General features: G+C 52.3%; 55 protein-coding genes (1 of these 55 running past the window's edge). 11 read left to right on the forward strand and 44 right to left on the reverse strand.

The genetic code is table 11. The annotated features are described in order from the left end of the window. Nucleotides 1–279 precede the first annotated feature (279 nt). Nucleotides 280–708 carry a DUF3617 domain-containing protein gene (locus tag HZS80_RS08340; RefSeq protein ID WP_022522778.1) on the reverse strand — a complete coding sequence of 143 codons (429 nt, stop codon included), beginning with the start codon at nucleotides 706–708 and terminating at the stop codon, nucleotides 280–282. Between the two features lie 147 nt (nucleotides 709–855). Between HZS80_RS08340 and HZS80_RS08345 the strand changes: the two genes are divergently transcribed. Next, a complete protein-coding gene (locus tag HZS80_RS08345; protein ID WP_035563260.1) occupies nucleotides 856–1065 on the forward strand; it encodes a zinc ribbon domain-containing protein in 210 nt (69 codons plus the stop codon). A gap of 6 nt (nucleotides 1066–1071) precedes the next feature. Here HZS80_RS08345 and HZS80_RS08350 read toward each other — a convergent pair whose 3' ends face one another. From HZS80_RS08350 to HZS80_RS08365, 4 genes are all read right to left on the reverse strand, one after another. Then, nucleotides 1072–1902, reverse strand: coding sequence for an ABC transporter permease subunit (locus tag HZS80_RS08350; RefSeq protein WP_035563255.1), 831 nt, complete (start codon nucleotides 1900–1902; stop codon nucleotides 1072–1074). Continuing rightward, entirely contained in the window at nucleotides 1899–2810 is a 912-nt protein-coding gene (locus HZS80_RS08355) for an ABC transporter permease subunit (RefSeq protein ID WP_035563249.1), read from the reverse strand. The genes HZS80_RS08350 and HZS80_RS08355 overlap by 4 nt, the downstream gene beginning before the upstream one ends. Nucleotides 2811–2878: 68 nt before the next feature. Further along, the gene (locus HZS80_RS08360; protein WP_035563237.1) at nucleotides 2879–4060 is read right to left on the reverse strand and encodes an ABC transporter ATP-binding protein; all 1182 of its coding nucleotides are present in this window, start codon (nucleotides 4058–4060) and stop codon (nucleotides 2879–2881) included. Between the two features lie 101 nt (nucleotides 4061–4161). Further along, nucleotides 4162–5265, reverse strand: coding sequence for a polyamine ABC transporter substrate-binding protein (locus HZS80_RS08365; protein WP_035563235.1), 1104 nt, complete (start codon nucleotides 5263–5265; stop codon nucleotides 4162–4164). A 389-nt stretch (nucleotides 5266–5654) separates the two neighbouring features. Between HZS80_RS08365 and ahpC the strand changes: the two genes are divergently transcribed. Together ahpC and ahpF are read left to right on the forward strand one after the other, a co-directional pair. Continuing rightward, a complete protein-coding gene (gene ahpC / locus HZS80_RS08370) occupies nucleotides 5655–6212 on the forward strand; it encodes an alkyl hydroperoxide reductase subunit C (protein WP_431313221.1) in 558 nt (185 codons plus the stop codon). Nucleotides 6213–6404: 192 nt separating this feature from the next. Next, nucleotides 6405–7961 (forward strand): alkyl hydroperoxide reductase subunit F, encoded by a 1557-nt coding sequence (gene ahpF, locus HZS80_RS08375; protein WP_035563233.1) that lies wholly within the window; start codon nucleotides 6405–6407, stop codon nucleotides 7959–7961. A gap of 108 nt (nucleotides 7962–8069) precedes the next feature. Here ahpF and phaC read toward each other — a convergent pair whose 3' ends face one another. From phaC to prmB, 5 genes are all read right to left on the reverse strand, one after another. Beyond that, on the reverse strand, nucleotides 8070–9977 hold the full coding sequence (phaC, locus tag HZS80_RS08380) for a class I poly(R)-hydroxyalkanoic acid synthase (protein WP_082072572.1): 1908 nt from the start codon (nucleotides 9975–9977) through the stop codon (nucleotides 8070–8072). Nucleotides 9978–10163: 186 nt separating this feature from the next. Further along, complete coding sequence (locus tag HZS80_RS08385; protein WP_035563231.1) at nucleotides 10164–10574, reverse strand: phasin family protein; 411 nt, start codon at nucleotides 10572–10574, stop codon at nucleotides 10164–10166. 226 nt (nucleotides 10575–10800) lie between these two features. Continuing rightward, nucleotides 10801–11208: a hypothetical protein gene (locus HZS80_RS08390; protein ID WP_179915780.1), complete on the reverse strand. Its 408-nt coding sequence runs from the start codon at nucleotides 11206–11208 to the stop codon at nucleotides 10801–10803. A gap of 90 nt (nucleotides 11209–11298) precedes the next feature. Continuing rightward, a complete protein-coding gene (aroC, locus tag HZS80_RS08395; protein WP_179915781.1) occupies nucleotides 11299–12390 on the reverse strand; it encodes a chorismate synthase in 1092 nt (363 codons plus the stop codon). 13 nt (nucleotides 12391–12403) lie between these two features. Continuing rightward, complete coding sequence (prmB, locus tag HZS80_RS08400; protein WP_179915782.1) at nucleotides 12404–13363, reverse strand: 50S ribosomal protein L3 N(5)-glutamine methyltransferase; 960 nt, start codon at nucleotides 13361–13363, stop codon at nucleotides 12404–12406. Nucleotides 13364–13538: 175 nt separating this feature from the next. Here prmB and HZS80_RS08405 point away from each other — a divergent pair, with 175 nt between their 5' ends. Continuing rightward, a complete protein-coding gene (locus HZS80_RS08405; RefSeq protein WP_179915783.1) occupies nucleotides 13539–14108 on the forward strand; it encodes a Smr/MutS family protein in 570 nt (189 codons plus the stop codon). A 3-nt stretch (nucleotides 14109–14111) separates the two neighbouring features. Here the strand turns inward: HZS80_RS08405 and HZS80_RS08410 are convergent, their stop codons facing one another. From HZS80_RS08410 to HZS80_RS08425, 4 genes are all read right to left on the reverse strand, one after another. Continuing rightward, complete coding sequence (locus HZS80_RS08410; protein WP_179915784.1) at nucleotides 14112–15137, reverse strand: patatin-like phospholipase family protein; 1026 nt, start codon at nucleotides 15135–15137, stop codon at nucleotides 14112–14114. Nucleotides 15138–15151: 14 nt separating this feature from the next. Continuing rightward, nucleotides 15152–16072, reverse strand: a complete 921-nt coding sequence (locus HZS80_RS08415) for an alpha/beta fold hydrolase (protein ID WP_179915785.1) — start codon at nucleotides 16070–16072, stop codon at nucleotides 15152–15154. 220 nt (nucleotides 16073–16292) lie between these two features. Beyond that, complete coding sequence (locus HZS80_RS08420) at nucleotides 16293–18896, reverse strand: ABC transporter permease (RefSeq protein WP_035563210.1); 2604 nt, start codon at nucleotides 18894–18896, stop codon at nucleotides 16293–16295. Next, nucleotides 18893–19681: an ABC transporter ATP-binding protein gene (locus HZS80_RS08425; RefSeq protein WP_246361822.1), complete on the reverse strand. Its 789-nt coding sequence runs from the start codon at nucleotides 19679–19681 to the stop codon at nucleotides 18893–18895. Before HZS80_RS08425 ends, HZS80_RS08420 begins: the two co-directional genes overlap by 4 nt. 91 nt (nucleotides 19682–19772) lie before the next feature. Here HZS80_RS08425 and HZS80_RS08430 point away from each other — a divergent pair, with 91 nt between their 5' ends. Continuing rightward, the gene (locus tag HZS80_RS08430; protein WP_179915786.1) at nucleotides 19773–20483 is read left to right on the forward strand and encodes an arylesterase; all 711 of its coding nucleotides are present in this window, start codon (nucleotides 19773–19775) and stop codon (nucleotides 20481–20483) included. Nucleotides 20484–20547: 64 nt separating this feature from the next. Here the strand turns inward: HZS80_RS08430 and HZS80_RS08435 are convergent, their stop codons facing one another. The 8 genes from HZS80_RS08435 to HZS80_RS08470 form a co-directional block, all read right to left on the reverse strand. Next, nucleotides 20548–21552, reverse strand: a complete 1005-nt coding sequence (locus HZS80_RS08435; protein WP_008959612.1) for a family 8 glycosyl hydrolase — start codon at nucleotides 21550–21552, stop codon at nucleotides 20548–20550. Nucleotides 21553–21596: 44 nt separating this feature from the next. Continuing rightward, on the reverse strand, nucleotides 21597–22076 hold the full coding sequence (bcsD, locus tag HZS80_RS08440; protein WP_008959613.1) for a cellulose biosynthesis protein BcsD: 480 nt from the start codon (nucleotides 22074–22076) through the stop codon (nucleotides 21597–21599). Then, nucleotides 22060–26217, reverse strand: coding sequence for a cellulose biosynthesis protein BcsC (locus HZS80_RS08445; protein ID WP_179915787.1), 4158 nt, complete (start codon nucleotides 26215–26217; stop codon nucleotides 22060–22062). The genes bcsD and HZS80_RS08445 overlap by 17 nt, the downstream gene beginning before the upstream one ends. A 2-nt stretch (nucleotides 26218–26219) precedes the next feature. Then, the gene (bcsA, locus tag HZS80_RS08450) at nucleotides 26220–30755 is read right to left on the reverse strand and encodes a UDP-forming cellulose synthase catalytic subunit (RefSeq protein ID WP_179915788.1); all 4536 of its coding nucleotides are present in this window, start codon (nucleotides 30753–30755) and stop codon (nucleotides 26220–26222) included. Continuing rightward, nucleotides 30755–31537: a cellulose biosynthesis protein BcsQ gene (gene bcsQ / locus HZS80_RS08455; RefSeq protein WP_179915789.1), complete on the reverse strand. Its 783-nt coding sequence runs from the start codon at nucleotides 31535–31537 to the stop codon at nucleotides 30755–30757. The genes bcsA and bcsQ overlap by 1 nt, the downstream gene beginning before the upstream one ends. Next, nucleotides 31534–31977: a hypothetical protein gene (locus HZS80_RS08460; protein WP_158414206.1), complete on the reverse strand. Its 444-nt coding sequence runs from the start codon at nucleotides 31975–31977 to the stop codon at nucleotides 31534–31536. Before HZS80_RS08460 ends, bcsQ begins: the two co-directional genes overlap by 4 nt. A 217-nt stretch (nucleotides 31978–32194) precedes the next feature. After that, nucleotides 32195–33067: a DMT family transporter gene (locus tag HZS80_RS08465; protein WP_179915790.1), complete on the reverse strand. Its 873-nt coding sequence runs from the start codon at nucleotides 33065–33067 to the stop codon at nucleotides 32195–32197. Next, nucleotides 33064–33333, reverse strand: coding sequence for an Rdx family protein (locus HZS80_RS08470; protein WP_179915791.1), 270 nt, complete (start codon nucleotides 33331–33333; stop codon nucleotides 33064–33066). The genes HZS80_RS08465 and HZS80_RS08470 overlap by 4 nt, the downstream gene beginning before the upstream one ends. Nucleotides 33334–33428: 95 nt before the next feature. Between HZS80_RS08470 and HZS80_RS08475 the strand changes: the two genes are divergently transcribed. The 4 genes from HZS80_RS08475 to ettA all read left to right on the forward strand — a co-directional run bounded on the left by HZS80_RS08475 (nucleotide 33429) and on the right by ettA (nucleotide 37580). Then, nucleotides 33429–34742 (forward strand): MFS transporter, encoded by a 1314-nt coding sequence (locus tag HZS80_RS08475; protein ID WP_179915792.1) that lies wholly within the window; start codon nucleotides 33429–33431, stop codon nucleotides 34740–34742. Nucleotides 34743–34926: 184 nt separating this feature from the next. After that, nucleotides 34927–35361, forward strand: coding sequence for a PAS domain S-box protein (locus tag HZS80_RS08480; protein ID WP_035563190.1), 435 nt, complete (start codon nucleotides 34927–34929; stop codon nucleotides 35359–35361). Between the two features lie 189 nt (nucleotides 35362–35550). After that, nucleotides 35551–35763 (forward strand): PA3496 family putative envelope integrity protein, encoded by a 213-nt coding sequence (locus HZS80_RS08485; protein ID WP_008959622.1) that lies wholly within the window; start codon nucleotides 35551–35553, stop codon nucleotides 35761–35763. 155 nt (nucleotides 35764–35918) lie between these two features. Next, on the forward strand, nucleotides 35919–37580 hold the full coding sequence (gene ettA / locus HZS80_RS08490) for an energy-dependent translational throttle protein EttA (RefSeq protein WP_101147825.1): 1662 nt from the start codon (nucleotides 35919–35921) through the stop codon (nucleotides 37578–37580). A gap of 117 nt (nucleotides 37581–37697) precedes the next feature. On the opposite strand, the gene coq7 is transcribed toward ettA, so the two are convergent. The 6 genes from coq7 to phaR form a co-directional block, all read right to left on the reverse strand. Continuing rightward, nucleotides 37698–38339 (reverse strand): 2-polyprenyl-3-methyl-6-methoxy-1,4-benzoquinone monooxygenase, encoded by a 642-nt coding sequence (gene coq7 / locus HZS80_RS08495; RefSeq protein ID WP_179915793.1) that lies wholly within the window; start codon nucleotides 38337–38339, stop codon nucleotides 37698–37700. Between the two features lie 49 nt (nucleotides 38340–38388). Continuing rightward, complete coding sequence (locus HZS80_RS08500; protein WP_008959626.1) at nucleotides 38389–38730, reverse strand: histidine triad nucleotide-binding protein; 342 nt, start codon at nucleotides 38728–38730, stop codon at nucleotides 38389–38391. 42 nt (nucleotides 38731–38772) lie between these two features. Further along, on the reverse strand, nucleotides 38773–39645 hold the full coding sequence (locus tag HZS80_RS08505; RefSeq protein WP_035563180.1) for a phosphoribulokinase: 873 nt from the start codon (nucleotides 39643–39645) through the stop codon (nucleotides 38773–38775). Next, on the reverse strand, nucleotides 39645–40085 hold the full coding sequence (locus HZS80_RS08510) for an acyl-CoA thioesterase (protein ID WP_179915794.1): 441 nt from the start codon (nucleotides 40083–40085) through the stop codon (nucleotides 39645–39647). Before HZS80_RS08510 ends, HZS80_RS08505 begins: the two co-directional genes overlap by 1 nt. Before the next feature lie 75 nt (nucleotides 40086–40160). After that, the gene (gene purD / locus HZS80_RS08515; RefSeq protein ID WP_179915795.1) at nucleotides 40161–41450 is read right to left on the reverse strand and encodes a phosphoribosylamine--glycine ligase; all 1290 of its coding nucleotides are present in this window, start codon (nucleotides 41448–41450) and stop codon (nucleotides 40161–40163) included. Nucleotides 41451–41516: 66 nt separating this feature from the next. After that, nucleotides 41517–42020: a polyhydroxyalkanoate synthesis repressor PhaR gene (gene phaR, locus HZS80_RS08520; protein WP_179915796.1), complete on the reverse strand. Its 504-nt coding sequence runs from the start codon at nucleotides 42018–42020 to the stop codon at nucleotides 41517–41519. 134 nt (nucleotides 42021–42154) lie between these two features. Between phaR and HZS80_RS08525 the strand changes: the two genes are divergently transcribed. Continuing rightward, entirely contained in the window at nucleotides 42155–42868 is a 714-nt protein-coding gene (locus HZS80_RS08525; protein ID WP_179915797.1) for a 16S rRNA (uracil(1498)-N(3))-methyltransferase, read from the forward strand. Between the two features lie 30 nt (nucleotides 42869–42898). Here the strand turns inward: HZS80_RS08525 and rloA3 are convergent, their stop codons facing one another. The 12 genes from rloA3 to hemH form a co-directional block, all read right to left on the reverse strand. Next, a complete protein-coding gene (gene rloA3, locus HZS80_RS08530) occupies nucleotides 42899–43453 on the reverse strand; it encodes a retropepsin-like aspartic peptidase RloA3 (RefSeq protein WP_179915798.1) in 555 nt (184 codons plus the stop codon). A gap of 33 nt (nucleotides 43454–43486) precedes the next feature. Beyond that, nucleotides 43487–44755 carry a lytic murein transglycosylase gene (locus HZS80_RS08535; protein ID WP_179915838.1) on the reverse strand — a complete coding sequence of 423 codons (1269 nt, stop codon included), beginning with the start codon at nucleotides 44753–44755 and terminating at the stop codon, nucleotides 43487–43489. A gap of 92 nt (nucleotides 44756–44847) precedes the next feature. Continuing rightward, nucleotides 44848–46293, reverse strand: a complete 1446-nt coding sequence (locus HZS80_RS08540) for a DASH family cryptochrome (protein ID WP_179915799.1) — start codon at nucleotides 46291–46293, stop codon at nucleotides 44848–44850. Then, entirely contained in the window at nucleotides 46290–46469 is a 180-nt protein-coding gene (locus HZS80_RS24110; protein ID WP_179915800.1) for a DUF2256 domain-containing protein, read from the reverse strand. Before HZS80_RS24110 ends, HZS80_RS08540 begins: the two co-directional genes overlap by 4 nt. A 201-nt stretch (nucleotides 46470–46670) precedes the next feature. Further along, the gene (gene mnhG, locus HZS80_RS08550) at nucleotides 46671–47075 is read right to left on the reverse strand and encodes a monovalent cation/H(+) antiporter subunit G (protein ID WP_035563159.1); all 405 of its coding nucleotides are present in this window, start codon (nucleotides 47073–47075) and stop codon (nucleotides 46671–46673) included. Further along, nucleotides 47068–47337 carry an MrpF/PhaF family protein gene (locus HZS80_RS08555; RefSeq protein ID WP_008958995.1) on the reverse strand — a complete coding sequence of 90 codons (270 nt, stop codon included), beginning with the start codon at nucleotides 47335–47337 and terminating at the stop codon, nucleotides 47068–47070. The genes mnhG and HZS80_RS08555 overlap by 8 nt, the downstream gene beginning before the upstream one ends. Next, nucleotides 47337–47810, reverse strand: a complete 474-nt coding sequence (locus HZS80_RS08560) for a Na+/H+ antiporter subunit E (RefSeq protein WP_035563156.1) — start codon at nucleotides 47808–47810, stop codon at nucleotides 47337–47339. Before HZS80_RS08560 ends, HZS80_RS08555 begins: the two co-directional genes overlap by 1 nt. After that, nucleotides 47807–49411 carry a Na+/H+ antiporter subunit D gene (locus HZS80_RS08565; RefSeq protein ID WP_179915801.1) on the reverse strand — a complete coding sequence of 535 codons (1605 nt, stop codon included), beginning with the start codon at nucleotides 49409–49411 and terminating at the stop codon, nucleotides 47807–47809. Before HZS80_RS08565 ends, HZS80_RS08560 begins: the two co-directional genes overlap by 4 nt. Then, a complete protein-coding gene (locus HZS80_RS08570; protein ID WP_008958992.1) occupies nucleotides 49408–49755 on the reverse strand; it encodes a Na+/H+ antiporter subunit C in 348 nt (115 codons plus the stop codon). The genes HZS80_RS08565 and HZS80_RS08570 overlap by 4 nt, the downstream gene beginning before the upstream one ends. A gap of 18 nt (nucleotides 49756–49773) precedes the next feature. Next, nucleotides 49774–50205 carry a Na+/H+ antiporter subunit B gene (locus HZS80_RS08575; RefSeq protein WP_008958991.1) on the reverse strand — a complete coding sequence of 144 codons (432 nt, stop codon included), beginning with the start codon at nucleotides 50203–50205 and terminating at the stop codon, nucleotides 49774–49776. Next, complete coding sequence (locus HZS80_RS08580; protein ID WP_179915802.1) at nucleotides 50198–52549, reverse strand: putative monovalent cation/H+ antiporter subunit A; 2352 nt, start codon at nucleotides 52547–52549, stop codon at nucleotides 50198–50200. Before HZS80_RS08580 ends, HZS80_RS08575 begins: the two co-directional genes overlap by 8 nt. Before the next feature lie 237 nt (nucleotides 52550–52786). Continuing rightward, nucleotides 52787–53866, reverse strand: coding sequence for a ferrochelatase (hemH, locus tag HZS80_RS08585; RefSeq protein WP_179915803.1), 1080 nt, complete (start codon nucleotides 53864–53866; stop codon nucleotides 52787–52789). A 280-nt stretch (nucleotides 53867–54146) separates the two neighbouring features. Here hemH and HZS80_RS08590 point away from each other — a divergent pair, with 280 nt between their 5' ends. Continuing rightward, nucleotides 54147–54545 carry a thiol-disulfide oxidoreductase DCC family protein gene (locus HZS80_RS08590; RefSeq protein WP_035563143.1) on the forward strand — a complete coding sequence of 133 codons (399 nt, stop codon included), beginning with the start codon at nucleotides 54147–54149 and terminating at the stop codon, nucleotides 54543–54545. 37 nt (nucleotides 54546–54582) lie between these two features. Here HZS80_RS08590 and HZS80_RS08595 read toward each other — a convergent pair whose 3' ends face one another. The 4 genes from HZS80_RS08595 to rplI form a co-directional block, all read right to left on the reverse strand. Beyond that, nucleotides 54583–54885: a DUF6482 family protein gene (locus HZS80_RS08595; RefSeq protein ID WP_179915804.1), complete on the reverse strand. Its 303-nt coding sequence runs from the start codon at nucleotides 54883–54885 to the stop codon at nucleotides 54583–54585. Between the two features lie 242 nt (nucleotides 54886–55127). Then, the gene (locus HZS80_RS08600) at nucleotides 55128–55421 is read right to left on the reverse strand and encodes a hypothetical protein (protein WP_008958984.1); all 294 of its coding nucleotides are present in this window, start codon (nucleotides 55419–55421) and stop codon (nucleotides 55128–55130) included. 139 nt (nucleotides 55422–55560) lie between these two features. Then, a complete protein-coding gene (dnaB, locus tag HZS80_RS08605) occupies nucleotides 55561–56949 on the reverse strand; it encodes a replicative DNA helicase (protein ID WP_179915805.1) in 1389 nt (462 codons plus the stop codon). Between the two features lie 276 nt (nucleotides 56950–57225). Continuing rightward, nucleotides 57226–57671: the 3' portion of a 50S ribosomal protein L9 gene (gene rplI / locus HZS80_RS08610; RefSeq protein ID WP_022522724.1), read on the reverse strand. Its footprint extends 1 nt past the window's final position; the window shows 446 of its 447 coding nt (coding positions 2–447); the start codon is cut by the window's right edge — 2 of its three bases fall inside, at nucleotides 57670–57671; the stop codon is at nucleotides 57226–57228.

Here is a 57671-nt window from a genome sequence, read left to right on the forward strand (position 1 = left end):
GATTATCTTATGCTTGTTCATGACTCTTCCCCTCCGCATTGAAGTGGTTCAACTATCAATGTAGCTCTCTGAAGCTTCGAGAGGGGAGGAGTCCCTTTCATTGAACGCAGTGAAGCAATCTGGTTTTTAGAGGCCGCCGCACGCTTGAGATTGCCGCGTCGCTGCGCTCATCGCAATGATATAGGGGGGCATTGCGAAGCTTCGTCGTTTCACTCCTTGCAATGACGACCTCAATGAAAAAAGGTGCCTGTTGGCACCCTTTGAAAAGAGAGCTAGCGATTACTCACACTCGCCTAGGTACTCGCCTTCAATGACCGTGTTCATGCTCAGTTCCCCCATGGGTGACTGGGTCAGGATATCGACGCTGCCTTCGATACGCTCGCCCATAAAACGCATTTCGCCATCGATGGTGGCTTCACCACCCTCAGCGCGACACACCATGCTGTAGCTGAGACCGTCTGCATTCAGCTCCTGGTCGAGCAGTTCACAGCCTTCCTCTTCCTCGATGAAGCCAAATTCAGCGCCCTCAAGCTCTTCCTGACTAATACACTGGCGCTCGGTTTCCGTTTGATCCGGAATTTCCATTTCGCCGGTAACGCTGGTTTTGCTCACAAACTCCCACTCACCAGCGGTGACATTGGGGGTTTCAGCCAACGCGACCATCGGAAAGGCCACTAGGGCCGCTACTGCCATGTTACGTAACATCATCGCTACTCTCGCTGCGTTGCTTTGGGAACTTAAATCCTGAGATATCCTACCTGATTCAATCCCACGATGCCCTACCCGACGACCACACTGCTACACTCATTGGGTAAGAAACTGACTTAGCGCATCCGCAATACAAGGTAACCAACAATGCAAGACGACGCTCTGGTCAATTATGACTTTCACTGCCCCTACTGCGATTCACCGCTGACCTTCCTGATTGATACGTCACAGGGCAGTCATGACACCTGGGAGGATTGCCACCAATGCTGTGCGCCCATCCAGCTACAAGTCATCGTCTCGCCGATGAGCGGAGAACTCGAAAGCGTCGTCGCTGGGCGTGACGACGACGTGCTGTAGCTTGATCTAAACGTCTCGTAAAGCAGCCTTTCGCCGGGTCTCATTACGCCGCATAAAAAACCACGCCAACAGTGTCGCCAGCGATACCGTTAGGATGATCAAGGTAGCAAGCGCATTGATCTTCGGCGACACCCCCATGCGCACCGACGAAAACACCACCATCGGCAGCGTATTAGCCCCTGGGCCTGAAACAAAGCTGGCGATCACCAGGTCATCCAGCGAGAGGGTAAACGCCAGCAGCCAGCCTGCTGCCAACGCGGGGGTAATGATCGGCAGCGTGATAGAGAAGAAGGTTTTCACTGGAGGTGAGCCCAAATCCATGGCGGCCTCTTCAATGGAGTGATCCACTTCCCGCAGGCGCGCAGCCACCACGACCGCCACGTAGGCACTACAAAAGGTGGTATGGGCAATCCAAATGGTCGCCATACCCCGGTCGGCTGGCCAGCCGGTAATCTGCGCCATCTGCACAAATAGCAGCAGCAGTGAAAGACCCGTTATGACTTCGGGCATCACCAGCGGCGCTGTGACCATGCTGGATAGCGCCGTTTTACCGCGGAAGTGGCCATAGCGCGTCATTACGAAGGCTGCCACGGTGCCCAGGCAAACCGCCATGCTGGCAGCGAAAAATGCGATCCTTAGGCTCGTCCACACCGCCGACAGAATCTGCTCGTCACGAAATAGTTCGCCGTACCATTGGGTGGAGAACCCCGCCCACACCGTGACCAACTTTGAAGCGTTAAACGAATACACCACCAGCACAAACATCGGCAGGTAAAGAAACAGTAGGCCAATCACCAGCATGACCGTTGAGAAGTTGATCCGCCGCAGGCTGCTCATGACGCTAGCTCCTTGGACTGATAGCGATGGAACCAGACAATCGGCACCAGTAAGAGCAACAGCATCACCATGGCCAGCGCCGACGCCACGGGCCAGTCGCGGTTAAGGAAAAACTCCTCCCACAACACCTTACCGATCATTAATGTGTCCGGGCCGCCAAGTAACTCGGGAATCACGAACTCGCCTACCGCCGGGATAAACACTAGCATCGAACCGGCGACAATCCCCCCCATAGAGAGCGGCAGAGTAACTTTGATAAAGGTATTGATCTTGCGCGAACCCAGGTCGGCAGCAGCTTCCAATAAAGAATTATCCATCCGGGTTAGATGGGCATAAAGCGGCAACACCATAAACGGCAAGTAGGCGTAAACGATACCAATCGTGACCGCAAACTGGGTGTTCATCATGCGCAGCGGAGAATCGATCAGCCCTATCCCTATCAGTAGGTTATTGATCAACCCGCTATTGCTTAAAATACCCATCCAGGCGTAAACACGAATCAGAAACGACGTCCACGAAGGCAGCATGACCAGTAGCAGTAACAGCAGCTGCCAGCGAGCGGGTGCCCGCGCCATGGCATACGCCATTGGGTAGCCGATCAGCAGACAAGCCACCGTCGCTATGAATGCAGTTTTGACTGAGCCCCAATAGGCGGCGATATAGAGCGAATCTGAGAGCAGAAAGAGGTAATTGCCCAGATTAAGAAAGACATGCAGTGTCTGATCGGCGTACTCAAGCAGCGGGCCATAGGGCGGAATCGCAATCGCCGCTTCTGAGAGGCTGATTTTGAGCACTAGCGCAAAGGGCAGTAAAAAAAACAGCGTCAGCCACACGAGCGGAAACGCAATCACTGCTCGACGCCCTAACTGCAAGCGTTTGAGCAGTGCTGAAGAACGAGATAACTTCATTAAAGGCAGTCTCCTCGCAGTAAGGAATGCGCCACTATCGCAATTCAAAACGTTAGCAGCTCAAGACGCTAGCGGTTCAAAACAATCGTACTGTGATCTTCCCAGTAGACATACACACTGTCTTCCCAGGTGGGTCGATCACCGCGACGCTCGGTATTGGCCATACTGACTTTAATGATCTGGCCCGACTGGGTGCGCACGTAGTAGAGCGAGAAACCGCCTAAATAGGCAATATCATCCACCTTGCCTTCTGCCCAGTTATATTCTGTTGTGGGTTTCTCGCGGGTTAGCCAGATTTTTTCAGGGCGCAGCGCGACCCAAACCCGCCGATTCGACGCCTGTGTGGTAATACCGTGGTCAATATAGATGGGGCGCTCGAGCGCTGGAGCGGCGATACGGCAGTGGTCGGCAGCGTCTTCGATAATCTCGCCTTCAAACAGATTCACCGTGCCGACGAATTCCGCCACCATGCGGCTCACCGGGCTTTCATAAATATCGATGGGCGAGCCTATTTGCTCGATCCAGCCATCAGCCATGATCGCCACACGGTCGGCCATGGTCATCGCCTCTTCCTGGTCGTGAGTGACCATAATGCAGGTCACACCCACCTGCTCAATGATCTCGACCACTTCAAGCTGCATTTCAGTGCGCAGCTTTTTATCCAGTGCGCCCATGGGCTCATCTAACAGTAACAGCTTAGGCCGCTTGGCCAGCGAACGCGCCAGTGCTACCCGCTGGCGCTGGCCGCCAGAGAGCTGATGCGGCTTGCGCTTGGCAAAGCGCTCCATATGCACCAGTTTCAACATTTGCGCGACGCGAGCGTCGATATCCGTTTTGGGGAGCTTGTCCTGCTTTAAGCCAAAGGCAATATTCTGCGCCACTGTCATATGCGGAAATAGCGCATAGGACTGAAACATCATATTGATAGGCCGCTTGTGCGGGGGCATGGCGGTGATATTCTCACCGTCTAATAAAACCCGGCCTTCGGAGGGCGTTTCAAAGCCCGCCAACATCCGCAGCAGGGTGGATTTACCCGACCCGGAGCCACCTAATAGCGCGAAAATTTCCCCGCGCTTAACCTGCAAATTGACATCATCCACCGCCAGCGCATCATCAAACCGTTTGCTTAAGCGTTTCACTTCCAGCACGACATCCTCGGCAAACCGTGGGGTTTTGCCCTGGGGTCGTGACGAAGAAGGAGTCGTTGGCGCAGCAGATGAAGGCTCGTTCGACAGGGGCGTAGTGACCATTCGCCACTCCCATCAAAAGGCCCGGCAACCCGGGCATTAATAAAGACGAACAGCGAGCCGGTGAGGGAATGCCTCTGGCTCGCCGTCGGATAAATGTCGGTTTAACGACCGGACTTTACACGATTCCAGATCCGTGTACGTGCGCGAAGCACATCTTGAGGCTTTTCAGCCTGTACGTACAGGTTTTGCATGACATCGGTGGTCGGGTAAATCGCCGGATCATTCAGGATTTCATCAGAGAGATATTCATTAGCCGCCAAGTTAGGGTTGGCATAGCGTACATACTCGGTGATCTCGGCGGCAATTTCCGGGTCAAGAATGAAGTTGATAAAGGCATGAGCGTTTTCAGTGTTCGGCGCGTCAGCGGGCACCGCCATCATATCGAACCAAAGGGCAGCGCCTTCCTTGGGGATGCTATAGCCAATAGAGAAGTCGCGTCCTGCTTCTTCAGCACGAGCAGCGGCTTGGAAAACATCACCGGAGTAGCCTGCGGCGACGCAAATATCGCCATTCGCCAGGTCAGACACATAGCGTGACGAGTGGAAATAGGTCATATCGTCGCGAACACTAGCAATCAGCTCACCCGCCGCTTCGATATCGTCGATATTTTCGCTGAGCGGGTCTAGGCCTAGATACGCCATGGCGGGTGACAACATCTCATCAGCAGAATCCAGCATTGACAAGCCGCAGCCCGCCTCGCTCAGTGCGCTGGTTATTTCAGGATCAAACAGCAGCCCCCAGCTGTCCAAGGGGGCGTCGTCACCCAGGATTTCTTTTACACGCTCAACGTTATAGCCGATCCCATTGGTGCCCCACATATAAGGGACCGAGTATTCGCTACCGGCGTCGATGGTTTCCAGGTTAGCCATCAGCTCTGGGTTGAGGTTATCTAAATTGGGCAGTAACTCGTGGTTCAGTGGCTGAAACACGCCAGCTTTCACTTGGCGGGTAAAATAGTAAGTGGATGGCACGACCACATCGTAACCGGAACGCCCAGCGAGCAAGGCGGCATCAAGAATTTCATTACTGTCGTAAACGTCGTAGGTCACTTCAATGCCGGTGCGCTCGGTAAATTTTTCCAGCGTTTCCGGGGCAATGTAGTCTGACCAGTTAAATACCCGCACCTCTTCGGCTTGGGCAGCGCTAGCCGCTGCGGCGAATGAGATAGCCGCAACGGCCGCGGAAAGTTTGTGGATGTTCCCCATTATCACTGCTCCTGTTGTCTCAACTAGTCATTAAACAATTCAGCATTCACTAAACAGTTCAGCCAAATGTTTTGCCAAGTGTCTTCATACCAAGTGCGCCCTGCTGCTGCCGGCAACAGCCCTCAGCGGCTAACAATAGCGTAGGCCATAATACTGACCGTGCGAATTTTGCGGTGCAGTGACGCCTACCGCAAGCCAATGTGAAAAATTCTTGTATTTTGCTTCATCGACCCCATTAACCAGCTAGTGCAACGACAACCGCCTGGCCAATAGAGAAATGCTATTGATGGCATGGCTATTCTTAATTTTAGCCATTAGTCGTTAGCCATTAGTATTATCAACAATTTCACATTATTCATTCACCAATCCTGGAGATTATCTGAATGTCATTGATCAACACTGAAGTTAAGCCGTTTAAAGCAACTGCCTATTTGAATGGCGAATTTGTTGATGTTACTGAAGCCGACATGCAGGGTCAGTGGTCCATCTTTTTCTTCTATCCCGCTGACTTCACTTTTGTTTGCCCGACTGAGCTTGGTGACTTAGCCGACAACTATGCTGAGTTCAAAAAACTGGGCGTTGAAATCTACAGCGTTTCAACCGATACCCACTTTACTCACAAGGCATGGCACGACAGCTCTGACACCATCGGCAAACTTCAGTACCCGATGATTGCGGATCCGACGCTGCGCATTTCACGTAACTTTGAAGTCTTGATCGAAGAAGCCGGTCTTGCCGAGCGCGGCACCTTTGTTGTCGACCCCGACGGAAAAATCCAGATCGTCGAAATTAACGCAGGCAACATCGGTCGTAATGCCGAAGAACTGCTGCGCAAAGTGAAAGCCGCCCAATACGTGCGTGCCAACCCGAACGAAGTGTGCCCAGCCAAGTGGAAAGAAGGCGAAGAGACACTCGCTCCTTCTCTGGACCTGGTAGGCAAAATCTAAACCGCTCGCGGTTTTCACATCCTTGCTCTTTTTTGCTGCGCAAGGGTGTGCATGTTCAACGCCCGGGTTTCGCCCGGGCGTTCTGTTTTAAAACTGTTATTAAACCTGTTAACAGTTTTTTAAAGTATTACTGATTAGCACCGTCACACACGTGTGTTCAATACGTCTGTTATCTGCGAGGAAGCTACTGTCATGCTGGACGCCAATTTAAAATCCCAGTTAAAAGCGTATCTGGAAAAAGTGACTCAGCCGTTCGAGATCGTTGCGTCCCTCGATGACGGTGCCAAGTCACAAGAATTGCTTGGTCTGTTGGAAGATATCAGCAGCCTGAGCGACAAGATTACCTTGCACAGCGATGGTCAGGATGCACGTACGCCATCGTTTGCGCTCAACCGCCCCGGTGAAGAGACTGGCGTGGTGTTTGCAGGCATTCCTATGGGCCACGAGTTCACCTCGTTAGTGCTTGCCCTGCTGCACGTTGGCGGTCATCCGCCTAAGACGTCTGACGAATTGCTTGATCAGGTTCGAGCATTAGATGGCGAGATGCTTTTCGAGACCTATTACTCGCTGTCTTGCCAGAACTGCCCGGACGTGGTTCAGGCACTCAATTTGATGGCCATCTTCAACCCGAACGTGCGCCACGTCGCTATTGACGGCGCGCTGTTTCAGGATGAAGTCGAGTCTAGGGAAATCATGTCGGTGCCGAGCGTCTATTTGAACGGTAAACCGTTCGACCAGGGCCGCATGACGCTTGAACAGATTCTTGCCAAGGTTGATACCGGTGCCGCCGAACGCGATGCCAAAAAGCTGAGCGAAAAAGCCGCTTTCGATACGCTTGTCATTGGTGGTGGCCCGGCAGGTGCTGCGGCGGCTATCTACTCGGCGCGCAAAGGCATCAATACCGGCGTTGCCGCTGAGCGCTTCGGTGGTCAGGTGGCGGACACCATGGGCATTGAAAACTTCATTTCGGTGTCACACACCGAAGGCCCGAAAATGGTCAGCGCGCTAGAAGAGCATGTCAAAGATTACGAAGTTGACGTCATGAACCTGCAGCTTGCTACTTCCTTTAAAGCTGCCGAGACAGAAGGCGGCCTTCACGAAGTATCGTTTGAGTCCGGCGCTAAGCTGAAGAGCAAGACGCTAGTACTGGCGACAGGCGCCCGCTGGCGTGAGATGAACGTGCCCGGCGAGCAGCAGTATCGCAACAAAGGTGTTGCCTACTGCCCTCACTGTGACGGTCCGCTGTTCAAAGGCAAGCGGGTAGCGGTTATAGGGGGTGGTAACTCGGGTGTTGAAGCGGCGATTGACTTAGCGGGCATTGTCGGCCACGTCACGCTGGTTGAGTTTATGGGCGAGATGCGCGCTGATGCGGTGCTGCAGAAAAAGCTCAAGAGCCTGCCTAACGTTGATATCATTCTCAACGCCCAATCGACCGAAGTCACCGGTGACGGCAGCCGTGTCAATGGCTTGAACTATAAAGACCGTACGACTGATGAGAGCAAATCCATCGCGTTAGAAGGTATTTTTGTTCAGATTGGTCTGGTACCTAACACCGAGTGGTTGAAAGGCTCACCGATCGAAATGACGCCGCGTGGTGAAATCATTGTCGATGCCCATGGCATGACATCCGTGCCCGGCGTATTTGCCGCAGGCGATGTGACCACCGTGCCCTACAAGCAGATCATTATCGCCATGGGCGAAGGTGCTAAAGCATCGCTCGGCGCTTTTGACTACTTGATTCGTAACTGATCTCGACGAAAAAAAGCCCGCGGACATTTGTCCGCGGGCTTTTCTGTTGGGAAGTACCTTTAACTCGCGACCCGTTAGAGTACCCACGTACCGCCTTTTAGGTGCCCATTAAGATTTAGCTGGAATTTCCCCTAGTACCTCTGGAATCGTCATCTTCACATAGCGCCCTGGCGCAGGCTCAATCACTTTGAGCTGACCATCGCCAGGTTGGCGCACAGGCACCATCTTTTCGCTATCGGCATAGCCATTCTCAGTCATCCAAGACTGCCAATGGGGCCACCAGGAGCCTTCATGAGCCGCTGCGTTTGCTAGCCACTCATCATGCGTTTCCGGCAGCGCTTCGTTCGTCCAGTAGCCGTACTTGTTTTTATGGGGTGGATTAACAATACCCGCAATATGGCCCGATCCGCCCAATACGAAGGTAACCGGCCCTTTAGGTAACAAAGCCCCATAGTAAGTGCTGTTCCACTTGGCGATGTGATCCTCTTTGGTGGACACGAAATAGCTGGGCGTGGAGATTTTACGCAGGTCTATTTTCACATCATCCAATTCAATGCCGCCAGGCTCAACGAGACGGTTCTCCAGGTACATATAGCGCAGGTACCAAGCGTGCGTCCCGGCAGGAAGGTTGGTGCCATCCGTGTTCCAGTAAAGCAGGTCAAAGGCGGCGGGCGTTTCGCCCTTTAAATAATTATTGATGTAAAACGACCAAAATAGATCATTTTCACGCAGCAAGTTAAAGGTATATGCCATTGAACGACCATCAAGATAGCCTTTCAACTGCAGCGTCTGCTCAATGCCTTCTACCACTCGCTCATTAAGAAATACGCCGATATCGCCAGGGTCACGAAAATCCTGCAGCGTCGCCATATAAGTAACCGACTTTACTTTGCGCCCACGCCGCGTGCTGGTGAGATAGGCCACTGTAGAGGCGGCTAGTGTGCCCCCCACGCAATAGCTGAGTAGATTGACCGACTTCTCACCACAGGCCTGTTCGATGGCTTCCATCGCGCTGATGGGCCCCATCTGCATATAGTCGGCCCAGGTGATATCGCGTTGTTCAGGGCCAGGGTTACGCCAGGAGATCAGAAAGACGGTATGGCCTTGATCCACCAGCCACTTAACCATTGAGTTATCTTCACGTAGGTCAAGAATGTAGTACTTATTGATCCACGGCGGCACCATTAGCAACGGCGTTTTAAAGGTTTTTTCCGTGGTGGGGGTGTACTGGATCAACTGGATCAATTCGTTTTCGTAGACCACTGCCCCGGGTGTTACGGCGATATTTTCACCCACGCCAAAAGCGCCGCGATCCGTCATGCAGACATTGATACCCTCGGCAGAATTGCCCAAGTCTTCGCGCAGGCGAGCTAATCCATCCACCAAGTTCTGGCCACGGGTTTCAAGCGTGCGGCGCATGACTTCAGGGTTGGTGCCCATAAAATTTGTCGGCGCCATCGCGTTGACCAACTGGCGCGCGTAAAACATCAGGTTACGCTTTTTGGTTTCGTCTAAACCGCTTAGGCTTTCAACCAGCTCTTCCACCATCTGCGAAAACAGTAGGTACTGCTGCATAATAGCCATATAGTGCGGGTCTTGTGTCCACGCCTCGTCTTTAAAACGGCGGTCATTTTTGGCCGGCGTGATCAACGGGGTAACCTGCTCGCCAGCCATCCCGCGCATGGCTTGCTGCCACAACAGCCACTGATCCTGCACCAACCGGGCCTGGGTTTCCCACAGCAAAGTAGGATTCTGCATCAGCGACTGCGCACCCGCTTCAAAGCTTTCGCGCATATCGCTATAAATGGAGTCGGCGGCCTCACTGGGTGCAATACGGGAAAGCAGATCCTGCATCAATCCTTGGTACTGCTCACCGATCTCTTTGAGTTGATTATGCCACTCTTCAAGCTCTGCCTGAGATAACCCTTCAGGTAAGCCCTTGGCTATTTCATCGGCTAGCCCTTGAGAAAGCCCTGATGATAATGCCTGGAACGGATTGTGCCACGCTGACTGCATACTAACTCTCCCTACGCCCTCTCCAGGCGCACCGACCACTTTGACCAAGACCAAGCTGTTATATAGCTAAGTTTTTATACGATAAGGCTTCTATATGACAAGGTTTTATCGTTGCAATGTTTTATTTATAGTTGCAACGTTTTAAATGCATCGCGGCGCCCTAAGGCGCCGCGATGATGTCGTCAATCAGCTTTTGCGCGTTGACTGACTGGAGGCTTTCGCAGGCTGCTCCCCTTTCGCAGTAGCCTTGGCTTGGTCGGACATTTGCTGCCCGGCTTCACTGAACATCTTTTCCATTTCAGATTTAAACTGCAGGCTCATTTCGCTCATCACCCGCGCGTCTTCCTGCATCTGCTGGGAAAGTTCGTTCATCATCTCGGCTTGCTTGGTGCCGAAATCACGCAGGCTTTCTGCGTCTTGAATTTCAGTGGCGCTACGAATGCGCTCAGTACCCATCTGGCTGTAGCGCTTCATGGCTTCCAACTGATACTGGGTCATTTTTTCCATATTGTTGAGCATCAGCGAATTAATTTTTCGCATGGGCTCAAACATCTGCTTAGTTTGGGCGTTAAAGGCGTCCATCATATTGTCTTGCATAGTGTCTGCTCCTGTATCGTTCCTTGGCATGAGCCTTGGAGTGACTCACCGTGATGTAGCTTTGCTGCACTGCAAAAAGAGTAATCTTTGGCATGCTGCATTGCAACAGTGGCGTCATTTCAGTATCACCGTGCAAGCCTGAACCGCTTTGCCATATTACTCTGCCCTACCTCAACAGGTGGAGAACCACCTGTTAAGTTAATGCGCGTTAACTGCTTGCTTCAATCTATGTGCCGCTGCGTTTGGATTCAGAACGGGAACGTGACGATGCCGTTGACTTTGCTTTGCTGGAAGAAGCTCTTTCTGAATTGCTTTTAGAGCTAGTCCCCCCTGCCTTCTCATCATCATTGCTGGGGGCCGAAGAAGCGCTGGCGCTGCCCGCTTGCCGCAACATATCGAGCATCATTTGCTGGTAGGTTCCGAAATTAGCTAGCCCCTGGGAAAGCCCCTGTTGCATCATCGGTTGCTGCAGGAAAGGCCGCATTAGGCTCATAGGGTCGTAGCCTTCCACCCCAGACTCCATCTGCCGTTGAATATTCTCTAGCAGATTTTTCTGGAAAGCTTCGACATCAGGCAGCCCCAGTGATTGGCGAAACTCATCGGGGGTAAGATCAAACTCAACGTTAATCTTCATAGGCGGCTCCTGCACTGTTTTTCATGACGACTGCTCATGCATTTGTTTTGTTTGAGTGTAGCAGCGAACTGCCAACATCACCGTATCGGGTTAGCGCTGAGTTAAACGGGGCGTATCAACGCTAACGTCACCATTTTGTCCACGCTGACGAAGCCAGTGATCCAACAGCGTAATCGCCATCATCGCTTCAGCGATAGGCGTTGCGCGAATCCCTACGCAGGGGTCGTGGCGCCCTTTAGTCACCACCTCAACTGCCTGACCATGAATATCGATAGAGCGGCCCGGCGTAGTGATGCTGGAAGTGGGTTTCAGCGCTAAGCGCGCTACAATCGGCTGCCCGCTAGAGATGCCACCGAGCACGCCGCCAGCATGATTGGAAAGAAAGCCCTCTGGCGTCATCTCATCACGGTGCTCGCTGCCCCGCTGGGCGATACAGCCAAACCCTGCTCCAATCTCAATCCCTTTTACCGCATTGATACTCATCAAAGCATGCGCCAGATCAGCATCCAGGCGGTCAAAGACGGGTTCACCCAGCCCTACCGGCACGCCTTCGGCAATCACGGTAATTTCAGCACCTACCGAATCCTGGTCGCGACGCAGTTGATCCATATAGGCTTCCAGTTCAGCGACGCGCTCCGGGTCGGGGCAAAAAAATGCATTTTCACCCACCGATGCCCACTGTTTGAACTCAATTTTGATAGGGCCTAACTGGCTCATATAGCCACGAATCTGCACCCCTTGAGCTGCCAAATACTTCTTGGCAATCGCCCCAGCAGCCACCCGCATAGCGGTTTCACGGGCGCTGGAGCGCCCGCCCCCGCGGTAGTCCCGGTGACCATACTTATGGTGGTAGGTGTAATCCGCGTGGGCAGGCCGAAACTGCTCTTTGATTTTCGAGTAGTCGTTAGAGCGCTGATCGGTGTTCTCAATCAGCAAGCCGATCGAGGTACCTGTGGTTTTGCCTTCAAACACACCGGACAGAATGCGCACCTGATCGGGTTCTTTGCGCTGAGTGGTATGCCGCGAACTGCCCGGCCTGCGTCGATCCAGGTCGAGCTGTAAATCGGCTTCGCTTAACGGCAGCCCAGGCGGACAGCCATCCACAATAGCGCCGAGCGCTGGTCCGTGGCTCTCACCAAAGGTAGTCACACTGAATAGTTTGCCAAACGTATTGCCAGACATGGCCGTTAATTCCTCACACGAAAGACGCCGCATGGGCGTCGAGTTCAGCGGCGCTCAGAGCAAAAACACCCTGGCCGCCACGCTCGAATTCAAGCCATAGAAAAGCGACATCCGGAAATGCCGCTTCCACATGGCGGTCAGAGTTGCCGACTTCTACAATCAGCCAGCCCTCATCGGTTAAGTGTTCCCGCGCCTCGCGCAAAATGCGCCGCACTATATCCAACCCATCGCTACCGGCCCCCAGGGCCAGTGAAGGCTCGTGGCGAAACTCGGCAGGCATAGTGGCAAGGTCACGGGCATCGACATAAGGCGGGTTAGAGACGATCAAATCAAAGCGTCGGCCTTCTAAACCGCTGAATACGTCCGATTCGACCGCCCGCACCCGGTCGCCCACATCGTGGCGGGTAATGTTCTGGCGGGCCACGGCCAAGGCATCCTGACTAACATCGGCAAGCGCCACTTCGCAGGTCGGTAAATAAAGCGCCGTCGCAATGCCGATACAGCCAGAACCGGTGCATAAATCCAGCACACTGGCAGGCGGCTCTTCAGGAAACCAGGCGGCAAAGCCGTCTTCAATCAGCTCGGCAATCGGCGAGCGCGGAATCAGTACCCGTTCATCGACACTGAACGGATGGCCGGCAAAAAAGCTCTCGCCCAATAAATAGGGAAGCGGACGGCGGGTGGTAACACGCTCCCGTGCCAGAGCAATAATCCGCTGCCGTTCTACGGGCAGCAGCCGCGCCTCGAGCACACTGGGATCGATGTTCCACGGCAAGTGCAGAGCACCCAGGCAGAGCGCTACCGCCTCATCCCAGGCAGAATCGGTACCATGGCCGTAGTGCAGGCCCGCCAGATAAAACTCGCTGGAGACCCAGCGCAGATAGTCGCGTAGGGTAAAGAGCTGGCTCACCAGCAACGACTCCGACAGGGAAAGGGTTGAGTGAGGATGCTCAACGTTTAGATGCGTGGTCACAGCGGCTCCTGGTTGACGATAATGATGAATGCAGCTGATAAAGCCTTATTCATGCAACGAATAAAAAGATTGTACCTTTCACGCCGTCCGGTTCACAGCAACGCTCAGCCCGCTATACTGTGCGTCTTTATCTGTTTCACCTTTATTTGCCACTTTTTTGCCACCCGAGCCTACCATGACGCGACGCCGCCACCTGCCCGACGATGAAGATATCAATGCCTTCCGCGATGCGTTAAAGGCGGCAGGCGTGCGCCGTATCGCGACTAACCAGGCCGATCCAGGCAAACCTAAAATTGACGGTAAGGCCCATGAGGCTAGACGCCATGCGGCTGTTGAAAGCAATACGCCTCAGTCCAGCGGGCGCACCTCAGATGGCCGGGTGGAGGCCGTGCGCCCCTCTGAGTATTTAGAGTTTTGTGTACCGGATTTACCATGGCGTACGTTTAGCCAACTAAAACGTGGGCAAACGGCGTGGCAAGCGGGACTTGATATGCACGGCTATACGCTGGAAGAGGCGCGTGCGGAGTTGGAGAGTTTTTTGCGCGACGCCGCCAGCCAAGGCTTGCGCTGCGTACTGGTAGTGCATGGCAAAGCGTGGGGCACCACGTCTGACTTTCCTGTGCTTAAAAGCCATACCAATGCCTGGTTACGTGAGTGGCCCGGCGTGCTGGCTTTCTGCTCGGCTATCGATATCGATGGTGGCACCGGTGCGGTGTATATATTGCTGCGCAAGCGAAGCCAGTAGCCGTTACTCGGCAGCGTCGGACGCGATACTTGGCATGCGCCGCTCCAGCGCTTCATCGGCCAAATGTCTGCCCAGACGAATCAACTCCTTGCCGCGGTGGAATTCGTAGGTACTGCAGACTGTTTTGGGTATTTCAATCAGCACGTCGGGCGGGTAGCCCGCCACCTTGTACTTGGCCAGCGCCGCCTGGGTAATATCAAACGACTCCAGAATCATATCGAGCTTGCTCCACTCCCGCTTGCCACGGGCTTCAGTGGTCTCCTCCAGCTCTTCGCCCTCTCCGCTTGCCCCCTCACCATTCGCGCCCAGCCCCGCCCACAGTTTTCGCGTAGCGGCGCGCACATCCCCCATCCAGTTACCCATGTTTTGATCGCGCTCAATCTCTTTTTTGCTACGGCTATCGGTCGCCTCCTCTTCCGTAGGCAGCAACTCCTCCATGGTGACTGGCAGCGGGCTATGCGCGGTCACGTTGACCGCCACCACAAAATCCGCTTGATGAGCCGCCACCACAGGCATGATCGGCAGCGGGTTAAGCAACCCGCCATCCACCAACACCTGATCACCCAAATGCACTGGCGTTATTACGCCCGGCACGGCAATTGAAGCGCGAATCGCTTGTAATAAGGGGCCATTTTGAAACCACACTTCCCGCTGGCGAACCAGATCCGTTGCCACCGTTGTCACTGGAATCGCGAGGTCTTCAATTAAGATATCGCCCACCAGCGCTTCCAGCTTGTTCATGACCTTGCTGGCACGCATCGCGCCCATGGGGCTCCAGGTCACGTCGACTAATTTGAGCACATCCAAATAGTCAAGGTTGCACACCCAATCGCGGTATTCAGGCAGCTTGCCTGCCGCGTAAATACCACCGATCAGCGCGCCCATCGAGCATCCTGATACGGCGATGATTTCAAAGCCCCGCGCCTCAAGTGCTTCAATCACCCCGATATGCGCATAGCCGCGCGCACCGCCACTGCCCAACACCAGAGCGACCTTGTTTCCACTACTGACATGCGCCAATTCGTTCATACTGCTATCCATCGCTAGGCCTTATCGGTCTTAACCCTGCCGCTCGTAACCCAGTGAGCGCCAATTACTGCGGCGACTTGCGCTACGGCACGGGGTTCCAGATGCAAGTGGTGGCCGCCATTAAGCACATGCCGGGTCAATGCTTTTACTGCTTGCCGCGCCTGAACCGCCCAGGCGCGTTCACCCAGAATCCCCTGCTCCCCTTCAACCAATAGCACTGGAGCGCTGATTTCCGCCAGCAATGACAACACCTGTTCGGGCGTGAAGCGCACCAATGAAGGCTTCAGCAAGCGACTGTCGGTGCGCATTTGCACATGGCCATCGGCGGTGGGCTGGGTGTTGCGCTCCACTAACGGTGTGGCCGTAATGGTGTCCACCGGCGTGACGCCTCCCGCAACACGCGCAGCGATGGCACTCTCGATATCCGGGTAGCGCGGCGCGCGGGAAAGTGGCCGACGGTAGGCTGTCAGTCCTTTGCGCAGTTGGCTAGCGGTCTCTTCAATGGGCGTATTAAGCGCCCCCAGCCCGTCAATCAACGTTAGCCGCTCCACCCGTTCAGGCAGCGCAGCAGCAAGTAAGCAAGCCACTGCGGCGCCCATGGAGTGGGCCAACACGCTAACCTGGTTAAGGCCGAGGTCTTCCATGGCATCCAACACATCGTGGCAGTACTCCCATAGCGCATAGCCACCGCCCTGGGGCACATGTGCCGAATGACCATGGCCGCGAAAATCCAGTGCCACGATACGCATATCCAATGACTCTACCAGAAGCGGGGCTAACCGAGTAAAACTGGCTGCATTATCCAGCCAGCCGTGCAGAGCCAGCCAAACCGGGGCATCAGCGCGCCCCCAACTAAGGGCGGCCAGGCGACCCTGGGCAAGAGAAAGCGGCTGCGGCGCAACGCTGCGTGCAGCCGTAGATTCGGTGTGGGGCATAATCAACCATCCTGAACAAACGGCAACGTTATAAGGCAAGCAAGATGACGACGTAAGCGACAAACGTTACCATGCCCGGCGTTATGCTTCCGCCTCTTTTACCTCCACCCTCATTTGGTGCCATTATGAAACCACACCGCGATACCCGCGCTCGTAATCTGGTCTTTTTTGTTGCTGTCATTAGCGCCCTGGTGGTCGGTTTCTGGCTCGCAAAATAGGTTCAAGCCTCACCGAGTAGCCCCAGGCTGGCCGCTGGCGCTTGGCGACGTAATCCCCGCGAAAGTGCATGACCTATCACGCCAATCAGCACAGCACCGCCAATGGGGAGGAAAATCCATAGCCCCAGATGAAGGTGCGGGGTTAGATCCAACAAAAAGATGTACAACGCTGCGGTGGTCAATTCAGCCAGTACCGCCCCCATCAACCCACTGGCAAAGCCCAGCAACGCGTATTCAGCGCCCTGCACCCGTGAAATCATTTTACTGCCTGCGCCAAATACGCGTAATAGACCGCTTTCATGGGCGCGCACAGGTAAGCTTGCAGTCAGTGCGGCATACAGTACGCTTATCCCTGCCAATAGGACCAATGCAAGCACTAACTCCACCGCCCGTGTAACCTGGCCGAGTACATCCCGCACCTGGCCCAAAATGGCATCAACATTCAGTAAGGAAACTCCTGGGAATTCGGCAATCAGCTCCCGGATCAACCCCTGCTCCGCTTCAGGCAGATGAAAGGCGGTGATGTAGCTATGCCCAAACTGTTCCAGCACGCCCGGCGGAAAAATGACGAAGAAATTAGGCTGAAAACTATCCCAATTCAGGCTGCGCAAGCTGGTAATTTGGGTGGTGATTTCATCGCTACCCACCGAGAAGGTCATCTCATCACCGATGTTTAAGCCAAGCCTTTCAGCGAGTCCATCCTCCATGGAGATGGGTACTGGCGCCGCTTGCTGCGTTGCCTCGACGGCGCTCATCCAGCCTTGGCTTTCACTGCCCTCTTCATTGCCCTTCTCACTGTTTGTGTCGCCTCCCAACGGGGCTGGCGAGAACCATTCACCGGCCACCACAGCATTGCCCTCTGGCACTTCAGATTGCCACGTCAGGTTGAGCTCCCGGCGCAGCGAGTTGTCACCGCGGGCATCAGGCGGCACAGCATCTCCCGGCGGCTGACCATTAATGGCAATCACTCGCCCACGCACCATTGGGTAGAGGGTGCTTTGGGTTTCCACCCGTGGCGAAACTGCCGCATCGAAAGGATCGCGTTCGGAAGGCTGGATATTGATGGCAAAGTAGTTAGGCGTATTGTCAGGCAGTTGGTCTTGCCACGTGCTGAGCAGGTCGCCCCGTACCAGTACAATCATCGCCATGGCAAAGAAAGTCACTGAAAAGGCCAGTAACTGGCCTAGGCCCGCTTGGCGACGCCGTGCTAGCTGGCGGCCGCCTAAGCGGAGCGCCTGAGACCACTCACTACGCCCGGAAAATCGCTGTACAACGCGCAACAAACCGCTAAGCAGCAGCGCACTAATCATCCACAGCACACCGAGCAGAGCCGCCCCACCAATCAACAGCGCAATAGCCAGCGGCAGGCTACCCGAGTAGAGCCACAGCAGCCCGCCAAACACTAGGCTTGCCACGCCCACCACCAGCCAGGCCGAAGGCGGCAGCGGATCTAATTCGCGACGCAGAACTTTTAATGCGCTCACTCGTTTGATACGCAGCAGGGTTGGCCCAGCAAACCCCACCAGCACGGCAAGAGCCGTAAACACGCCTAATCCCAACGGCATAAGACCAGGCGGCGGTAGCGTCATGGGTAAGAAACTCACCAACAGCCAGATAAGAACCGCTTGGCCAACCAGCCCAAGCAGCGCCCCAATCACTGCGGCTACCAGTGCCAAACCCATTAGCTGAAGCGAAAAAATCGTCACCAGTTGCCGCTGGCTGGCGCCAAAGCAACGCAACAGTGCGGCAGTATCCAGGTGGCGTTCCACATAACGGCGAGTCGACATTGCCACTGCCACGCCTGCCAGCAGTACCGCTGCTAAACCGGCCAGCCCCAGATAACTCTCTGCACGCTGCAAGGCATTGCCAAGCTGGGGGCGATCAACGCGGACATCCCGTACCTCTACCCCATCGCGGCGTAGCTCAGCAAGCAGGCCTTGCACTTGATCAAGCGCTTCCGGCGGGCCTGCTGCCAGGATTTCAAACTCAATCCGCGAGCCTTCTTGAACAAGACCGGTGGCTTCGACATCCTCGGTATTGATCATCAAGCGTGGATTAAAATTACTGAAGCCGCCGGACTGGTCCGCTTCGCGCTCAATGATCCCTGTTATCTCAAGTTCGGTCTGGCCCACTTGGACCCGGTCACCCAACTCTATCTCGACCAGTTCTATCAAGCGTGGATCCGCCCATGCTTCACCAGGGGCTGGACCAGACGCTATTTGTTCAGTGCCATTGCCAAAATCGACGGAAGAGGCGCCATAGTGAGGGTAGACCTCATCCACGGCTTTTAAGCTAGCCGGTTGAAAACGCCCGTCGCGGCTAATCATCGATACCAGATCGACTTGGTCACTCAGTACGAAACCTGCATTTTCAAGACGTTCTCGCAGCTCCTCTGAAAACGGATCACGCTGCTCTAATACCAGATCGCCACCCAGCATTTGGCCCGCCTGGCGCTCTAGGCCGCGCTCTAGGCGATCAAGGAAAAACGCAATCATGGTGGAAGCCGCGACCGCCAATACCAGGGCGATAAATAGCGCACGTACATCAGCGGCACGCAGGTCTCGCTTGAGGCTGCGCATGGCCAGGCGCCAATTCACATCACTCATTGCGTGCCCTCGTCAATCGAAGCCGCGGTGGGCACAAACGCTTCTAATTTTCCATGATCTAATCGCAGGCAGCGATCACAGCGGCGCGCCAGGGCATGGTCGTGAGTCACTAAAATCAGCGTAGTGCCTGCTTCCCGGTTTAGGGTGAAGAGCAAGTCAATGATTTGCGCGCCGGTGTCGGGGTCCAAATTACCGGTAGGCTCATCGGCAAACACCAGCTCGGGGTCGGTAACGAAAGCACGGGCAACGGCAACGCGCTGCTGCTCACCACCGGAAAGTTGTTTGGGTAAGTGATTCACTCGCTCGCCAAGTCCAACACGCTCCAACCACTGGGCAGCGGTTTGTGTCTCCCCTGCACGCGGTGAGAGTTCGAGGGGTAACATGACGTTCTCAAGCGCGCTCAACGTGGGCAGCAGTTGGAAGTTCTGGAACACAAAGCCCACTCGCCCAGCGCGTAGCGCAGCTCGCCCATCTTCATCCAAGCGGCTCAATGCATGGCCGAAGAGTGTTAGCTCACCATCGCTTGGAGTATCAAGGCCAGCCAGTAGCCCTAGTAGGGTTGATTTTCCCGCACCGCTCTTGCCTAGAATCGCCACACTTTCACCTGCCGCCACGCTTAGCGATAGGTCGTGTAAGATAGTTAGTGAGCGTTCACCGCTCGTCACTTTTTTAGACAGCTTGTCGGCATGCAGAATAGGATGCCTAACGGCGCCTAGTGGAACATCGCTTAACGCTTGGTGGTCGGTATTAGGCTGGCGCTCACCGTAGGGTGACTCGCTCGACATTGATATATCCGTAGCAGTATTTTCAGTTTTATCTGAGGAGCTTGGATTTGAAGAACTTGGATTTGAAGAGCTTTGATTTAAGGAGTAAGACATGAAGCGTGGCATCCCTGTGGCATGGCATGGACTGAACCGCATGGTAACCGGATGGCTGGTGTTGCTGATAGTCACCTTTGCCTCGGTGTCTATCAACGCTTCGCCTATCAATAGCGAACAGTCACCCAGCTTATTAGTGATGGGCGATAGCTTAAGCGCCGCCTACGGTATTGAGCGTGAAGAGGGCTGGGTGAGCCTGCTGGCAGAGCGTTTAGAAGGCGAGGTGAACGTCATTAACGCCAGCATTAGCGGTGAAACCACATCCGGAGGTCTACAACGATTCTCTGATATTCTCGGACAGCAGCAGCCGGATATTGTTCTACTGGAATTAGGCGGCAATGACGGTTTGCGTGGTCTGGCACCCAATCAAATGCAGGCGAACTTAGCCGGCATGATTGAGCAGAGCCAAGAGGCAGGTGCACAAGTACTGCTACTAGGGATCGATATACCGCCCAACTATGGCCAAGCGTACCGGGACGCCTTTACCGGGGTTTTCCACTCGCTGGCTGAAGAATACGACATTTCCCTAGTGCCTTTCTTACTGGAGGATATCGCCCTAAACGACGCACTAATGCAAAGTGACGGCATTCATCCTACCGCCGATGCGCAGCCGATTATCCTCGACAATGTGTGGCCCGAGCTTGAGCCGCTGATTGAGCCCCTGGTTGAGGGGCAGTTAGAGACAACGCATCAGGCAGCGGCTCAGTAAGGTTAACAAAAAGCTGTTTATCTACGTTATCGACGGGTGGATAAACCGCCCTATGAAATAAACGTTAGTGCATATCTTCTGCCATATGGACTAACATCAGCAGTGTCGCTGAAAAATAGTCGTCCTGTTGTTGAGGTGTTGAGCTAGGCAGCGTTTCGCCACTGACATAGGCTCTAATCGCATCCACTCCACGTGAAATCGGATATTCAGCACGCTCATCACTTACCACATCAACCCAAGCGGGTGCTGGTTGATGTACAGGATCATCCCAAAAAGCCTTAATACTGCCAAGGCCGCTGGCTTCCTCACGCCCACCCCATACAAAATAGAGCGGGATACGAACAGCATCAAAGCTGAATCTAGGTGCCCAGTTTGTTGCCGGGCTCAATTCACCCTGTTGAGTGATTTGAACCCAATCGGTTGGCAATAAATATGCACCAAAACGTGCTTGATCCAGTAATTTAACGCCATCATTAATCAGGCGGTCCCAGGACTCATTCGGCTCAATTTCAGCGAAGTCTTGTAACGCGGGAATAAACCAGTATGAGAGGTTGAGATCAGCTCCTTCGTTGCGACGAAAACCTTCTATGCCTGGCAGTAACACCTGAAAGCCAGCAACTTCGTATGTTAGGTTTTCAAGTATTGCGCTTCGTATACTTTTTGATGCACTCGCATAATTAGCGTTACCCCAGCGCTCGGCTGCTAAATATAATGCCCAGGCAATAAATAAATCACCATCGGTTGCGTTATTTCGATCGCGCACTGCTGGTATATCGCGAGGGTCATATCGCCAAGAGAAGAGTGATACATCCGGTCTATTCAGGTGACGGCGGGTCCAGTGCCAAATCTGATCAAACGTTTTCTGATCATTATAATGCTGAGCAAGCATCATGCCCCACCCTTGCCCTTCCGAGTGACTGATATTGTGATTACCTGTGTCAATCACCCTTCCCTCTGCATTAACAAAGCGCTCACGATAGACGTGCCAAGCAGAGTCTGCCTGGGCTGCACTTATGCTGCTGAACAAACAGACAAGAAGCCCAGCGCTTAACGTAAACCGATACAGCATTTTCGGTTAGCCCTTTAATTGTGCAGCTCCATTAACAAAAGCCGCTAACGACCATAGAGGAAAGTGCATTCACGCTGTTCTAGATTACGACTTATACATCTGATAGGCACATCAAAATCTCCACCCTGCTGTTGCAGCCACCCTTTAAACACGCCTTCTAGCAATGCGGACATTGCTAGCAAACTGGTATCGAGGCGCTCCGGAGAAGATCCTGGTACTGGGAATGCAGTATGACAAATATGCATTGCTTTATTTTCGGCCACGATGCTCGCCTGCCCCCAGTCCAGCAGGCCTAATTCATCGTTGACGGCTTGCTCCAGCCGCTCTAGCGTAGCGCACTCTCCAATAGGCTTTTCTGCAGCTATTCGACTACCGATATGGCGCCAAAAACCAGATGATTCCTCTTTACCCGCATTATTAGAGAGCTCATCAAAGACCAGTTCTAAAAAAAGCCGCCACTGGGGACTACAGTGTCGCTTAGCGTAGTACTCGATGTGTTGAATATGATTATCTGGCTCGTTCACCGCTATCTCCAAAGATATAGTTCATAAACATACTCGCGGATGTATCGTTGTAATCACCGAAGCTATTGAAGTCCACATTGCCGCCAAGGGAAAGTTCCGGGGTCATTTGATACTTCATAGTTCCACCGAATGAAAGACCTACACCACTTTCGCTCTCTCCCTCATAGCGTGATTCTTGCGTCGCTCCCAAAGCAGCAAACACATCTAGCAACGCTTGTGCATCCGGATCAGTGGGAAAATAATTGCTTTCATCAGTACTATAGCTTTGGAAACCTGGAGCAATGTATCCACCCAACGTTAACTGGTCGGTAAAGTTTTCCTGATAATTGATAGGGAAGGTCACGCTAACGTAGTCCTGAGGACTGAAATATCCTCCATGCCCATAGGTAAAGTGGCTGAGATCATCATCAAAAGCCATCGCAGAAATATGAACACCCGTTTGCAGCTGACGACGTTCATTACTGATCGGACGCGCATAGCCACCCAGAGATAGTTCATATGACTGGTTATCGGCAACGTTATTACCGGTATAACGATATGTACCAACATCAGCATAGAGACCGCCCGTTTCAGTATCGTAATTGATACCTGCTCGGCCACCGGTGCTCACTACGCCACCCCACGTATCGCCAGAATAAGCATCGTAGGTGCCCGCATACGAAAGAACACTATCCTTCACAGCTCGGCGCTCAGCAGTAAAATTCAGCGATATATTGTCAGCGACCTTAGGGCGCCAATTGATTCCACCAACCAAATTTGTTTCTTCAAACCCAAGAGGCGTGCTGCCAATATCCAAGTTTAGGTTGCGATTTGTATAACTAAGCTCTAGCCCCGAACCGCTATCCCGTAAGCTGGAGGGACGCGCTGATTGCGCCTCTGTCTGCAAACGGCTTTGGATGCCAGCAAGGGCAGTTTCAATCTGCTCACGACTATTTGCAAACGCACTTAAAGACTCGCCGTCCAGGTCTAGCTCAGCAAAATTGACACTATTTTCTTCAAGGTAACTATTAAATATTGCTAGCTGTTGATCAGTCAGACTGGCGACCGTTAAGCCTGCTTCAAATAGTGGATTACGCTCAAGAGCTGCCTCATAAAAGCCTCTCGCCTCCTCTAGTTCAGCAGCCAATCTAACCGCCTCTTGTTCATTTACTGCAGCATCCAGGCTACTCTGGGCAGCGAAAAAGCTTGTTACGGCTGACTCAATCTCGTCCAAGATAGAGGAGACGCCACCCAACGACTGATTTAATGTACTGGCACTCTCAGCCAGACCACTGCGCCCATAGCGTCGCAGGCCATCTCCCTCAGGCGTTCCCGCCGTTACTTGTGTTGGCGTGATCGCTACTTCAAGGCGACCCTCTCCGAATGGTATTGCTGAAAAACGCAAGGGAGCTTCAATGCGATCCTGTTGGCTCAAGCCACTCTCGCCATCGCGGAAATTAAACACAAACTCGGTGGCAACTCTTGGCGCCCGCTCGCGCCTAATCTCTCTAGAGAGATCATCAATCTGTTGGCTTACAGTCGGGGCTTGCATCTCTGTTTCAGCGAGCTCAACGTCGCTGCTGATTTCGCGGCTAGCGCTCGGTAGCCAGCTAGGTCGTTGTGAATAATTTGCGGTTCCTCTGGCCCTATCCGTAAACGGATTCTGTCTTTGAGAAAGGGCAGCAACCTCACCTTCTTGTCCACTTAACCGCTGGCGGGCTTCGCTCAATAAAGCCAGTGCTCCAAGGCTCTGGCCGTTAGCTCGAGCAACTTGGGCGCGGAGTAGTAGTATATCAGCCGTTTGCTCCTCTGACGCATAGCGCTCCAGCAGCTGGCTAGCTTGACTCGTGCGGTTGTTAGAAAGCGCCGTTTGCACAGCGCCTAACAGCGCCTGCTCACTCTGTGGATGACGAGTCAACGCATAGGTGTAAATTTGTTCTGCTTGTGCTTGGCGCCCCCCATCAGCATATACACGACCCATCGCCAACAATAAATCTTCATTGTCAGGTGTTTGTCGCATCGGTTCAGCAAGCCGATCATAAGCACTGGCTAAGCGACCACTCTGACGCAGTTGGTCAGCTTCAATAATAACCAACCCACGTTCTACTGCTAACGCATCTTGATTTTCTTGCCATTGAGGATAAGCAGCTAAACGATGAAATAATTGGCGAGCTGCTTCTGGGCGCCCTGCCTGGGCCATCACCAGCACGTGGTTGATATAATCGTTGGGTGTTTGCTCGTCAATTCCACGGGCTAAGTCGCGCTCCACCCAACGGAGGGCTTCACTTTTTGCACCCGCCTGAGATAAAGCTCCCGCAATTTGACTAACCTGATTTGGCGTCAGCTCAGAATCTCTATAGCGAAGATATAACTGCTGTAGTGAGGCAATTGCGGCAGTGCGATTTCCCTGCTCTAGCTGAGCAATTGCGTCCGTGAGGGGCTGCTGAATTTGCGCCTGCTGCTGAAGTGATTGCATATCAGCGGTTATTGCATTGGCCGGAATCCCAGATAGCAAACGCTGGGTTTCTGACCAACGTTCCTGCTCAGAAGCAAATAACGCAGCGGCGTAGCGTTGGTCAGGTGTTGCACTGCCGCTTTGAAAAGGCACCATCAAGGCTTGCGCTTCATCAGGGCGTGATTGATCAGCTAAAACCCGTGCTAAGTCGAGCCGCGTCCAAGGATCATTTGGCGATAAAGCAAGGGCTTCGCGAAGCGCCGTCTCAGCCCCAAAACTATCCTGCTGACGCGCTTGACGACGCAGCGCCTCCACTTGCGCAGTGGTTAATCCGCCAATTTGGCTGCGGGCACTTTCCGGAAGAGCCTGAGCTACTTGTTGAGCAGTCGCCCAATCACCTTTATCAGACAGTACTTGAACCAAACCAACACGCGCGTCTACATCATTTTGACGGGCTTCCAGAAGGCCGCGGTAGGCCTGTTCTGCAGCATCCAGACGCTGCTGCCTTCGCAAAATGTCTGCTTCCAACAGTCGGGCGGCACGCCCTGCATCACCGTTCTGCTGAGTAAGCGGCCGTACTTGCCCAAGCGCCTGCTCAAGATTATTAGCCTCCGATAAACGCCGAGCTTCTCCCAAGCGGGCATAAAACGCTGCGCTTTGATACGCGGCCGCCCACTGTTCTCGCTGAGCAGGCACTTCATCCATCGCTTCACCGAGTAAATCTCTCGCTTCAGCAAACTGCTGCCTACGTAGCAGTATCAGCCCTAAACCGACTTTAGCCTCTGCGTCTTGAGGATTAACGTTAAGCGCTTGCCGAAATGACTCCTCCGCACTGCCAAGCTCTCCAGACTGAAGCGCAGTAAAGCCGATTGCACGAGAGTTCTGAGCAATGGAGTCTTCGAACCGCTGTATCACTTCGGTATCACTTGGGTTGGCCTGTGCATAAGCCTGATAAAGCGTTTGGTCCGCAGGCGTGGCCTCTAGCCACAATAATGCTTGACGCCAAGCACTCCGTGCAGCAGCCGCCTCTAAGCCATCTTCTTGCGCTATCTGTGCTAACTGATCAATTCCTTCACGGCGGGTGCCCTCGCGATAGGTTAAGACCTTTCCTAAGGCAAGGCTTAGAGGATCATTTTCAGGATATTTATTACTAAACTGGCGCAGGCCATCACGCGCCTCTCGCCATTGAGTATCGCTGCCACCGGCCAATGTTTGGTAATACTCAACCGCCAAACCTCGAGGAGGTGTTTCACCTCTAAATAACTCCCGGTATGCGGTTACCGACTCTTCATAGCGGTTAGCACGGGCTAACTGACGAGCACGATTCAGCTGCGCGGTGTCTAACTCACTGCCCTGCTGAAGCTGGTCTAGCTCGATTAGACGCGGGTTATTAGGTGATACCTCTGCAAGGCGCTGAATCCACTGCTCCGCTTGATCAGGTTGTTCATCCACGAGGGCTTGTTGCGCTAATCGGAACAGAACTTCTGGGTCGTCCGGCCGACCAGAAAGGTATCGCTCTAAGGCTTGCCTAGCTAAATCTGGACGTTGATTTTCTTGCCAGAAATCAGCTTGGCGTAATAAAGCATCTAGGGCGGTTTGCGAGTTATCTTGCCCCCACGCAGTTGACACCGGAACGCAGCAGGCGAATGCACTTAGCAAAAGCCGCTTTTTTAACTTCATGATAGTAGGTACGGGTGATGTATACATATTTATTTCCCGCCAGGGTGCGTATTGCTACCACTATATGCGCGCCGCAATGCCCGCCGCTTGAGAGCGCTATAAAAAACTCCCGCCATTAATAAAAGTACCGTCACCATCGCCAGCAGCATAGGAATAATATACTGCCCTGCATACCAGCGAATAAGTCGATGCCAGACCATTCTTCCTCGCGCTGTCCGGGGCCCAACTTGATAAGCATTAACTTTGTGATCAGGAGAGATCACTACTAAGTCACCTACTGCTTGACGGCTAATTTGGGGTTGATCAATGATCGCAGCTAACGTCCGCATTCCTTCATCGTGAAAAGCAGTTGCTACCACGATACTTCGCATTGGATTAAGCGGTGACCGAACTCCCATTAACACTTGTTCTGGTGCTTGACTACCGAGCCTGTTACGTGAACGTTCTACGTCTTTTCCCCACTGTGCCTGCGACCACAAGTTGAGACGACTAAGCAGACTTAACGGTGTAACACGCAAAGCGCCTTGCTGAATGCTAAATGGGTCTATGTGGCTATTGAGCTGGCTATTTTCTAATTGATCAGCGCGAGCAACGACCAGGATATCTTGCTGGGCTAGGCTGTCATTAAGGGTTAATCCTTTTCGTATATTTAAGGCCGTACTTGGATAGCCCGTGGAAGCCCCCATACGACCAATCAAACCAAGCGCGGCGCTAATTTCCACAGCGTCAGGCTCACTTGCCACCATCAATGTCGTTTGAGATAAATCCGCCCACTGGGTAAATGGAAAGCCAGCACTTAACCAGTACGAGAGTTCGGGTAACACTGCAAAATGTTGCGCGTCACTCATATCTAAATATGAGTCTGGATAAAGTCGCGTTTCAATACGATCAGGCAGGCCAAGCTCGCAACCATCTTCAGGCGTATTGACGGCCATATTAAAGTAGAAACTAAGTTGGTTATTTCCATATAGCTGCTCTTGTGGAATACGTAACGTTGCTCTTTCTTGGCGAATATCATTGCCCAGTAGCCTCCATGCGTCCCAAGCTAGCGAGCGTTTTTCAACGGGTAAAGAGCCAAGATAAGACCCGTTTAATTCCACCTCTAAGCGTGAGTCGCTTTCATTTAACCAATCGCCACGTGGGAACTCATAACCTATCTCCAACGTGACATCGTCACCGGGCCACAAGTGTATGTTTGGCGGTAGACGGAAGCTATAGTTTTGTGGCGGAGGACGAATACCTTCACCGACCATTTCACTGCTACTTGTCATGCTAGTGAGAAATATTGGTTCATTAAGTGCCTGCCAGTTAGGTGCGTCATAAGGTTCCCTCAAAGGAAAAAGAGGAGCGCTAACTTGTTCGCTATCCCCACTCAGCCTCGCTTGATAACTAGCTAAATAAGTTGCAGCGTTTTTCACTTCCTGTTCGGTTTTCCCCGTCGCAATAAGCAAGCGATACATAGGATTATTGGGATTGGCTTGTTGCAGTAAAGTTGGCCCATTAATCCGCGGCAACTCCACCCCTAGCGGCATTTGCTCAGGGGTGCCTATCACAATCGCATGCTGGTCAGGTATTTGGGTATGATGAACTGGAAAATCCGCCCCCCTAAATCCAGATTCAACCGCAAAATGCGACGCTAAAATAGCACTGGCACTCAGTAACGTTTCAGAGGGAGAAGCAGGCATAACAAAGGGTAATTCCAGCCGATCCATGTCTGCTGTATCAAAAAATGGCGCTGGTAAGTTAGCTAAACCGCTTACTGGGGGTAATGATTGAACGTCTACTGTAAGTGTCGAGCTAGGCAGTATTTCCACCCAAATATCTTTACTCAGCAGATTATTACACTGCTCTAATGTTTGACCTGTAATACTCAGCAACAATGTGTTGTAGGATACAATTAGCTCAGGAGGGATAGTAATTTCAGCCACTAGATGATCTGCGGTGAAGCGATCAAGTTCAAGAGTATCAACCACTATGCCGTTTAGATTAACGTCTAACTGACTAAGTCCTTCCAATAACATATCGGAATAGCGTATCTCCAAATGCAATACAGCTTCGGTTGACACTTCATCACTGCGTAAAGCGAACTCCACCCCCGCCTGGGCTCCATTACCCTTTATGCGTAAGGTATTAGGTTCTAACGATTCGCTATTCGTTTGCTGTAAAAGCGGGTAGATGCGTTCGCGAGTTTGAGTCGGCATATTGAAGGCCAGCCCTCCTCTCGCGCTCACTTCAACGTCAGGCAAAAATGAATTGTCAGGCGATAAAGTATCTGACATCAACAACTTTGATTGCGGTGGCAGCGATGAAACATCTAACTCTTGGCTCCATGCCCGCTGAGTAGACATAATGCCAATCACAATTAAAGCGACCAACACCATGCGCCATACCCATGTTGACGCTGGAGTCGTTACTTGAGCTGCTACTGGTGCTGCACTGGTGGGGATGCCTTCTGCCTCCTTAACTTGTTTTGCGCCTGAAGCACCTCTTGCAAATAGGCGATTCTCCTTCCAGTTTTTGAAAAACAGACCTGTAACTGCACGAATGACCGTCCACATGGAGCGAAGTGGCTGATCTTGGGGAAGTTTACGTTTTTGTAACCAAGCATCTGCACGCCCCATAACTAATTTGACCAACTGTCGACGTTGCGCCACGTTCAAGCTGCCAAACCGTAGACGGATATGCTGGTTATCATGGCTCACTACATGCACTGGAAAAAGAACTGGATTGCCGTCGAATTTCATTTCAACAAAATCAATTCGGGAATCTTCAGAAAAGCCCGATATTGCAGCGATTTGCATCCCCCCCATTGAAAGGTTTTGAGTGGCCGCCGTTAAGGTATAACCACCGACTAGATGCAATACCGCAGGGCGACTGAGTTTAATCCGCACGTATTCACGAACTTGTCGTTGCTCACTTCCTACCGCGATTGCCGCCATCAAAAAGAAAGCGCTAAAGGAAGCCCAGATTATATTGAAGAGTAAAACGCTTAATTGTTCACCTTCCGGGTTCCACCAGACGAAGCGTATAATGCCCCATAGCGTACCGGCCGTCAGTAACGCTAGCAAAAATAAGTGTGGTCGCGTGACATTAAAATCAAAAAAACTTCGATCTAGCCGCCCGCCCTTTTCGGTAACATTAAACTTGCCACGGTTAGGATTAAAAAGAGTAATAATCGACGGTTTAAGAAGATGAAAGGTTAGAACCGTTTCATATATTTCATTCCAAAATGTATAGCGGTACTGACCGACAAGTTTTGCATTGGTATAAACGACGGCAAACAAGTGAGGTAAAACATACACCGCAACTGACTGCGGAGAGGCCTGGATAATATTAAGTCCAAATAGCAGGTAAGCTAACGGCGCCGTTAAAAAAACAAAACGCGCTAGAGGAAACTGGAAATGCAGCATTGCGCTCAAGTAGCAAAGACGCTGAGGAATACTTAACCCTCGTCCCAGAAGTGGGTTATCACGGCGCAATATTTGTGTCATCCCACGAGCCCATCGCGCTCGCTGAACGATATGTAGTGCCAAACGCTCAGTAGCCAACCCAGCTGCAAGAGGAATCCCCAGATATGCGGTGGACCATCCTTTTCTCTGCAACTTTAATGCTGTATGAGCATCCTCCGTTACTGTTTCAACAGCAAAGCCGTCGATTTCGGCCAGAGCACTGCGACGGATAACAGCACAGGAACCGCAAAAAAAAGTTGCGTTCCAGTAATCATTTCCTTTCTGAATGGGACCGTAGAAAAGCTCACCTTCGTGAGGTACTTCTCGTCCGCTTACTAGATTACGTTCAAAAGGATCAGGAGAATAAAAATGGTGGGGCGTCTGTATAAGTGCTAAACGTTCATCAACAAGAAATGAACCCACTGTTGCCTGTAAAAAGACTCGCGTCGTAACATGATCACAATCAAATATACAAATTAGCTCTCCTTTTGTTTTTTGAAGAGCATTATTTAAATTACCCGCTTTAGCATACATATTATCTGAACGTGCTATATAACCCACTCCTGCTTGTGCCGCAAAAGCAGCAAACTCAGCCCTTTTACCGTCATCTAAAATATAGACATTAACTTTATCAGCCGGGTAGTCAAGATTTTGCGCTGCCAGCACGGTATCACGAACGACATCTAAACTTTCGTTATAGGTGGGGATATAAACGTCTACCGTTGGCCATTTAGAGATTTGCTTAGGTAATGGCACAACTTTACGTTCAAGTAGCCAAGCTGATTGAAAAAAGCTAAGTACTAATACTAGCCAAGCATACAGTTCTGCACCTAAGAGCCCCAAGCTCAAAATAGACTCTAGAAGGCCTTCGGTAACCAGTGTCTCAGTCACCCGCCAATAGATATAACGACTCGCGGTCATAACCGTAATCAAGGCCATTGCTAAGCGTACACGTGGCGAATTAACCTGACCCATCACAAGTAAAAGTGCAGCCGTAATCCCCCCAAAAGCTAACTGATTACTCAGCGTCATGGGCGTTGAAATCACAATTAGCAAAATAGGCGTGCAAAGAAGTAATAAAAGGATAATCCAGGTTTTATACAGAAGCTGTTTCATCACTCACCTACCTGACGAATTTGCACTAACGCAGTATCCGGCATTAAACGCATAAGATTATGAGCGATGACTTCCAAATCATTAACCACCGCTGATGTATAAGCATGCTGTAGAACAGAGACCTGTAGAGCATGTGCTTCAGACACCGCAGGATCGCGATGTACAGATCCTAGCAGAGAAGCACCTAATCGTTCTTTTAAAAGCGAATACACGTCACGACTAAGCTCACTTCTTAAATCCAGTTGGTTCACAACGTAATACAGATGCCTACTTACATCTCCTGAATAGAAGTTGCCCTCTTCAATGGAAGGCAGAACAGCCAAAGAAGCGCTATCAGAAAGCAGTGCTGTCACACATAGTGGCTTTAATTTACATATTGCATCTAAAGCAACTGAATGCCCTGGGGGCAAATCCACTAATAAAACATCGTCCGGGGAGTCATAGAAACTCCTAAGTGATTGATATAGAGCTTGCGGATCACTGGAGATATAGCTCTCAAAACGGTAGCGTTCCTCTCGAGTTGTGGGACCGTAAGCAAGCACATTGATGCCAGTGGATGTAGTTCTTACCATTTCATGCCAATATGGATTTGAAGTTGCTTCAGCCACATATCCTTGCGGGTCATTAAAAGCAATGCCAAAATGTAATTTCAGCGCATCCTGGCTATCGAAATCGATAACCGTGACATTAAATCCTTGACGCTGAAATGTGTAGGCAAGATTAGCAGTTAACGTCGTTTTCCCAACACCTCCTTTAGGTGATGCAACGCAAATAAGAGTCATGAATTAATTTCCCTTAACAACGCTTTTAGCGACGTTTCTTCGTTTTCATCTGATTGTTGCTCGTTACCGTTATCGGTATAAATTTCAAATAAGTGACCAAAAGAAGGTCGCTTCGGTTGAGTGGGCGATGGATGCTCATATGATGGATGCTCATATAAAGCGTCGAAGGAGGTGGGCCGGGAAACATTTTTTTGTTGAGGAGTCGCTGGTCGCAGCGTTGGTACCATCGCTGGTTTTTGTACTTGATGAGGTACCCGTGGTGCTTGCTTTGAGCGCTCAACGCTCGTATGCACTACACCAGGGGCATACTTTGCAATACAATCGAGCAATTTCCAACGCTGAGACTCATTGGAATGAGCCGTACCTTCCGAAAATTCCCGATGTTCAAATCCCGTACCGAAATTTTCATCTGATACACCAATATCTACATTTTTTCCCATGTTTTCGTTACAACCTCGTTTAAATCTACAACCAACACTATACTGAAGGCTAAACCTCATGCATCTTTATGCCAGTATTTTGTTAGTAGCAACTGTTGGCTCATACTGAGGAACTAGCTATTAACTTGTTTTTGTATACTAGATCACTACCCACATCAAGGACTAAAATAACAATAATTCAACAAATAGAAATATTCGTTTGCCGAATAACAACCGTCTAGTTACCCTTTTGTCCTTGCTGAAGCCCTAATCCCAACAAAATGAGCACCAACCCGACCAGGGTTGAAGGCAAAATAGGCTCGCCTACCACTAGATAAAGCAAAAACAGCGACACAGGCGGTGAAAGAAAAATCAGGTTGGAGACTTTGGCGGTGCGCGACACTTGATGTACCGCTAGCTGCCACAAAATAAACGCCACTCCCATCTCAAACAGACCTACATAAACGCCCGCCCCAAACGCTGGCCAACCGTGCCACTGCACACCTGGGCCAAGCAGTAACAAAACTGTCAACACAGGCAGACCCACGCTGAAATTTTGCCATTGGCCTACTAGGGGCTGTCGCTTATCACGTGCATTGAGAAGCCAATAAAGTGCCCACAGCAGTGTCGAAGCGAGTGCCAGTACAACCCCTAACGGATCGGCGAAAGAGACATTGAAAACCAAGCCACGTGTGGCGATCACCCACACGCCTGCATAAGCGACCAACCCAGCAACGATATCCATTCGGGTTAAGCGTTGACCAAGCAAAGGCACCGCTAAAAACGCCATCGCTAACGCCCAGGTGTAATTCAGCGCCATGGCTTCTTGCCCGGGGAGGCGGTCATAGGCGGCGAATAGCACTAAATAATAAGCCACGGGATTCATCAGCCCCGCCCATGCAGCCGTTTTCCAACCGCTGCATAGCGCCGTGGGCATATTTCCCTGCTTGATGACTAGCGCCCCCATTAATGCCCAGGAAACGAATGCCGCTAGCCACATCAATTCCAAAGGACTCATCCAAGCGAGTGCTACTTTGAAAGCCGTTGCTACTGTCGACCAAAGCGCTACCGCCCCCAGGCCATAGAGGACGGCTTGCTTATCCTGATTCATCGGTCGATATGCCCTAAATCTCGCTCTGGATCCAATTGATCTCGCACGCGTTGCTTGAGAAGTTTTATATCGGGAAAGCCGCCATCACGCTTACGCTCCCAGAGCAGTAGTTCTTCACACCATATCTCGAAAGCGCCGCCATGAGAGGGGGATAGCGCGACCTCGGTCAGTTGCTCACCAAAGGTCGATAGAAGTTCTTGGGCATACCAAGCGCTACGCAATAGCCACTGACATTGAGTGCAGTAGCGGATTTGAATACGTGGCATTGAGAGTTCCTTATCGGTAAATTCCTTTGCAGGATACTATGTCGTTCTCAGAAAACATTTTGTCATTTTAAATTAGCAATCGCCAAGGAACCGTCATGGCTCAACCGGATGTTTCACAGTCTCGCCTTTATGAGTGGCTAACAGGCGATGAAGATAGCCGCATGTGCGATGAAATACCTGATAGTGCTTGCAACGCACAGCCGCACAACTTTTTCCTACACCTATGGGCTTCTTTAGGAAATAAGTTGGCTGACGAGTTATCTAGCGCGCGCTTAGTCTTACCGTGGCTGATGGGCATTATTGGAGCACCGGTGTGGATGGTAGGCTTGCTAGTGCCCATCCGTGAGGCGGGTGCGCTACTGCCACAAATTTTTGTGGCGGGTTTTATCCGCTTAAAACCCAAACGGAAATGGGTATGGGTAACAGGTGCGCTGATTCAGGCGCTAGCTGCATTAGTGCTGGCCCTACTGGCGTTGTTCGCCACCGGCTCTTTGGGCGGTGCATTAGTGTTAGCCGCGCTCGTGCTGCTTTCGCTGGCACGGGGCTTATCCTCTATCGCGACCAAAGACGTGCTGGGTAAAACCATTTCCAAACGCCGCCGCGGCACGTTGATGGGCTGGAGCGGCAGCGTTGCCGGTGGCGCTACGCTGGCGGCGGGCGCTGTACTCATGCTGTTTGATAGTCGCCCCGGCAATGTCATCGTGGCGCTCTTACTCGTAGTCGCCGCTAGCAGCTGGCTAATGAATGCCTTAGCCGCGGCCCGTATTGAAGAAGCGCCTGGCGCCGTTGAAGGCGGAGAAAACGGCTGGGACAGTATTAAGCTAGGTCTGTCTCTGCTAAAAAATGATCGCACTTTTCTACACTTCAACCTTGCCAGGGCATTACTGCTATCAAGTGCACTCGCCTTGCCTTACATCGCCCTGTTGGGGCAGAACCAAAGTGGCACCGACCTCGGCGGCCTGGGTATTTTGATTGTGGTATCCGGGCTTGCAGCGATGGTGGCAAGCCCCGTCTGGGGCAAGCGCGCCGACCAATCGAGCCGCAGCGTTATGCGCGATGCAGCGGTAGGTACGGCTATTTGCTGTTTATTAGCTGCCAGCTTGGCCTGGCTGCCAGACGGGTGGGCACAAAGTACTTGGCCCTATGCGGTGGTTTACGCGCTCTTAGTGATTATTCACCATGGCGTACGTTTGGGGCGAAAAACCTACCTCATTGATATGGCGAGTCAAGATAATCGGGCGCTTTATGTTGCGCTCTCTAACACGTTGACAGGCGTATTAATGCTTTTGGTAGGCGGCATTATTGGCGCCCTTGCACAATGGTTTGGTAGCGCCATACTACTGCTAATACTGGCAGCAACCGCCGTGGGGGCTGTATTGAGCGCCCACCAATTACCCGAGGTCGAATGAGACGGTGCGCGTACACGATTGCAATGCGTGACAACGCTCGCCATGATAGAGCCAGATAGCAGCGGTAGATTGGAGCCCTTGCTATGCTGCTGATAATAAATGATTTGAAGTCCTGCCCGTTCACAGGCAAAAAAAAGCCACTTTGAACGGCGGGAAGGATTGGAGCTGCAACAGGAACCCCTTGATGAAACGATCTCCATTGATCAGTCCAGAGCTGCTCGAACGCATAATTGACGCCTCGGAAGACGGTATTGTTGTTGCTGAACAGGAAGGCGATGAAAATATCCTCATCTACGTCAATAAAGGCTTTGAACGCTTAACGGGCTATAGCGCGGATGAAATTCTGTATCGCGACTGTCGTTTTTTGCAGAACGAAGACCGCGACCAGGATGCCCTGATCTCTATCCGAGACGCGCTTAAAGATGGCAGTCCTTCTCGCGAAGTACTGCGTAATTACCGTAAAGACGGCACCATGTTTTGGAATGAATTATCCATTACACCGGTCTACGACGAAGCAGACGAGCTGATGTATTACATTGGCGTACAAAAAGACGTAACGGAACGTGTAGAGGCTCAGCTTGCGCTTGTGGAGTTACAAAAACAGCGAGATAACCGCTAATTATTAACTTTTCCACTAAAAAAACCGATCAATGCTTGAACTTCATCCCTACTGGCGTTATATAGCCGCAAGGCGCTTAATTTGCGCTAGGCGCTTCACTTTGCAAGCCACACGTGCTTTTTGATCCGCACGTGCTAATAAGTGGAGCCGTTGTTACGCCGGCACGCCGGCTGGGTTGGAGGACATCACATGAGCCGTGATCCCCTAAATCGTGAAACGTTTACCAGTGAAGCAATCGACTCAGACGAGTTTGAAAGTTTAGATGCCGTTAATGATGACCATTACGGTAAAAGCAAGCCTAGCAAAGCAGACAGCTTACGCGCACGACGCCAAGTAGAAGCATGGCTAGAAGAGCGTCGACTTCAGCGAGCCATAGAAGACGACTGGGACGAAGAAGAGTAAGCGTTGAATAGCTTGGCCTTCTCAGCCAATGAGTGGGTCTGGCTAGCCGCGCACCTTAAGCAGCCTAGCCTTTCCTGGCGCAGACCACTATCATCACTCCTTAGCCAGTAGCCTGCTGCTGTTGCTTTTTTCTATCAACAACCTAACGGATCTCCATGGCGCAATACGTTTTCACCATGAATCGGGTTGGCAAAGTAGTGCCGCCCAAAAAGCAAATTCTCAAGGATATCTCATTATCGTTTTTCCCTGGTGCCAAAATCGGCGTATTGGGGCTTAACGGTTCGGGGAAATCCACACTGCTGCGCATCATGGCCGGTGTCGATAAAGAGTTTGAAGGTGAAGCTCGTCCGATGCCCGGCATCAATATTGGCTACCTTCCCCAGGAGCCGGAACTAGACGACGAGAAAAACGTCCGCGACACCGTCGAAGAAGCGCTAGGGGCAATTAAAGAAGCACAAGAGAAGTTAGACGCGGTGTACGCAGCTTACGCCGAGCCAGACGCCGATTTTGATGCCCTGGCAAGCGAGCAGGGGCGGCTGGAAAATATTATCGAGGCGGCCGATGCGCATAACTTAGAACGCAAGTTAGACGTTGCCGCTGAAGCGTTGCGCCTTCCTCCTTGGGATGCCAAAGTCGGCAACCTATCAGGGGGTGAACGCCGCCGGGTGGCACTATGTCGCCTGCTACTCTCAAGTCCTGACATGCTGCTGTTGGATGAGCCTACCAACCACCTTGATGCAGAATCAGTGGCTTGGCTTGAGCGCTTCTTGCACGATTACAACGGTACCGTAGTGGCGATTACCCACGACCGTTACTTCCTGGATAACGTGGCGGGCTGGATTCTTGAGCTTGACCGTGGTCAGGGTATCCCGTTTGAGGGTAACTACTCTCATTGGCTTGAGCAGAAAGATCAACGCTTAAACCAAGAAGCCAAGCAGGAAGCCTCGCGCCAAAAAGCCATCAGGCAAGAGCTTGAGTGGGTACGCAGCAACGCCAAAGGCCGTCAGGCAAAAAGCAAAGCGCGTCTTAACCGCTTTGAAGAAATGCAGTCAGGCGACTTCCAGAAGCGCAATGAAACCAATGAAATCTATATTCCGCCTGGTCCACGCCTAGGCGACAAGGTCATTGAGTTTCATAACGTGACCAAACGCTTCGATGACAAGCTGCTTTATCAAGACCTCTCTTTCACGATTCCCCCGGGTGCGATTGTGGGGATCGTCGGCGGTAACGGCGCAGGTAAGTCGACCCTATTCCAGCTGATTACCGGTAAAGAACAGCCCGATGCAGGCGAGGTTGTGATTGGCGAAACCGTCGACATCGCCTATGTCGAGCAGTTACGCGATGCGCTGGACAACAAGCAAACTGTCTGGGAAGCCGTATCGGATGGTCAGGACATCCTCAATATTAACGGCTACGAAGTCTCCTCCCGCGCCTATGTTGGTCGATTCAACTTTAAAGGTAACGACCAGCAGAAGCGTTTATCGGAGCTCTCCGGGGGCGAACGCGGTCGCTTACAGCTTGCGCAAACGCTCAAGCAAGGCGCTAACGTGCTGTTGCTTGATGAGCCGTCAAACGATTTGGATATCGAAACCCTGCGGGCACTGGAAGACGCACTACTCGCCTTCCCGGGCTGTGCCATGGTGATTTCGCACGATCGTTGGTTCTTAGACCGTATCGCCACGCACATCATGGCCTTTGAAGGTGATTCTGAAGTGGTCTTGTTTGAAGGCAATTACGCAGAGTACGAAGAAGATCATAAGAAGCGGGTCGGGAACGATACGCCTAAGCGTATGAAATACAAGCGCATTGATGCCTGATACTTTACCTAACGCTGACGCGTGATATTAATAGCCAAGGCCTCGCACTGCGGGGCCTTCTCATTTCCGATTACGCTGAAAAACATTGTATTAATCAGGGTTTGTCATGAAGGTATATTAAAGGTGATAGGCACTTTTAGAGATGACTTTCGAGGCCAGTCGCATGCCCCACTTCACCGGGGCAGGAAAACGAATGCCCCCTGCCTCTAAGGCAAGATGGGCGTGATGCGCCTCATCAACAGCCATTTGGCGTAGGATAGCTCGTGAGCGATAGTCGCCGGGGGGTAGCGATTTTTGGTGAGCATCAAGATGTTTACCTGCCTGTTCTTCCGTCGCGGCAACAACCCCCAAACTGATACGATCACTGACTGCCCCAGTCGCTGCACCGATGCCAAACGAGGCTACATAAAAGAGCGGGTTTAAATAGCTGGGTCGGCTTTGTAACTGCACTAAACGCTCATCACACCAGGCCAGATGATCGATCTCTTCCAGTGCAGACTGCTCAACCTGTTGGCGCACATGAGGAAGTTTAGCGCTCACGCTCTGTCCCTGGTACAGCGCTTGGGCACACACTTCCCCAGTATGATTAATCCGCATCAAACCCGCCGCGTGACGGCGCTCTTGATCATCGAGCGCGCCATCGACAACACCCGCCGCAGGGCTCGTGCGCTGCGACGCGGCCGCGTGGGGCATTAGCGTACGTAAAACAGTATCAAACTGGTGAATGACGCGATCTGAACGACTCTGTTGACGATCCATGGCAACACTCCGTTGTTTGATGACGGGTGACGATAACGGTCTACTTAGCCTAACCAGCAGGCCACGTGAAAGCGCGTCCACCCATTAAATGCATGTGGATATGGTAGACCGTTTGCCCGCCCATTTCGTTGCAGTTCATAACCACACGATAGCCGTCTTCAGCAAAGCCTTGCTCACGGGCAAGCTTGGCGGCAGTAAACTGCAGCCGCCCTACCGTAACAAGATCGGTTTCATCGATATCATTGAGTGTGGCGATATGCTTTTTGGGAATGATCAACTGATGCGTCGGCGCTTGGGGGCCAATATCGTTAAACGCCAACACATGCTCATCTTCATAAACAATATCAGCAGGGATTTCACGCTTAATGATTTTGCAAAACAGACAGTCCATATAACTCTCCTTACGGCTTTCAGCCAATGCTGACGGTCACGATTAACGGAAGCGCCGCTGCGCCAGTAGATGCCTGACCAGAGGGGCAAGGATAAGCTCCATGGCCAGCGACATCCGCGCGCCGGGTACCACCAAGGTATGCGGGCGGGTCATAAACGAATCTTTGATCATCGCCAGCAGCCAAGGGAAATCAACCGTGGAGGGATCTCGAAAGCGGATGACCACAAACGACTCAGCATCGGTGGGGATATCCTGCACCTCAAAGGGGTTGGAGGTATCAACAGTAGGCACTCGCTGAAAATTGATGTGGGTGCGCGAGAACTGCGGCTGGATATAACGGACATAGTCATCCATCCGGCCCAGGATAGTGTCAATAACCGCTTCTTGTGAATAACCACGCAGCTTGGTGTCACGGTCGATTTTTTGAATCCACTCCAGATTCATGGTGGGTGCCACGCCTACCAATAGATCCACATGGCGGGCAATATCATACTCTTCGGTCACCAACCCGCCATGCAAACCTTCATAGAACAGCAGGTCGGTTCCACAGGGCAGCGATTGCCACTCGGTGAACGTCCCCACCCGGTAGCCCGCTTCAATTTTCTGCTTATCTTCGGCGTGGATATAGTGGCGAAAGGTACCTGAACCATGTTCGCCATACTCGCTAAACAAGCCTTCCAGGCGGTCCAGTAAGTTAGCCTCTACGGCAAAATGAGAAAGCTCATCTTTGCGCTCAGGCTCTTCCCGGAAGATACGGTGCAAATCATCGCGAGTGTAGCGGTGAAAGGCATCGCCATCGACCATGGCTGCATGCACATCTTCACGCAGAAACATCCGCTCAAAACTGCGCCGAACGGTGGTCGTGCCCGCCCCGGAAGAGCCGGTGACTGCAATAATCGGATACTCCCGTGACATTAGCCGCTCCTCGCATGTGCAAGCGCTTGTTTAACCTGCTCAGGCACCTCAGCAGGGCGGCCCGTAGCAAGATCAATCAGCAGTTGATTAACCCGTGCTGTCGCGACAACCTGCTGGGATTCTGCCTGGTAAATACGCTGATAAACTGTCAACGCTTTACCTTGCGGCTCAGGCACGGCAGTCGCAATGATCAAAGCGTCAGGCCAGCGTGCTTCACTTTGATATGTTACCGCAAGATCGGCGACGACCGATGGATGCCCATGCATGTCCCACTCAGGCAGATCCAGCGCCGCAAAGGCTTGAATACGCGCCTCGTGGAGCAGCGATACCACCGCATCGTGCCCCAAATGACGGCCGTAGTTTATATCGGTTACCCGCACTGTCAGAGCGTGACGATGAATGACCGCTTCAGCGGGAAAGTCCAGCTTGACACGCTCCATGCCTTTTCCTCGTCAGTGAAGTAGGAAACCTCGGTTTAAACGGCGTATGCGTTCAGTACTAGCTCAGCATCAGGCTTACGTACCCTCGCGAGCAATCGCTCTGAACGCGATATCACGCCGACATTCAACACCTTCCCAGTGAATCGCGTGAACGCCTTGGTACGCTTGCTGCTGCGCTTCTGAAACGCTATCACCTAACGCTGTTACGCACAGCACACGACCGCCTGCCGTGGTGATTTCACCCTTGGCATTTTGCGCTGTGCCCGCGTGAAACACTTTGCAACCCGTCTGTTCAGCGTCTGCTAAGCCGTGGATAACATCGCCTTTGCGATAGCTGCCAGGGTAGCCGCCAGCAGCCAATACCACGCCTACCGCCGCACGCGAATCCCATTCGCAACGCTGCCCGGCCAATCGGCCTTCGGCACCCGCCAAGCAAAGCTCCGCCAGGTCAGAAAGCAAGCGCAGCATAATCGGCTGGGTTTCAGGGTCACCGAAGCGGCAGTTGTACTCAATAACGCGAGGGTTACCGGCACCATCAATCATTAAGCCTGCATACAGGAACCCCGTATAGGCATTGCCCTCAGCAGCCATGCCATGCACAGTGGGCAGAATCACCTGCTCCATAATGCGCGCATCAACTTCAGGGGTAACCACCGGTGCTGGCGAATAAGCCCCCATACCACCCGTATTCGGGCCGGTATCACCATCGTAGGCACGTTTATGGTCTTGGCTAGTCGCCATGGGCACGACATTCTCGCCATCCACCATGACAATAAAGCTCGCCTCTTCACCCTCTAGGAACTCTTCAATCACCACCCGAGCGCCTGCACCGCCAAACGCATTGGCTTCCAGCATGTCACGAATAGCGGCCTCTGCTTCGGCTTCGCTAAGGGCTACGATGACGCCCTTACCCGCAGCCAAGCCATCCGCTTTGATCACTATCGGCGCACCCATTGTTTGCAGATAGGCCAGCGCGGGGGATACCTCAGTAAAGGTTTGATAGTCCGCCGAAGGGATTTTATGACGAGCCAGGAAATCCTTGGTAAAGGATTTGGAACCTTCCAACTGGGCAGCCGCCTGCGTAGGGCCAAAAATTGTTAACCCTGCTGCTTGAAAACGATCGACCACACCGTCTACTAAAGGCGCCTCAGGGCCTACCACGGTAAGGCCAATCTGCTCATCACGGGCAAAGGCGATCAGACCCTCTAAATCGGTTGCCGCAATCGCCACATTGGTTAACTTAGGCTCCGTGGCGGTGCCTGCGTTTCCAGGCGCGACAAATACTTGTTCAACCTGTTTAGATTGCGCTAGTTTCCAAGCCAGGGCGTGCTCACGACCACCGCCGCCTATCATCAAAACCTTCATGTGCATCCTTCTCAAACGGGAGAGCGTTATCGGCGGCATTATGCCACAGCGCAGCGGCGAGTGGGGTTAGGAGGTAGGTTTATCATCGCTGGTGTCGCGGTTATCACCCTCAGCCTGCGTTGTATCGTCTGAGTCATCGGCTTGACCGGGCTGGTTCAGCGTATTTTGCCAAAAGCGCATATTCTCTTCAGCTAACTCGCGCATAAACTCCAACGGCGTGTTACGCATCGCCTGCTTCCACTGACTTTGCAAACGTTTTTGCTGCTCTAACATCAGTTGAGTACCCTGTTCTAGGTAGCGAGACAGCGGCAACGGTGATGTCATGTCGTAAACGCGGATTAATTGCGCCAGCAGGTCGTTAGAAAACACTTCGGCCTCGCTGTCCGCTTGCTCCTGCTCGATAATAATAGAGAGCAAAATAGTACGCGTCAGATCTTCCCTGCTTTTGGCATCTTCTACCCGAAATGGCTCTTCTTCGATAATTAAACGGCGTAGGTCTTCCAGCGTTACATAACGACTTTGCTGAGTATCGTACAACCTACGGTTAGCATACTTGCGAATCACGCGCACGGCGCATCTCCTTAAACGCGATAGGGGCTTTTGTTCCCGTTACTGGTATTGTGCCTGCACCACGCGTCCATGCAAGCCACCTTAATAGTTTAGCAAGACGCACTGCGCCTGTTCTGTGACCAATAGACCTCATTATGAATTTGATTTTGCTTGATCCTAACGATCTGACAGCCGACGGCCACGTCTGCATCACCGACCCACGTCGCCTGACACATTTACGCGAAGTCCATCGCTCGGCCCCCGGCGACCTTCTTACCGTAGGTGTACAGGGTAGTAACATGGGTAAAGCGCTGCTGAAGGAACTGACGCCGGAACGCGCCTTTTTCCAACTGGAAGCCCTTAATGAACCACCGCCGCCACCACTTCCCGTGCACTTGGTGCTAGCACTCCCCCGCCCGCGGATGCTAGCGCGCACGTTGGAACATGTAACGGCGCTGGGTGTGAAAGAGATCACTTTACTGCATACCAAGCGGGTAGAGAAAAGCTACTGGCAGTCACCCGAGTTACGCGCTGAGAAAATTCATCAACACCTACTATTAGGCCTGGAACAAGCGCGCGATACACAGCTGCCTACTGTCACGCTGAGCAAAGGCTTTCGTCCCTTTTTAGAGCAGCAACTACCTGGCTTACTGGGCAACCGACGCGGATTGGTAGCCCACCCTGGCATGCCTGCCCCCTGTCCCAGAAATATCAGTGAACCTACCTTGTTATTAGTAGGGCCAGAGGGAGGATTTATAGCGTGGGAAGTCGAGCAGTTGCTGACGGCGGGTTGCGAGGGCATGCACCTTGGCCCGCGCATTCTACGCGTCGAAACCGCCGTGACCGCGCTGCTGTCACGGCTGTTTTAACTATGTAAATATCAGTGTAAGTGTAAGTGGTTAAGATTGATCATCTTCCGGGTCGTGGGGCACAACGGTCGCGTTTTCCCCACAGTCAGGATCTTGCAAGAAGGTTTCACGCACATCTAGCATGCCAAGATGGCTAATCGTACGGCGGCCCAGCAGTAGCGGGTAGTTCATCTCTTCGCGGTCGCGCAGACTGAATTGCTCTTCATAAATAGTGTCGCCCATGCAGACTTCCAGCAGCACCACAGGGCGCTCGTCGCGGCCGCCAGCTCCGCGTACGGCTAATTCTCGGTAGAGCGGACGCTCAATCTGATCACTGAAGACCTCACCACTCGCCTGATCTTCAAGCTTTAAACGAAAGCGTACCCACTCTTCATCATCTTGCTCAAACAGCTCAATATCCCGCGCATCCAGCGAGGAGGTTAATGCGCCACTATCAAGTTTGGCCTTCACTTCAATATCCCAAGGCTGCAGGGTTGCTTTTTCAACCCAGCCAAATACTTGATCGTCATCGGCCATTGCCACGGAGGCAGAGAGCAAGCCTCCCATCAACACACTGCCTAGTAACTTTTTGCCCATTAATTGCATAGCATCATCCTTGGTAAATTAACGTAAATCTGATCACTCTAAACGACGGCGTAACTGCTCAAGCAGTGCTTGCGTCGCAAAGCCATCCGGTATTAACCCTTGATCTCGCTGGAAGTTCCGCAGCCCCTGGCGTGTATTAGGCCCCATTACGCCATCCGCGCCGCCCACAGAGTAACCAGCGCGGTTTAGGCCCCGCTGAAGCTCTTGAACATCGTCACGGGTAAGCGGTTGCTGATCCCGCGGCCATGCATGCTGAATCCCATCACGCCCGGCGATCGCCTCACCTAGTGTCGCGACAGCCAATGCATAACTGGTGGCATTGTTATAGCGTAAAATGGCGCGGAAATTTGCGCCTGCTAGGAAGGCAGGACCCTCAGCGCCAGCGGGAATAACCATGGCCGCACTATCAAAGTCTGGCAACTCGCCCTGCCGCGCCTCTACGCCTTGAGAACGCCATTCGGCGCTGCTGCGTCGCTCGGTCTGAGCATAATTAAAGCCTTCTGGCAAACGCACCTCGACTCCCCACGGCTGACCGGCCTGCCAGCCAGCCCGGTCAAGATAGTTAGCCGTTGATGCCATAACGTCGGGGATACTGCCCCAGATATCGCGACGGCCATCACCATCGCCGTCCACGGCATAGGCTTCAAAACTGCTAGGGATAAACTGGGTATGACCCATCGCCCCTGCCCAAGAACCTTTCATCTGCTCGGCGGCGATATCTCCTTCGTCGATAATACGCAAGGCAGCGAGTAGTTCACCACGAGCAAAGTCACGACGCCGACCGTCATAAGCCAGTGTGGCAAGGGATTCCAAGGTCGAGAAATCGCCGAAATTACTGCCGTAGTTGCTCTCGATTCCCCAGATGGCGACGATAATTTCGGCAGGGATGCCAAAGCGTTGCTGCATCTGCAGCGCGGTATCCCGGTGGGCAACCAACTTCTCCCTCCCGGTATTAATTCGCGTAGACGACACCGCAGTATCAAGGTACTCCCAGATAGCGCGGACAAATTCGGGCTGATAACCGTCGAGCTCGATCACCCGCTCGCGAAAGCGTACGCCATCCAGTGCACTGCTCAGGGTTGCTTCGCTGATTCCCTGATTGGCGGCGTACTGACGAAACTCCTGAAGCCACTGCTGAAAGTTTGCATAACTAACCTCAGTAGCCGCCTGAGTATCTACTTCTGTCATCAATTGAGAGTCGGCGAGCGCAACACTGCCTGCAAAAGGAGTGCTTAACGCGGCAATGAACGAGGCACATACTAAAGGGCGGAATGGACGCCCAGCAGAGAAATTACGAGACATCATTTATATCCTTAGGCAGTCCTTGGCATGCCTGGGATGATGGCCTAGAAAAGTCGTAGATGCCAGCCTTCACGGCTGGTCATCAGTGAAGGTTACTTTGTAACGATAGTCAATATAGGCGGCTTGGCTGTTGTAACCGCTTCTTGGTAAGGAATTAACCACTGCGCCCACTGTTCGGGTTCAACATAAGGAGCCTTAAAAGCGTGAGCATTGACACGCCATGGCTGATGGCGTGCTAAACCAGGGGGGAAATTTTCGAGCGGTTTCAACCAGTGTGCAACATACAGCCCTTGTGGGTCGTAATGGCCTGCCTGCTTAAGCACGTTAAAATAGCGATCCTGTCGTGGATCGCGCCCTACTCCGGCAATATAACGCCAATTACCCCAGTTATTGGCAACATCGTAATCAACCAAGCAGTGCTCAAACCATAAAGCGCCTAATCGCCAATCCACTTTTAAGTCTTTCACCAAAAAACTGGCCACATTTTGCCGGGCGCGATTGGATAACCAGCCAGTGTGGCGCAGCTCTAACATCGCGGCATCCACAAACGGCAGCCCTGTGGCAGCATTGCGCCAAGCATCAAAAGCGGCACAAGGCTTGGCAGGTTGACGAGAGCCAAACATCTTCGCCCCTTCCAGCTCAGCGACACGGATAAAATACTCCCGCCAAAGTAGCTCAAAAGTAATCCAATAACTCGATTCGGTGCTGCCGTGCTCCGCTTCCCACGCTTTCACCGCAGCATACACTTGGCGAGCCGACAGACAGCCGCGGGCAAGCCAGGGTGAAACACGGGTTGAAAAACTCGCGCCCAGCAGGCCATTGCGGGTTTTCTTATACGTCTTTGCGCCCTGTTGACGCCAAATGTAATCGTTAAGGCGCGTATGTGCCGCCGATTCACCGCCCCGATACACATAGCCCTGACGGCTATCGGGCTGCCAGGTGGCGCTCTGTTCACAGACGGCTTTCAAGGGTGGAAATCCTCTGGGGGCTTCAGGCCAGGGGGGCAGCGTTACCGGTGCGCAACGATTCTCAGGCACCGTACATGCTTGCTCTACGCTACGCCTGAAGGCAGAAAAGCTTTCGGGTAATACAGTCTGCTCGAAGGGCAATGCATCGCGTTCAAAGAGACGTCCACTTTCCATGCACGTAACGGTTGTTTCACCAGGCAGCGACTCTACAACTGCTTGGATATGGGAATTTTCGTCAACCCCAGGATGCTCGGCAACGCGTACTTGTCGGGCGTTAAGCGAAGCGGCCAACTCAATGACAACGTTACTCGGCTTACCAATGCGCACCAACAAGTCACTGCCGCGTTGCAAAAGCTCACCGCGCAATTCCATCAAACTTTGCCATAAAAAGCGTAATCGGGCTGGCCCGATCCGCGGCGTCGATTCCCCCTCTATGAGAGGTGCCAACCACTGCTCATCCACGACAAAGAGACAAAGCAGGTAGCTAGGACGAGCGGTAAAGTGAAAAAGAGGATTATCCGCAATACGCAGGTCGTCTTGCAGCCAGACAATATCGATCGTGCTGTTCATGCTTGTGCCTCCTTGGGGTGCTTTGATGCCAAGCGCTTTGACTGCTTAGCACTACGACGGCAGCGTTCGCTGCAGTAGCACACCTCGTTCCAGCAGCGCGCCCATTTTTTCCGCCAAAAGAAGGGACGCTCGCATTGAACGCAGGTTTTTTGCGGCAGATGTTGTTTGCGGTGCATTGAACATTACTCACGCGCGCATGTAGCATGCCTCAAAACATAGACACATTATCCTATGCAGTATAATTATTGTACATGATAAGTTTTTACCAGCGTGTATAAAAATAACGGGGTTTATTAAACAGAGGATATGAAAAAGCCACCCGAAGGTGGCTCAATGGCGGTTATTCACTGGCGGTGACAGGATTGGTGCCGTCAGCTTTAGTCGGGGTCTGTTTCCCTTGGCTGGCGCTTGGCATTTTCCTGCGTTTCCAGGCCACTTTTTAATTCGTGGGTCAATGGGTCGTAGTTAGGGCGCAATTCATCTTTGACCGTTCCACTCCAAAGCTTGGAACCAACAAAGTAACCGGCTCGCCCAATCACATGGGCCGCTACGGGTGCGGTCATCAAAATAAACACAATAATGGCAAACGAACGGGCCACAATGCCTACTTCTGCAAAGTGCATAGCGGCAGCCAGCATAACCAAAATCACGCCTAACGCCGCCGCTTTGGTGGTCGCGTGCATACGCGTTAGCAAATCAGGCAACCGCAGCAGGCCTACCGAGGCAAGCAGTATAAATAGCGCGCCACCTATAATTAACGTGCCCTTTATAAAATCAATCATCCCGCGGACCTCCCCTTTCCAAAAAGCGTGCAAACGCTATCGCCGCCAAAAACCCCATCAAGGCAATCACAATGGCGGCATCCAGGAAGCTGGCAACATCCGACTTGATCGCATACACCCCAACCAACCCAACCACAGTGGTTGAAAAAAGCTCCAATGCGACCACGCGGTCGGGCAGGCTCGGGCCACGAACGACACGAACAAAGGTCAGGATAAGCGCCAGGCTCATGATGACTTGGCTGATCAGAATAACCGTATCCATTAGCGAAACAGCTCCAAGGCCCGATGCTCCATCTCTTTTAAATTACGTCGCAATTCCTCTTCGTTATCTAAAAACATCGCATGGATATACAGCACCTTGCGGTCATCAGACACATCCAGGCTAAGCGTTCCCGGCGTTAATGAAATCAGATTGGCCACCATGGTAATTTCCATTTCGGTACGGGCGGAAAGCGGCATAGCGATAACCCCCGGCTTCATATGCCAAGGTGGCGTCACGATATCGAACGCGACACGTAAGTTGGCTTGAATGAGTTCTTTTAGAAAAAAGCCGATAAAACCGATAAAGCGCGGCACGCGAGCAGGATAACCTTTCAGGGCATCCAGCTGAGGCTCAATTAGCACCAGCGTGATATAACCGAAGATTAAGCCGACAAGGAGATTCAGCCCACTGAAATCCCCGCTCAACAGTACCCAGGCTAATCCTAACAGCAGGTTCCAAATGGCACCGGTCATGGCAACTCCTCCCCGGCGTCAGCCTTAGGTTCTTCGTCGGTGGCGACAGCTGAATCCAGCAACACATCTTCGGCACTGGCTGAAGCGCCCAGCACTGCTTCGATATACCCGTGAGGCTCAAGCAACTGATCACCAATGCCGGTCATTACCCACATAATCGGTTCGGCAAACACACCAATCAGTAACGATGAAAGAGCCAGCACCATTACTGGCAAATACATCATCCACAGACTTGGTTTTAACAGCCGCCCATCGTCGCCGGTTGGCGTGGCCGTTTCGGGTACCAGGTTATCTTCCGGCAGCGATTTCCAGAATATTTCATTCCAAATTTTGACCATGGAGTAGAGCGTCATCAATCCCACTGCCAGCGCAATACCAGTGGCCACGTAGGCCTCAACTTCCAGACCCGCGCGAACAATCACAAACTTGGCAAAAAAACCTGATAGCGGCGGTACACCGGCCAACGAGAAGGCAGAGATAAAGAAAGCAACGGCTAACCAAGGGCGCTCACGATAAAGCCCCCCCATTTTTTTAAGCTGGTACGTGCCCTGCAACCGATGGGTAATACCGCTAATCAAAAATAGATTGGTCTTCACCACCATATTATGCACGATGGCAAACACCCCCCCGGCAATCGCCAACGGTGTATAAAGCGCCAAACCTAAGATCATATAGCCAATTTGGCTGACAATATGAAACGACAAAATGCGCCTGAACTCATACTGGGCTGCCGCGCCCAATACGCCCGTTACCATGGTAAATACTGCGCCCCAGAGCATAATGTCCTGAAGATAGCCCATGGTTTGATCGAATATCAGCGTGAAAACACGGAACATCGCATAAACGCCGACCTTAGTGAGTAGCCCGGCAAATAGCGCTGAAACAGCGACTGGTGGCGTGTGATAAGACGCAGGTAACCAAAAGAACAGCGGGAAGGCCGCCGCCTTGATGCCGAATGCCACCATAAACATGACTGCTAACACTTCGACCATGCCTGTGTGCTCTGCCTCATCCATGCGCAGCGCAATGTCAGCCATGTTGAGCGTTCCCACCATCCCGTAAAGTAGGCCCACCGCCGTCAGGAAGATCACCGACGCTAACAGGTTCAGCGTGACATACTTAATCGCCCCTTCCATCTGTGCGCGCTCGCCACCCAGAATCAGCAGCGCAAACGAGGCCACCAGCATCACCTCAAACCACACGTAAAGATTGAAGATATCGCCGGTCAAAAACGCGCCGGTCACCCCGGCAAGCAACAGGTGCATCAAGGGGTAATAGCCGAATTTTTCATGGCCACGGCCAGTGGTGGCCAATGAGTAAATCCCCATTGCCAAGCCGATAATCGCGGTCATCAAGACCATGACGGCACTTAGCAAATCGGCAATTAAGGTGATCCCAAACGGGGCTGGCCAGCTGCCCATCTGCATCGTTACGTAGCCATCTGACAACGTCGCTACAAACAGCCACAGGCTGACTATCAGCAGCGCGACATTGCCAGCCACCGCCATGAATCGCTGCATGGGTCGCGAGCGCCAAAACAGCAACGAGATAGCCCCTGACAACAAGGGCAGGAGGACGGGAAGAGCAACTTCAGGCCTCACGTATCAGTATCCTTCATCTTATCGAGGTCATCGGCCTTAACAACTTCATAGGCACGTCGAATCAATACCACTGCAAACGCCAGTACCCCGAAGGCAATCACGATCGCTGTTAGCACAACCGCTTGGGGCAAAGGGTCAGCTACGCCGCTAGGCGGCTGCATCATACCTTCCGCAATCAGCGGCGGGGCACCACGGGTCATGCCCGCCGTGGTGAAAATCAGCAAATTGGCAGCGTTGGAAAGCAGCATCAAACCAATCACCAGTTTGACGATAGAGCGACGCAGCATCATAAAAATGGCCGTCGCATACAGCAGACCAATTGCCACTGCCATCAATGGTTCCATGCGGTGCCTCCTGTGAATTCAGGGTTCATCCTTATCCACCTCCATCAGCGTCATGACCATGCCCGTCACGGAGCCCAGCACGGCAAAGTAAACGCCGATATCAAAAATCAGCGGCGTGGAGGCTTTAAAATCAATCACCGGAATAGTCCACCACTGGGCAGTCAAAAAAGGCTGACCCATAAACCAAGCGGGCACCACCGAGATCATCCCCAGCAGCAGGCCGATGCCTATCAGGTCACGGGGATCAACCATCCGCAGCACTTCTTTGGTCGCGCTCACCCCAAAGGCAAATAGGTAAAGCGTAAAGGCCCCAGCGGCTACCAAACCGGCAATAAAACCACCGCCCGGCTCATCGTGCCCCCTGAGCAGCAGAAAAACAGAAAACAGCAATTGCAGCGGCATCAACAGCCGTGCCGCCGTATTGAGAATAATCGTGCCTGACTTAACCATCGTAAGGCTCCTTGGTGGTCACTTTACTGCTCTCCCCGCTCTTACCATTGCTGTTCTCGCCATGACGCAGCTTCAGCATGGCAATAACACCAATCGCTGCGAGTGCCAGCACGAACATCTCACCCAATGTATCGAGAGCGCGATAATCCACCAAAATAACGTTGACGATATTGCGGCCGTAGGCCAGCGGGGCACTGTTCTCAATCATGTACGTCGAAATTGGTTCAAACTGCTGAATACTCCACGCGGTCATAATCAATAAGCAGATCAAAATGCCCATCATCGCGGCTACCACACCATCTCTTATGCGCTCTAGACTGGTGGAAAGATTTGAAAACCTCGGCAGCCGGAATAGCACCAGCACCAATAAAATCACCGTTAAGGTTTCCACCAGTAACTGGGTAATCGCTAAGTCCGGCGCGCTGAAAAGAATAAAGATTAACGCAATAGAGAAGCCCATTACCCCAACCGACACGACGGCCCCAAGGCGCGAGCGAGTCGTTGTGGCAAATAGAGCGCCCATTGCCATCGTGCCCGCCACCACCACCTCGTGGAAACGAACATCAAGATCAAAAGCGAATATTGGCGAATGGCGTAACAAGATTGAATTACCAATTAGCGCGATAAGCGTGATCAACATCACCAGGATGTAGTTACGCATATAGCCGTTTTGCAGCAGACGTGTTTGCCACTCAGAGAACTGCACAATGCCATTCATCATGCTTTCATAGCCCGCTTCGGGGCCATGGCGCCTGATCGGTGCCAGTAATGAAAGCTTGGCTCGCACGTTATCCCAACGCTTAAACAGCAAAAAGCCAACGCCCAGGCTGATGATCGACATTATCAACGCCACATTGATGCCGTACCAAAGTGATAGGGTCACCTCCATCGTTTCTCCAGAAACAGAAGTAGCGGCTGACGTTAATAAGGCATTAGCGCCTAGCAAGGCAGGCATTAAGCCCAACAGTAGCGACCCTACTGCTAGTAACGCAGGGCCCACTAACATACTTAGCGGCGCTTCATGAGGCTCAAGAGGGGTGTGATGACGTTTACCATAAAAGGGCCGTAACGCAATGATAAAGGCCACCGCGATGGTCAAAATAGAAGCGACAAAAGCGAATAATACCAACAGCATACGGAAGCGATCGGCGCCTAACACAGACTCAAGCATTAGCTCCTTGCCGATAAAGCCAAACAGCGGCGGCACCCCTGCCAGTGAAAGTGCCGCGACCAGCGCGATAATCGCCGTTACCGGCATTAATGCGCGCAGCCCGCCCATCTGAGTAACATCCTTGGTGCCAGTTTCGTGGTCAAGAATACCGGCAACCATAAACAGCGCGCCCTTATATAGCGAATGTGCGAGCAGGAAGGTAACAAAAGCCGTCATCGCGTACTCAGTCCCAATGCCCAGCAGCATCGTCAGCGTTCCTAGCGCCATAATAGTCGAGTAGGCCAGCAGTTTTTTGATATTAGTATGATGAATTGCCAGGAACGCGCCGATTAGCATCGTGGTCGCGCCTACGACGGACAGAATTCCCACCCACATCGCCGTGCCGCCTAGTTCTGGATGCAAGCGCGCCAGTAGATAAATACCAGCTTTTACCATGGTGGCAGAGTGCAGGTAAGCCGAGACCGGCGTAGGTGCTGCCATGGCATTAGGTAGCCAGAAGTGAAACGGAAACTGAGCCGACTTGGTAAACGCTCCTAACAGCAAGCAGATCAACATGGGTGTGTAAAGAGTGTGTTCGCGCAGGTCGGCTTCCTGATCAAGGATTTCCGCCAGCGACCAGCTACCGCTCGCAATCCCCAACAATACCAGGCCCGCCATTAATGCTAAGCCACCGGCCACCGTGACGAACAGGCCCTGACGGGCAGACTTACGTGCTTCAATATCGGCGTGATTAAAACCGATCAGTAAATAGGAGGTAATACTGGTCAGTTCCCAGAAAATAAACAGTGTAAATAGCCCGTCCGCTAACACCAGCCCTAGCATTGAGACCATAAAGGCGACGAGTGCAATATGAAAACGTGCGATATCGGGATGATCTTTTAAGTAACCACCGGCATACACCAGCACGCAGGCGCCCATGACGGTGATCAATAGCCCAAATAGAAGTGACAAACCATCCAGCAGGAAAGTAAGGCTGATACCCAGGGAAGGCACCCACTGCCACTCCAACAGCAAGCTGCCGTTCTCAATGATTTCAGGGGCTTGTAGTAACAGCCAGGCCGCTAACCCTGCTGGGAAAAGCGCCAGTACAAGACTGGTGCGATGCCCAAACCAACGATGCAGTAGCGGTGACGACGCGGCCAGCAAAAACCCCATTAAAACGGCAAGTTGCATCTGGCGAAATCTCCTGAAAAATGAAAGGCTCACCTTGGAGGTTGAGGCGAATACCCAGGCATCATGCCCTGTCACTGGCATGCCAGCGTTGAAGTAGTGTGATTCTAAAGTTGTACACCTTATAACAGATGGTTTTGACTGACCAGTCAAACGCTTAAACGCAAACAGCCGCTGGCGAACAAAAACTCGTCTGCGGCTGTTGTCAAGAAATGACTATAGCAAATAAGGTGTTACACGTTAGGCAATAGACAACCAACCCGCTAATTCATTATTGATAACTCTTAGTAGCGCTTCGATATGGTCGTCGCGATCATTCAGGCAAGGAATGTAGCTAAACGTCTCTCCGCCCGCTTCCATAAAGCTATCGCGAATCTCCTCTTCGATCTCTTCCAGGGTTTCGACACAATCTGACGAGAAAGCCGGCGACATAATCGCAATATGTTTATGCCCCTGCTTGGCAAGCTCCGCTACATGCTTGACGGTTTGCGGGCCAACCCACTTTTCAGGGCCAAACTGTGACTGGAAGGCGGTATCGACCTCCTCTTTGCTGAAACCAAGCTTCTCACGTAGCAGACGCGTCGTTTTCTGGCACTGGCAGTGGTAAGGGTCTCCCTCCATCAAGTAACGCTCGGGCACCCCATGGTAGCTCGCGACAAGCTTGCTGGGCCGGGTCGCAAAACCGTCATAGGCTTCTTGTACCGAGTTAGCCAACGCCTGAACATAGGCAGGATGGTCGAAATACGCGGGCACTGTGCGGATGTAAGGCTGCCACTTCATTTTCATCAATGTACGAAATGCTTCGTCGTTAGCCGTAGCCGTCGTCGGAGAACCGTACTGAGGGTAGAGAGGGAAAAAAACGATTTTCTCACAGCCCTTCTCCTTCAATCGCGTCAATACGCTTTTGGTAGAAGGGTTGCCGTAGCGCATACAGAAATCGACTTCGACATCGTCGCCATAAAGTGCTTTCAGACGCGCCGTTATTTTTTCGGTTTGAGCACGCGTGGTGGTTAACAGCGGGCTCTCGTTTTTTTCGTTATTCCAAATACTACGATACGCTTTACCCGACGAAAATGGACGCTTAGTCAAAATAATCAACTGCAGCAGTGGTTGCCATTTCCAACCGGCATAGTCAACCACGCGCTTATCAGACAGGAACTCACTCAGGTAACGACGCATTGACCAATAGTCGGTGGCATCCGGTGTTCCCAAGTTCGCGAGTACCACGCCGACTTTGGCACGCGGCACCGGCGGATGATCGCTAGGTGCATGGGCCAAACGGCCTTCGCCCGGCTGATCCTTGACGACATTCTCGGTCATTACTCATGCTCCTGAAATATAACGGTGTCACTGATCACTAATAAAATTTAAGCCTACCAGATGGCTAAATCTTACCACTTTTCGGGAAAGTGGCGGCATAAAGTTATACTATCGGCATCATTTGTATAACTATAGGTTGTATAAATTCAGGTTGTATAACTACAGGCCAATCCATGGCCAAGCCTGTGCTTCTGATGCTTGGCAATCAGCTCTCTTTTTCACTCAAAATGCTACAAGACGCGCCCGCCAATACGATCAGCCCAACCAATAAAGGACAACGATGAGCCACTACACACCGCTACATGCGTCACCGCCCGCCACACTTTTCCACGATGGCCACTGCCCTTTTTGTCAGCAGGAAGTGGCTTGGCTTAAAAAGCATCGTCACCGGGAACGCATCGCACTGGTAGATATCCAGGCCAGTGACTTTAACGCTCAGGCATACGGGCAGGAATTTAATGCGATGATGGGCCAACTACATCTAAAAGATAGCCAAGGAGAGTGGTATATCGGGATGGATGCCAGCCGTGCCCTCTATGCAGTTTTGGGCTACCGGCGGCTGGTGAAGATTTCATGCTTACCGGGTGTACACGGCGTGATGAATGCCGGTTACCGTTATTTTGCCCGTCGTCGAATACGAATCGGGCGGTGGTGGGAAAAGCGTAAAGCTAAGGGTTAACGATTTATACGTGAAGCGTTTGGGTTAGCGCGTAAACTTAAAATACTAACGGCATACGCGATGTAAGCGGCTCACTGTAATGAGCGTCACGGCCAATTACTTCATCGTGCGGCACGTGCTGTACTAAGTACGCGCGGTGAATGCCAGCCCGTTTGAGTTCCATATAGGCATCATCCAGCGAGCGAAATAGCATTGGCTTAGAACGCTGCATCAGCATATGGCGCTCGCCTTCAACATCTTCCAGCTCAACCTGATAAAAACGGCTACCCGAATGGGTAATCACGCGAATTTCAAAGTCGTCGTGGCTGGCGACAAATTGCTTAAGATCCTTCAGTTCCATGGTTCCCTCCTGTTATTTGTCTGTGTCATCAAGTATGCCATCAGACATGGCATCAGGGCACAGCATGACTGCACCCTATGACATTTCTGTTGCCCTGTTGTTGCAGTGTTGTGACGTCCATTAAAAGATAGACGCACAGTAGCTGGTTATTCAACAAGTGATTTTCCAACACTAGTTTTTCAGCTATTAGGAGGGCAACAGTGCAAGAGAGTTCCTGACCGAAGCGTCAAGAAGTCGTTATTTTATTGATATTCAGAAGGGTCGATGGCTTTGCCAAGTGAATTACGGTCAATCCAGTTGCCGCCTTTGGTCTCTTTGTAACGAAACACGACCTTATCCCCCACCTTAACGGGCAGCTCTCCATCTTCGGTTTGATAGCTATACTTTTCCCCCTCCACGACCAAATGGTAACGATAAAGGTCTGGCATACCTAACCACTCTTTGAAAGGCCCTTCACGCTCCAGTGCTTCAAGCTCACCGCGACCTTCTAGCTTAGGAAGACGCTGCCGATTACCGCGCCGAAATCCACCTGCCATTTGCTACTCCCGTTTATTTGCATATCGTCGTGGATGGGCATTATACGAGCTCGCTCCCCATCCTCAAGTGACTCATCACAAAGCTGTCTTTACAAGCCCGTCTTTAAACACCAGTCTTCCCAAACCAGCCTGTAAAAACCTAGTCGCCGAATGCTTGACCGTAGCTATCCGGGGCCAAATCTTCAAAGCGAGTATATTTACCGATAAACGCCATGTGAACGGTGCCGATCGGGCCGTTACGCTGCTTACCAATAATTAACTCCGCGATACCTTGGTTATCGGGGTTATCTGGATTATAGACTTCATCGCGATAAACGAAGGCAATAACGTCCGCATCCTGCTCAATCGCTCCAGACTCCCTCAAATCCGACATAACCGGACGTTTATTGGGGCGCTGCTCCAATGAGCGGTTCAATTGTGAGAGCGCAACCACCGGGCAGTTAAACTCTTTTGCCAAGCCCTTCAAGGAGCGTGAAATTTCAGAAATCTCACCGGTACGGTTTTCATTGAAGCCAGGGATCTGCATCAACTGAAGATAATCGATCATGACCAGTGCGATATTGCCATGTTCACGCACCACACGGCGCAACCTTGAGCGCATTTCGTTAGGCGACAAGGCCGCGGTGTCGTCGATAAACAGCTGTTTATCTTTGAGCAGATTAACCGCTGAGGTTAAACGCGGCCAATCCTCGTCCTCCAGTTGCCCGGTACGCACACGGGTTTGATCGATTCGGCCCAGGGAAGACAGCATCCTCAGCATGAGCGACTCTGCGGGCATCTCCATGGAGAACACCATGACTGGCTTGTCGCTGGAAATCACCGCATGTTCAACCAGGTTCATAGCGAAGGTCGTTTTACCCATCGAGGGTCGACCGGCGATGACCACCATATCGGATGGCTGCAACCCGGTGGTCATTTCATCCAGATCACGAAAACCAGTGGAAAGCCCGGTCATTTCACCTTTCAGATTAAACAGCTCATCAATACGATCCACCGCCTTGGTCAATAGATCGCTCATGCCAATGGGGCCGCCCGTTTTGGGGCGCTCCTCGGCAATCTGGAACACTAACCGCTCGGCTTCGTTAAGCAATTCATCAGCCGGGCGCCCCTGGGGAGTAAAGGCACTATCGGCAATTTGATTAGCCGCACGGATCAGCTTGCGCAGCGTTGCCCGCTCACGCACGATATCAGCATAGGCGCGAATATTACTGGCAGAGGGCGTGTTACGAGCAAGCTCTGCCAAAAACGCCAGGCCGCCTACGGTATCCAAGTGATCACGCGCTTCCAGCGCTTCAGAAAGCGTCACCACATCCAGCGGCTGACCGGCTTCAGCCAGATGAATCATCACGTTGAACACCAAACGGTGCTCATAGCGGTAGAAGTCATCAGCGACCAACCGCTCTGAAACGTTATCCCAGGCCTGGTTGTCTAGCATGAGCCCGCCTAGTACCGACTGCTCCGCCTCTAATGAATGCGGCGGCAGTTTTAGCGCTGCCGTTTCTGTATCAGCAGAAGGCTGGTCCTGCATAGCGAGCTCCTTTAAACACTACTGCGTAGCCGGTGAAGATGCTTATCTTAGCCGCATGCGGTGCGACTACCAACATGATCAAGGCGTTGTCTTAAAATACCCAGCGGGGGATGGGCTGGATAGTTTTGGCAACGCCCAAAAAATAGCGAATATCCAGAACTAGCGGATACCCGGAAAAACAAAAGGCGCGGGAGAAACCCCGCGCCTTTTGAGGCAGCTGTATTAGCTGCCGTTAGTAACGACTTTACGTCGTTACTAACTTAACTACTCGCTCAATTACTCTGCAACTACCACTACGCGTACAACGGCATCCACTTCAGCGTGCAAGTGAAGAGTGATGTCGTATTCGCCAGTTTGACGAATTGGGCCATTTGGCATGCGGACTTCGCTTTTGGCAATATCGATGCCAGCAGAGGAAATCGCGTCGGCCAGGTCACGCGGACCAATAGAACCAAACAGCTTGCCTTCATCGCCTGCTTTGGAAACCAAAGACAGTTCGATGTCGTTTAGCTGCTCAGCGCGCGCTTCGGCTTCTGCCTTACGCTCAGCGGCTTGCGCTTCGAGCTCAGCACGCTGTGCTTCAAACGCTTCGATGTTGTCTTTGGTGGCCGGTACGGCTAAGCCGTAAGGCACCAAGTAGTTACGACCATAACCAGGCTTCACGGTGACCTTGTCACCCAGGCCGCCCAGCTTACCAATGTTGTCGAGCAGAATGACTTCCA

This window comes from Vreelandella glaciei, from assembly GCF_013415125.1.
In the GTDB taxonomy this organism is placed as follows: Bacteria; Pseudomonadota; Gammaproteobacteria; order Pseudomonadales; family Halomonadaceae; genus Vreelandella; species Vreelandella glaciei.

Coding starts and splice junctions, on each gene's coding strand:
- HZS80_RS08340 (WP_022522778.1), bottom strand. CDS start 708: ATGATGTTACGTAACATGGCAGTAGCGGCCCTAGTGGCCTTTCCGATG.
- HZS80_RS08345 (WP_035563260.1), top strand. CDS start 856: ATGCAAGACGACGCTCTGGTCAATTATGACTTTCACTGCCCCTACTGC.
- HZS80_RS08350 (WP_035563255.1), bottom strand. CDS start 1,902: ATGAGCAGCCTGCGGCGGATCAACTTCTCAACGGTCATGCTGGTGATT.
- HZS80_RS08355 (WP_035563249.1), bottom strand. CDS start 2,810: ATGAAGTTATCTCGTTCTTCAGCACTGCTCAAACGCTTGCAGTTAGGG.
- HZS80_RS08360 (WP_035563237.1), bottom strand. CDS start 4,060: ATGGTCACTACGCCCCTGTCGAACGAGCCTTCATCTGCTGCGCCAACG.
- HZS80_RS08365 (WP_035563235.1), bottom strand. CDS start 5,265: ATGGGGAACATCCACAAACTTTCCGCGGCCGTTGCGGCTATCTCATTC.
- ahpF (WP_035563233.1), top strand. CDS start 6,405: ATGCTGGACGCCAATTTAAAATCCCAGTTAAAAGCGTATCTGGAAAAA.
- phaC (WP_082072572.1), bottom strand. CDS start 9,977: ATGCAGTCAGCGTGGCACAATCCGTTCCAGGCATTATCATCAGGGCTT.
- HZS80_RS08385 (WP_035563231.1), bottom strand. CDS start 10,574: ATGCAAGACAATATGATGGACGCCTTTAACGCCCAAACTAAGCAGATG.
- HZS80_RS08390 (WP_179915780.1), bottom strand. CDS start 11,208: ATGAAGATTAACGTTGAGTTTGATCTTACCCCCGATGAGTTTCGCCAA.
- aroC (WP_179915781.1), bottom strand. CDS start 12,390: ATGTCTGGCAATACGTTTGGCAAACTATTCAGTGTGACTACCTTTGGT.
- HZS80_RS08405 (WP_179915783.1), top strand. CDS start 13,539: ATGACGCGACGCCGCCACCTGCCCGACGATGAAGATATCAATGCCTTC.
- HZS80_RS08410 (WP_179915784.1), bottom strand. CDS start 15,137: ATGAACGAATTGGCGCATGTCAGTAGTGGAAACAAGGTCGCTCTGGTG.
- HZS80_RS08415 (WP_179915785.1), bottom strand. CDS start 16,072: ATGCCCCACACCGAATCTACGGCTGCACGCAGCGTTGCGCCGCAGCCG.
- HZS80_RS08420 (WP_035563210.1), bottom strand. CDS start 18,896: ATGAGTGATGTGAATTGGCGCCTGGCCATGCGCAGCCTCAAGCGAGAC.
- HZS80_RS08425 (WP_246361822.1), bottom strand. CDS start 19,681: ATGTCGAGCGAGTCACCCTACGGTGAGCGCCAGCCTAATACCGACCAC.
- HZS80_RS08430 (WP_179915786.1), top strand. CDS start 19,773: ATGAAGCGTGGCATCCCTGTGGCATGGCATGGACTGAACCGCATGGTA.
- HZS80_RS08435 (WP_008959612.1), bottom strand. CDS start 21,552: ATGCTGTATCGGTTTACGTTAAGCGCTGGGCTTCTTGTCTGTTTGTTC.
- HZS80_RS08445 (WP_179915787.1), bottom strand. CDS start 26,217: ATGTATACATCACCCGTACCTACTATCATGAAGTTAAAAAAGCGGCTT.
- bcsA (WP_179915788.1), bottom strand. CDS start 30,755: ATGAAACAGCTTCTGTATAAAACCTGGATTATCCTTTTATTACTTCTT.
- bcsQ (WP_179915789.1), bottom strand. CDS start 31,537: ATGACTCTTATTTGCGTTGCATCACCTAAAGGAGGTGTTGGGAAAACG.
- HZS80_RS08460 (WP_158414206.1), bottom strand. CDS start 31,977: ATGGGAAAAAATGTAGATATTGGTGTATCAGATGAAAATTTCGGTACG.
- HZS80_RS08465 (WP_179915790.1), bottom strand. CDS start 33,067: ATGAATCAGGATAAGCAAGCCGTCCTCTATGGCCTGGGGGCGGTAGCG.
- HZS80_RS08470 (WP_179915791.1), bottom strand. CDS start 33,333: ATGCCACGTATTCAAATCCGCTACTGCACTCAATGTCAGTGGCTATTG.
- HZS80_RS08475 (WP_179915792.1), top strand. CDS start 33,429: ATGGCTCAACCGGATGTTTCACAGTCTCGCCTTTATGAGTGGCTAACA.
- HZS80_RS08480 (WP_035563190.1), top strand. CDS start 34,927: ATGAAACGATCTCCATTGATCAGTCCAGAGCTGCTCGAACGCATAATT.
- HZS80_RS08485 (WP_008959622.1), top strand. CDS start 35,551: ATGAGCCGTGATCCCCTAAATCGTGAAACGTTTACCAGTGAAGCAATC.
- ettA (WP_101147825.1), top strand. CDS start 35,919: ATGGCGCAATACGTTTTCACCATGAATCGGGTTGGCAAAGTAGTGCCG.
- coq7 (WP_179915793.1), bottom strand. CDS start 38,339: ATGGATCGTCAACAGAGTCGTTCAGATCGCGTCATTCACCAGTTTGAT.
- HZS80_RS08500 (WP_008959626.1), bottom strand. CDS start 38,730: ATGGACTGTCTGTTTTGCAAAATCATTAAGCGTGAAATCCCTGCTGAT.
- HZS80_RS08505 (WP_035563180.1), bottom strand. CDS start 39,645: ATGTCACGGGAGTATCCGATTATTGCAGTCACCGGCTCTTCCGGGGCG.
- HZS80_RS08510 (WP_179915794.1), bottom strand. CDS start 40,085: ATGGAGCGTGTCAAGCTGGACTTTCCCGCTGAAGCGGTCATTCATCGT.
- purD (WP_179915795.1), bottom strand. CDS start 41,450: ATGAAGGTTTTGATGATAGGCGGCGGTGGTCGTGAGCACGCCCTGGCT.
- HZS80_RS08525 (WP_179915797.1), top strand. CDS start 42,155: ATGAATTTGATTTTGCTTGATCCTAACGATCTGACAGCCGACGGCCAC.
- rloA3 (WP_179915798.1), bottom strand. CDS start 43,453: ATGCAATTAATGGGCAAAAAGTTACTAGGCAGTGTGTTGATGGGAGGC.
- HZS80_RS08535 (WP_179915838.1), bottom strand. CDS start 44,755: ATGTCTCGTAATTTCTCTGCTGGGCGTCCATTCCGCCCTTTAGTATGT.
- HZS80_RS08540 (WP_179915799.1), bottom strand. CDS start 46,293: ATGAACAGCACGATCGATATTGTCTGGCTGCAAGACGACCTGCGTATT.
- HZS80_RS24110 (WP_179915800.1), bottom strand. CDS start 46,469: ATGCACCGCAAACAACATCTGCCGCAAAAAACCTGCGTTCAATGCGAG.
- mnhG (WP_035563159.1), bottom strand. CDS start 47,075: ATGATTGATTTTATAAAGGGCACGTTAATTATAGGTGGCGCGCTATTT.
- HZS80_RS08555 (WP_008958995.1), bottom strand. CDS start 47,337: ATGGATACGGTTATTCTGATCAGCCAAGTCATCATGAGCCTGGCGCTT.
- HZS80_RS08560 (WP_035563156.1), bottom strand. CDS start 47,810: ATGACCGGTGCCATTTGGAACCTGCTGTTAGGATTAGCCTGGGTACTG.
- HZS80_RS08570 (WP_008958992.1), bottom strand. CDS start 49,755: ATGGAACCATTGATGGCAGTGGCAATTGGTCTGCTGTATGCGACGGCC.
- HZS80_RS08575 (WP_008958991.1), bottom strand. CDS start 50,205: ATGGTTAAGTCAGGCACGATTATTCTCAATACGGCGGCACGGCTGTTG.
- HZS80_RS08580 (WP_179915802.1), bottom strand. CDS start 52,549: ATGCAACTTGCCGTTTTAATGGGGTTTTTGCTGGCCGCGTCGTCACCG.
- hemH (WP_179915803.1), bottom strand. CDS start 53,866: ATGACCGAGAATGTCGTCAAGGATCAGCCGGGCGAAGGCCGTTTGGCC.
- HZS80_RS08590 (WP_035563143.1), top strand. CDS start 54,147: ATGAGCCACTACACACCGCTACATGCGTCACCGCCCGCCACACTTTTC.
- HZS80_RS08595 (WP_179915804.1), bottom strand. CDS start 54,885: ATGGAACTGAAGGATCTTAAGCAATTTGTCGCCAGCCACGACGACTTT.
- HZS80_RS08600 (WP_008958984.1), bottom strand. CDS start 55,421: ATGGCAGGTGGATTTCGGCGCGGTAATCGGCAGCGTCTTCCTAAGCTA.
- dnaB (WP_179915805.1), bottom strand. CDS start 56,949: ATGCAGGACCAGCCTTCTGCTGATACAGAAACGGCAGCGCTAAAACTG.